Raw genomic sequence first — 57671 nt, forward strand, 5'->3', positions numbered from 1 at the left:
ACATTACGAGTGTAATATTCTTCATGTGTTTTGGAGTTAGTTTATCTATTAAATTTAGGGATTTTTTGCCCAAAACATCAGGCTAAAGAGCAGAAATGACACATCTATAATATACAATCGTCAATTTATCAATATGCTATTTTATTCAATTTAGATTTACAAATACCCATAATTGAAGATTTTACCTACACTAAGAATACCCTATTTTTTTGTTACAAAAAATACGATTTTCACAAAATTTGTTGTAACTTATTGGTACAAAACCGCTTATCCATTTAAACTACACTATTATGAAAAAACTATTAGGATTGGCCTTATTGATGCTTCTACTCATCTCCGCAACAGGAACTACTACTGTTAAAACTGAACTTCACCCTTCAATTGAAGGCACATGGGAACTGGTTAGCCGCTACAACTATGATGGTGAGAATGTTACAGATACACTAACCCCGGAAAAGGGGTTCAGCCAAATTAAAATGTACTATAACGGTAAAGTCATGTGGACACGCTACACGCCAAACAAAACGGTAGAATGGTTTGGTTACGGCTCATACGAAGCCACGGAAAACACACTTACAGAAAAACTAGAGTATATGTCTGCCTCCATGCGCAAAATTGCCAACCCAGATATGCAATGGAGTATGGAGCTACAATTGGAAAACAACGCATTTACCCAAATCTCATTAGATGAAGATGGTGGGCGAATTGCTTCTGAAAATTATAGACGCATTGATTAATTAAGAACCATAAAGCTAATGCCTCTTAGTTGGTTTTATCAAAACGTAAATAACATTAAAAACGCTTAACCATGAAAAAATTAATTACTATAATCTGTATTTCTTTTTTACTTGTTTCCGCTACTAACCTGGAACCACCATCCACTTCCTACCACCCTTCTATTGAGGGGACTTGGGAACTTGTTAGCCACTACAACTACAATGATGGCGTACACCCTTCCGATACACTCCTTGCGGTTGATGGGTACCGGCAAATTAAAATGTATTATAACGGTAAGGTCATGTGGACCCGCTACGTACCCAACGATTCCGTAGAGTGGTTCGGGTATGGTTCTTATGAAACTACGGACAGTACCTTAACGGAAAAGTTAGAATACATGTCTGCCTCCATGAGAAAAATTGCCAATTCCGATATGAAATGGCACATGGAATTACATTTGGAAAAAGATAGGTACAGTCAAATTTTTAGGGATGAAGAAGGAAACAGGATAAACTCTGAAAATTATAAACGTTTGGATTAACAACTACCCATAAAAAAAGCTGCGTAAAGCAGCTTTTTCTATTTTATATCCCGTAATCGTTAGATTGCTTCCTGCGGCGTTTCTACCGTAGCCAAATAGCGCTCTGCATCCAACGCAGCCATACAACCTGTACCTGCTGCCGTCACAGCCTGTCGGTACTCCTTATCCTGAGCATCTCCACTGGCAAAAACACCAGGTTTGTTAGTTTTGGTAGATTTTCCCTTGGTTATGATATACCCGGTTTCGTCCATATCCAATTGACCTTTAAATATATCCGTATTCGGTTTATGGCCAATAGCTATAAAAAGTCCTGTGATAGCAATATCCTCTTTTGCCCCTGTCTGGTTGTTCACCATACGTAGGCCTTCTACAACTTGTTCACCTAGAACCTCATCAACCTCTGTGTTATATCTAATTTCAATATTTTTGATACTTTCAACACGGTGTTGCATTGCTTTTGAAGCACGCATATGGTCCTTACGCACCAACATAGTAACCTTGTTACAAATATTAGCTAAATATGAAGCTTCTTCCGCTGCAGTATCTCCCGCACCTACAATAGCCACATCTTGACCTTTGTAAAAGAATCCGTCACAAACCGCACATGCCGAAACACCACCTCCACGTAAACGCTGTTCACTAGGGATATTAAGGTATTTTGCAGAAGCTCCCGTAGAGATAATTATAGTCTCTGCTTCTATAGTCTTAGAATCGTCAATAGTAACTTTGTGTATACCTCCAACGGTATCACTCAACTCAACAGCGGTAGCCATGCCAATACGTACCTCAGTACCAAAGCGTTCTGCTTGCTGTTGTAATTGTACCATCATGCTTGGTCCGTCTATACCTTCAGGGTAGCCTGGAAAATTATCGACCTCAGTTGTAGTGGTCAATTGTCCTCCTGGCTCCATTCCAGTATAAACAACCGGTTTTAAATCTGCTCGGGCCGCATAAATAGCCGCAGTATAACCTGCAGGTCCCGATCCTATAATCAACGTTTTAAGCCTTTCTATTTTCTCAGACATAATCAAATACTCATTTTAAAATAGTTAAAAAACAAAAATAGCCTTTTTGCAAAAAGACCCTTCTAAAAGTTATTAAAAGTTTTAGGGATTGGTCGTATTTGTTCTGCTTACTTACAATGCCGCAGACCTTCAATAAACACTAAGGTTTTAAACTTTCCTTATTTAAAAATGAAAGATGAATTAACAAAAAGTTCTTGAAAAACCAAACCCTTCATATGCGCATCTCGTAAATACTGGTTGAAAAAGAACAAGCTATTATGGAAAATTTAAAGTTGACATGTGCAATTATTGAAGATTCTCCTGCTCACGCCAAGCAACTGGAAAAATTAATTCATCAACACACGAGTTTAAAGTTTAAAAAAACCTATAGAAACGCAATAGAAGCAAAAAACCATAGAGCGAACGAAAATGTTGACCTCCTTTTTTTGACTGTGGAATTACCGTTGATTACCGGTTTTGATTTAATTGAAAGCTTTAAAAAAAGTCCGCAAATTATATTGGTAAGCAGTAAGCCAGATTATGCCTTTAGGGCATTTGATTATGAAGTAACCGATTATTTACTGAAACCTATTTTGTTCTCACGATTTAACAAATCAATTGAAAAAGCACTGCGAAATGCTAAACTGACAGCAATCTTGCAAGATGAAGCGCATTTCTTTGTGAAAAGCAACTCAAGAAAAGTAAAAATAAACTACAAGGATATTAAATGGATAGAAGCTCTAGGGGATTACGTAAAATTAGTCACCGAAAAATCTAACCACATTGTATTGTCCTCTATGAAAGCTTTCGAAGGAAAACTACCTACTTCGCAATTTGTACGTATTCACAAATCTTATATCATCAACTTAAAAAGAATAGAAAAATTCAACAACACCATGGTAGAGGTGGAAGGTAAAAAAATAACCCTAAGCAGAAGCCGAAGGGATTCTTTTATGAACGCCATAGGAACTTCCTAAAGATACCTCTTGGTTTAGTTGGCAACTGGCACCACCAAAAAAGGTATTTCTACGCAAAAGCTTACTTTTTTGATTACAGGCTCTCTCATTAAACCCTCAAGAAAGTCATGATCATGTTTGATCATGGCCAAAATATCAATATCCAACTCCTTGAGAAAAACCTGAATACTCTTTGTCTTGTTTGTAAAATTGGGCATCCAATGGTAGGAGAGTTTATACTTTGATAAATACGCTTCTAAGGTATTTCTATTGGAAATCTGTATAGAATCTAACCGCTCCTCCTCATTTATATGCATTACATGCATACTGGCTTCATACTTATTGAGTACTTCTTTTATAGGCTCCAAAACGTCTGCGGAGAAGTTTCTTTTAAAATTTGTGGCCAATGCTATTTTTTTAGGCTCTTTATAAAAGCATCCATTAGGAATTACTAGTACCGGACAGGCCGCTATCTTAATTACGTTTACCGTTCTCGTACTTAAAAAAACAGATTTTGCTCCTGTTGCCCCTTGGGTACCCATAACAATACGATCTATTTTTTCTTTTGCAGATACCTTTAGAATTTCGGTTAACAAGGATTCCAAAGCTATGTGTTCAATAAATGTATGCCTTGGGTTTTGGTTCTCCTCTGCAATGTTGGTACAGAAATCATGCATTTGACTTTCTGCTTCCAATTGCCAATTATCTCCCAATCCTACCTGTGCGGGCGAACCTAAGATGTAATCTATTCTATAAGCTGCCGGAGTATAGGTGTGCAAGAAATAAAAGACACACTCTGTATGCTCATACAATCGCATGGCATAATCAATGGCATTTCTAGAATTTTCAGAAAAATCTGTGGGCAAAAGGACTTTTAGCATGACTTTTGATTTGATTTAATAAAACTATATCCTTTTAAAGAGAAAAAACATGACATCTATCAGCTTTGAATGAAATATTCGGAATTTTACGGGTGTCAAGTCTAATTTTAAATGAGCTGGGGAGCCAATAAATTTTTAAACTATATATTTGTAATAGCTAACCTATTTTATCTGGCCCCACAACTGTTAAAAGAAGGTGATTAGTTAATTAATATTTAACCTCTTTAAGAAGTTACATACTTTTTAAGCAATCCTCTTATTATGAACTCTGTAAAATTAACGTGCGTAGTTATAGATGACTCTAAAACACAACGTACCGCAGTTGCCAAGCTTATAAAAAATCATATTAACCTGCGTTTTCTAGCCGACTACAAGAACGCGGTAGAGGCTCAAAAACATATGGAGAAGAACAATGTTGACCTTGTTTTTCTTGATATAGAAATGCCGCTCATTAACGGGTTTCAATTTTTGGATTCTTTAAAAAATCGTCCGCAGATCATTTTAATTTCGGCAAAAGAAGAATACGCCATGCAGGCCTTTGATTACGATGTAACGGATTATCTTCTCAAACCCATTGGCCAAAGCCGTTTTAACACTGCTATAAAAAGGGCCCTTCAAAATAATATTGAAGTTGAGGAAAATGAGGACGATTACATTTATGTAAACAGCAAACTCAAAAAATTAAAGCTCGTTCTTGGTGATATTAAATGGATCGAAGGTCTTGGCGATTACATAAAGGTGGTAACCGAAGAAAAGAATATTTTAATCTTATCTACCATGAAATCCTTTGCCGAGAAGCTACCTAAGGATAGATTCTTGCGTGTACACAAATCCTATATTATCAATTTGGATAGGGTTGATAAATTTAACGGCTCCCAAGTTGAAGTATGCGGGCATTCCATTCCGTTAAGCAGACATAAAAAATTAGCATTGGAAGATGCACTTATGAACTCTCAGGCGTAAAGTCTATTGTTTAAAATAAAAAAAAGGCCGATTTAAAAAATCGGCCTTTTTAATTATATAGCGGAAGTACCGCCACTTGGCCGGACTTCAAAAGCTTCAAGAGTAATATTAAACTTATCTTTATATGCTTTGGTTGCGGCACTTACAAAATCTTCTACCGCACTATCATGTACAATATTCAAGGTACAGCCTCCAAAACCGCCACCGGTCTGTCTAGCGCCTAAAACCTGATCGTTACCTTTAGAGAAATCTACCAAGAAATCAGATTCCGGACAGCTCACCTCATACTCCGTACTAATTCCTTCGTGAGCTTTATATAGAATCTGACCTACTTCTTTAAGATTGTTCTCTTTTAAGGCTTTAACCATTTCCAATACTCTATCGTTTTCCTTAACAATAAACGAACACCTATTATAAACTATAGGATCCATCTCTTCTTTTGAAGCTAAGAGCATTTCGCTATCAACATCCCTTAGTGATTTTACGTTTGGATGTTTTTTCTGGATAATGGCTACCCCTTGTTCACATTCTTGCTTACGTGTATTATACTCACTGGAAGCTAAATTATGAGACACTTTCGTGTTTAATAGTATGATTTTATACGGATTTAAATCTATGGGAATGTGATCGTAATCCAATGAACGGCAATCCAATAAAATAACATTACCGGCCTCGCTCATAACCGATGCAAATTGATCCATAATTCCACACTGCGTGCCCACATAGGTATGTTCCGCGGTTTGTGAAAGCTGAACCATTTCTATTTTTGATAGTCCAAGGTCAAAAATTTCGTTAAGACCAAAAGCCAAACCACATTCTAAGGCCGCAGATGAACTAAGACCTGAACCCGTAGGCAAATTACTTTCTACAACACAATCAAAACCTCTCACCTTATCGGTTCTTTTTGAAATTTCGTTCAGCACGCCCAGGATATAATTCTCCCATTCTACCTTGCTTACGGCAATTTTATTCAAATCTATCTCAAAACCCGTATCGTAAGTTTTGCTATACACATGGCATTGGTTTTCAGAACCGTTCTTTCTAAAACTAAAAGTTATGTTCTTTTCTATGGCCGTAGGCAACACATACCCCATGTTGTAGTCCGTATGTTCACCTATAAGGTTAATTCTACCCGGTGATGATATAACCAATTCTGGCTGAAAATTTTCTAAAAATTGCATAAGAGAAGTTGTTTATTTTGAATTGCGGACCATATCGGGCGTTGCAACGGTTCTAAAACCCAAATGTTCCAATGATGAATCTAAACTTGTAGCCATACGAGACGATATCCTATAACTGGCGCAATAACTGGCATTACACAAGAACGAGCCGCCTTTCATAACTTTCTCCCTTGCATAAGGGTCTCTTTCATTATAGGCTTGATCCGCACCCAACGGGTTTTTAGCTACCGGATATGTTGCGCTTAACTCTTTATAGTAATTGGTGTTATACCAGTCATTGGTCCATTCCCAAACATTTCCGGCCATATCATAAAGACCAAAATCATTGGCAGGATATGATTTTACAGGTGCCCGAAGTCCAAAACCATCCGTTTCTACATTGGTTACCGGAAACTCACCCTCCCAGGTATTCGCTTTTTCCGATAATTTCGTATCCTCATCTCCCCAGAAATAAGTTGTAGTTAAGTGATTACCACGTGCAGCACGTTCCCATTCCGCTTCGGTAGGCAAACGTCTGTTGGCCCACTCGCAATAAGCCAAGGCATCTTCATAAGCAATATGCACTACGGGATAATTCCCTTTTCCTTTAATGGAACTATTGGGTCCGTTAGGATGCTGCCAATCTGCACCAATGGTCCAACTCCACCATTGTGAGAAATCATAAAGATTGGGCACAGGACTTTTTGCCTGCTTAAACGTTAGCGACCCTGGTTGCATGATACTATCATGTGGTTTGGGAGTGCCTTCGGGAAGTTGCTTTTTCATTTCCTCCCAATCTATTTCCCTTTCGGCAACTGTTTTATAACCTGTTTCCTTTACAAATTCTTTAAACTGGTCATTGGTTACTTCCGTAATGTCCATAAAAAAACCATCAACGGCAACCTTATGTGCTGGTTTCTCATGTTCCATTGCCCCTTTATCCTGTGGTACGGCACCTTGTGCGAAAACTGCTCCTGGAATCCAAACCATTCCTTTGGGAGTAGTTACATCTTCTGGTTTTTCCTTAACTACCGTTGTATCTACCACAATTGGCTTGGACTCCTCTTTCTTTTCTGGAGTTTTTACTACCTCTGCCTTTTGTGATTTATCTTCTTTGCACCCTATGGCAAAACATAAAACCGCAACAGAAGCAAGTATTTTGATTGTATTATGCATAATTCTATTTCAAAAATGGAAAACAAAGTTAAACCTATTTTCCGGTTAACCACTATATTGGATTCCGTCTGTTTCTTTTAAAACGGAAACAAAAAAATGTCCCCGAAAAAGACGGGGACATTGTTATTTTGTGATACTTATAAATTATATGACTACGGTTTCACCTGGTTTTGGAATGTTGTAACTACCGTCCGCATTAGGTTGTACGGGGGCTGGAGAATCCCATGTTAAATCATCGGGTGCCAAATCAATGTTAGATTGCATGGCTTCGTCCCATTCAATTACTTTACCCGAATATGTTGCCATTCTTCCTATAATGGCACTCATGGTACTCTTGGCCCCATTTTCGGCATCAGCTATCACACCTCCGTTTCTTATGGATTCAAACAACTTTATATGTTCTATTTCATATGGATTAGGATCATCCTTACCTCTATGTTCAAAGACCGAGTTTCCGCTCCAATCTGTAATTGTAGCGGTATCTCCTTTTGTATAAACGGTACCCTTTGTTCCTTGGAAAAACTCCGAAACCTTACTCATAGTTTCCGGCTGATGACGACATTGACTAGCAACGACCGCGCCACTAGGATAAGTGTATTCTACAAAGTGGTGGTCATAAATCTCACCATGGTCCTTACCGTTGCGAACCTGTCTACCACCCATACCTTGGGCAGAAATTGGGTATTCACCAACAAACCAATTGGCAACATCTATATTATGGATATGCTGTTCCAAAATATGGTCTCCGCATAACCAATTAAAATAATACCAGTTACGCATTTGGTATTCCAACTCACTTTGCTGTGGTTGGCGCTCACGAACCCAAACACCACCACTGTTCCAATACACCTGTCCCGAAACAATTTTACCGATGGCATCTTTTTTAATCTGGTCAATGGCAGATAGATAACTATCTTGATAATGTCTTTGCAGACCTACAACAACGTTCAATTTATTCTCTTTGGCCTTTTTGGCAGCGGCCAAAACCTTACGAACGCCAGGTACATCTGTAGCAACCGGTTTTTCCATAAAGACGTGTTTGCCATTGTTTACCGCATATTCAAAATGCTGCGGACGAAATCCTGGAGGCGTTGCAAGGATAACAACATCTGCTAGGTCCATTGCCTTTGTAGCAGCATCAAAACCAACAAATTGGTTCTTTTCCTTCACATTAATTTTCTTAGTCTCGCCCATTGCCTTTGAAATATTGGCCAAACTACCTTTTAGACGATCTTCAAAAGCATCGGCCATAGCCACAAGCTCTATGTTATCATCTGCATTCAACGCTTGTACAGCTGCGCCGGTTCCACGACCTCCACAACCTACTAGTGCTAATTTCAATTTCTTGTCCCCTAATACATTTGCCATACCGCTCATCTGTAAATTGGGCAACAACAATGCTCCGCCAGTAAATAAGGCGGTGTTTCTTACAAAATCTCTTCTGGATTTTTTGATCATACTGGTTTTGGTCTTGTCTACTTTCATTTTCTGTATATTTCTAGGATTATTTGCCGTAGCTGGTACATCTACAAAGCAACTGTGAATATAAAAATAATAAGTCAACTTATTTCATCAAAATTTGCGTTTTTCTCACTTTCTGAAACATAATTTTATCAAAGCAATACAAATTTGTTAGTTTTAAGAATATCCAGTCAATGGGATGGGTGCAAACTACCTTTTCCGCCTTAAGTCTGCTATTTTATAGCTTTAAGTCTTTTTTACTCCTAACCACCTGACTTTTGGCACCTTGAAGATACTCCTCCAATTTCAATTAAGTGTACTTTTAACACATTTTGAATTTTAAAAATGAACTTTTTGTCTAATTTTCCTGTGTTAGGCAAGTAAACCAAGGATTGTTAAATTCACTTTTTTTTTATCAATTACATATTTTTAAATTATCTTTCGTTTCGATTTTCGTAAAAAAACTTTTAATAAAAATTACTTTTACAAATCTGAACACCAAAAACAACAAACCAAATATTATATGGAAACAAACACAAATGAAATGGCTTCAAACGCCAATAGACTTTTTTACGCGAGTTGCTTTGCACTTATTACCACCGCATTTTCTTTTAGTATTAGGGCTGGTATCTTACCACAATTGGGCGAAGAGCTCAGTTTAAGTGGTGAACAATTAGGCTTTATTAACGCTATGTGGTTTATCGGCTTTCCTTTATCTATGGTTATAGGGGGTCTTATTTACCACAAAGTTGGTGGTAAAGCCATAATGCAGTTTGCTTTTTTTGCTCATGCTATAGGAATTATACTTACCATTTATTCCGGTAGTTATACTGGTCTTCTTATCTCTACTCTTTTAATAGGTTTGGGTAACGGTTGTACCGAAGCCGCATGTAACCCTATGATTGCAGATGCATACCAAGGAAACAGGATGAGTACTATGATGAACCGTTTTCACATGTGGTTCCCAGGTGGTATTGCTATAGGAAGCTTAATTTCAAGCTTTATGACAGATATGAGCTTTAGCTGGGAAAGTCAAATATGGCTTATTTTAATACCTACTTTAATCTACGCCTATTTATTCTTTGGCCAAGCATGGCCTAAGGCTAAGGTAGAAGAAGCCGCTACACTTGGCGGGAACGTAAAAGCTATGTTATCGCCATTATTCATCTTTATGTTGGTTTGTATGTCTTTGACGGCTATTTCCGAATTTGGCCCTAACCAATGGGTGGGTCTTATCCTCTCTAAAAGTGGAGCCAACCCTATGATCATTCTTGCCTTAACAGCGGGACTAATGGCCATTGCAAGATTCTTTGGAGGTAATATGGTGAAGCGATTTAACCAAACCGGCGTTCTTTTAGGTTCTGCCGTACTTGCCACTTTAGGTATTTACTTATTTAGCACGCAAACAGGTGCTATGGCATATGTTGCTGCTATTTTCTTTGCCCTAGGTGTTGCATACTTCTGGCCTAACATGATTGGTTTTGTTGCTGATAAAATTCCAAAAAGTGGTGCATTAGGTCTTTCTATTGTTGGTGCCGTAGGTATGTTCTCTAGCTCTATTTTTCAACCAATTATTGGTGGATGGATTGATGCCGATAAAGCAAAAGCTGCTGCGGAAGGTTTTACAGGTGATGAACTGGATTTGGTTTCCGGTCAAGCTACTTTGTTGACAATGACAATATTCCCTGGTATTCTAATCGTGCTTTTCACCCTGCTTTATTTCTGGATGAAAAATAGAAAAGAAAACACTCAGGCTGAAGTTGCTTAAATCTTAGTCTTATAATTTATATGGAAAAGCCCGATGATACATCGGGCTTTTTTATTTATCCCTCCCCATAAAGTGCTGCTCCTATAGTCCTCTCCTTCATTCTCCCCTACTTGTTTCTATGTATTTTGAAGTACTCTATTCTAGTTACTGCGAACATAGCCTTGCTGCACTATAAACTCCGTTTTCTTGGTATTATATTTTAGGATTTTTTCAATGCAAATTAGCAGTTGTATGATACAAAGTAAAACATATGCATAACATATGGTTTTTCGCTTCTTATTTATGCCCTCTCAGACACATATCACATTACTAATTTTCACCTCTCAAAACTATTAAATTCCTCATTTTTACCCCGTAAATATTGGGATAACAAAAGGAATGCAACAAAATTTCCATCATATGCGTCAAATCTTTTACTTCTCGTTCAAGCCTTCACATACATTTGTTTCGGTGATGTTTTCATTAGTATCAACATCCTAAAAATTAACTAACTAAACTTAATGATTATGATTAAACTTAAACATGCGATCATTGCATGTCTTGTAATGATCGGACAGTTTGCTTTTTCTCAAACCTCTACCGTTAATGGTGTGGTTTCAGATGAAAGCGGAACTCCCTTGCCAGGTGCTACAATCTTAGTATCCGGAACAACAAACGGTACAACTACGGATTTTGATGGTAACTATTCCCTTTCTAATGTAAGCCCTTCGGACAATTTAGTTTTCTCCTATATAGGCATGACATCACAAACCATTACCGTAGGAAACAGAACCTCTATAAACGTAAGCTTACAAGAAGACGCTCAAACTTTGGATGAAGTGGTTGTGGTTGGTTACGGTACGCAGTCCCGTGCAGAAGTAACCGGAGCTATTGCCACCGTAGGAGCGGAAGAACTCTCCGCATTACCAGTAGTTAGTGCCGATCAAGCCTTGCAAGGTAGGGCCGCAGGTGTTACGGTCTTAAATACCGGTTCTCCAGGTACCGCCCCGGTAGTTCGTATTCGTGGTCTTGGTACTATGAACAACAATGATCCATTGTATGTTATTGATGGTATTATTGCTGGCGGTTTGGGCGATTTGAATCCTAATGACATTGAATCCATCAACATACTAAAAGATGCCTCTACAACGGCCATTTATGGTTCTTTGGGATCTAATGGTGTGGTTATGGTGATTACTAAAAAAGGAAACAGGTCCGGAAAAACCTTAGTGACGCTTGATGCATATACAGGGGTTAATTTCTCAAACCAAAGGTTTGACCTATTAGATACACAGCAATACTTACAGTACGCACAGGACGCTTTTGGGTTTACCCCAACTTCCGCCCTTTCGCAATCTAACGGGAACACTACGGATTTTCAAGACGCTCTATTTAGAACGGGTGTTATGCAAAAAGTAGATTTTGGACTTGCTGGTGGTGGTGACAATAACAACTACAGATTTTCTGCCGGATATATGGATCAGGAAGGAGCTATTATAGAAACTGGCTTTGAAAGGTTTTCTTTCCGTGCCAATAGTAACTTTACCGTAGGTAAATTTAATTTTGGTGAAACCATGGCAGTTTCCTTTCAAAAGCAAAACCCTGAAAGAAACCTAGGAGATAGGTCCCTTTTGGAACATGCTATAAAAGCCGCTCCTTATTTACCTATTTACAATCCTAACAACTTACAAGGTTTTCAGGGACCAAATAATGATGCGGACGGCCAAGACGGCGAGAACCCAATTAGAGTTCAAACCCTTGGGGAACACGTGAACAAATCATCTGCCGTTCTTGGTAGTATTTTTGGTGAATTTGAAATTATAGACGGACTTAAATTTAAAAGTCAAGTGGGTCTAGAGTACAGAAACGCCAATACCAACATTTTTGTACCTTCTTATAATGATGATAGTCAAGGAGCTACGCACAGCTCAGAATTTGCGGCAATTACCAAAAATTCTAGCTTAAGAAAATCGATTACAATTACCAATAGCTTAAACTATACCTTCTCTGTTAATGACAAGCATAATTTTGATGTACTGGTACTTGCAGAGAAACAAGAAACCATAGATGAGCTTCTAAACAGTAATAGTCAGAACCCCATTACTAATGATATTAACCAAGTATCTTCAGAAAAAGCATTCTTACAGTCTTTTACCTATGAATATAACCGCTTAGGATATTTGGGTAGGTTAAACTATAACTTTGACCAGAAGTATATTTTTGCAGCATCAATCAGACACGATGCTTCCTCTAGATTTGGAGAGAACAACAGATGGGGTACTTTTCCCTCTGTAGCTTTAGGTTGGAACATTGCCAAAGAAAATTTCCTTACGGACACCGCTTTCAACACTTTAAAATTAAGAGGTAGTTGGGGTATTACGGGTAACGACCGTATTAACAATTACCAGTACAGCGCTACCTTACTTTCTGATTTCTTTTATCCGTTTGGCGATACATTGGCAACCGGAACAACAGCAGGCGGACTCGCTAATCCTGATTTAAAATGGGAGGAAACTACCATGATGAATATTGGACTTGATTTTGAACTGTTCAATAGTAAACTAACGGGTGCCGTTGAATACTTCAACAACACCAGTGATGATTTACTTATGAGTCGCCCTCTTGCCGGGTCGCTAGGAATTCACTCTGGTTCCGTAACCGAAAATGTAGGTTCTGTTGAAACGAATGGAGTTGAATTTAATATTGGTTACAATGATTACGACGGAGACTTTACATGGTCTGCCAATCTTAATGTAGGTACGTCTACCAACGAAGTAAAATCCTTAGGATCTAACGAGTCGCTTTCTGGGGGTACTTTTGAGTCTCAGGATATTTCAAGGATTGAAGTGGGCGAGCCTTTGTTCTTTTTCTTCGGTTATGAAACAGACGGTATTTACCAAACTCGTGCAGAAGTAGACGCTAATCTAAACCAAACCCTTGTTGATGGTGAGTTCCCGGTTAACCCTGGAGATATTAGATTCGTAGATCAAAACGGAGATGGTCAAATTAATGCGGACGATCGTGTGAAAATTGGAAACCCATATCCTGACTTCACTTATGGGCTAAACCTAAACGCTAATTACAAGCAGTTAGACCTTAACCTATTCATATCCGGGGTATCCGGTGTTGATGTGTACAACACCAATATTTATGACTTGGAAGGTATGCCAAGGTTGTTCAACGCAGGAACTAATGTCCTAAACCGTTGGACGGGCCCAGGAACATCAAATAGCGTGCCTGCTGCAGGAGGTAATGCCCAGAATTTCAACTCCATTTCCGATCGTTTTGTAGAAGATGGTTCGTTTACCAGATTAAAGAACATAACACTGGGGTATACCTTAAAAAATACTGCCTTGGAAGATTACTTCTCTAAATGCAGAATTTACGTGAGCGGTCAGAACTTGATTACTATAACAGATTATTCAGGTTTGGATCCGGAGATAGGAAACCCTTTGACAAATAATGGTGGAAATAGCCAGTATGAATTGGGAATAGATAGAGGTAACTATCCACAGCCTAAATCAGTATTACTTGGAGTTCAACTATCATTCTAAAAAAATTATCATGAAAAGAAATAAAATATTAGTAACGGTCATAGCTACGATAGGTCTGGTGCTGTCGTGTAATGAAGATTCATTGGAATTGACCAACCCGAACGAACTTTCGCCAGATACCTTTTTTACGAACAGCACCCAGGTACAGTCTGCCGTTAACGCGGTGTACTCTAACTTGCAGACCAGAGGCCTCTATAGTCGTCATATGTTCTTTATGATGGATAATATGTCTCATGAAAACGGAGGAAACAACCAATTGGAGGCCGATAAAAGACAATATCTTGATTTCTCATTTGATGCCAGTCATGGCGCCATTGGAGCTTATTGGGAAAGTTGCTACAGAGGTATCAATAAAGCCAATTTCGTTATTGAGAATTCAGAGAAAATCAATGAGATTCTACCTTCTCAAATGAGCGATGCCCTAAAGCAAAAGGCCATTGGAGAGGCTAAGTTCTTGCGTGCCCTGTTCCATTTCTTTATAGTAACCAGATATGGAGATGCGCCGTTGGTTACTACATTGCCCCCAGATGATGGTTCCGGCCCAGGCAAGAGCCCTAGTTCTGAGATTTATGCACAGATCATCAAAGACCTGCAAGAAGCTATTCCTGTGCTCAAAGTAAAGGGTGAGGAAGAAAACGGCCGTGCTACAAAAGGGGCCGCTCAAGCCTTACTGGGCAAAGTATACTTGTTCTTGGAGCAATATGATGATGCTTTGGCTCAGTTCAATGCTTTAAACGGCTATCAATTGGAAGACAACTACTTTGACAATTTCATGGAAGAAACCGAACATGGTGTTGAATCTATTTTTGAAATTGAATATAATGATGATTTTGGTACCAGCGCACAGTGGAACTCGGACCGCAGCGGTCAAGGTCCTAACGAGGCCACTTTTAGAGGTCAAGAATATGGCTTTAATGATTGGTTCAATGTTTTTCCTTCGGATGATTTATTGGAGGAATATGAAATTGGAGACATTCGCTTTGAGCAAAGTTTTTATGTAAACGGAGATACGTTTGGACCTGAGGGTTCATTAACCGTAGATGCTTTCCCTAGCAATGGTGGTGGCAATGCAGGCTGGTCCAAATACAACAACTATTACAAAGATGCCAATGAGGATCAAACTTCCGGTATCAACTTTAAGTATTTAAGATATGCCGATGTTTTGTTAATGACGGCCGAATGTGAGAGCATGAGACCGGGAGGTGACCAAGATGTAGCCATAGGCTACATCAACCAAGTTCGCGAAAGGGCTACATTAGACCCGTTGCCTACAGGTTTATCCAAAGCTGAAGTCTTTGATGCTTTGGTACACGAACGTAAAGTTGAATTGGCCGGTGAGCAATGCAGGTTCAATGATATTATCCGTTGGGGAATTGCAAGTACAGAATTGTCCGGGACCCAGTTCCAAGAAGGCAAGCACGAGCTTTTACCTATACCTCAAGCAGAGATTGATGCCAATATAAATATTTCTGCTGCAGACCAGAATCCTGGCTACTAAACATTTTACGAGTTAGTTTGAGTTAGTTATTTTAAAAACAGTGTGTTTTGGTCGACACACTGTTTTTTTGCTTCAATTCTATTTTAAAAAAGCTGTATCTTAAAAATTTGAACACTTATCCAATGGATTTTAATATGTACGGTAAAACACTGGTATACTCCATTATCCTTCTTTTTTTGGTGAATTGCACCAAAGAGCCTAATAAAATGGAAACAAAATTATTTACGGGTTTGGACCCGGAGCTTAGTGGTTTACACTTTAATAATACCCTTACGGAGAATGATTCCTTAAATTATTTTACATATTCGTACCTGTACATGGGTGGTGGCGTATCTGCTGGGGATATTAATAATGACGGCTTGGTTGATCTTTACTTTACCGGAAACCAAATTTCTAACAAATTATACCTGAACAAGGGTAATCTTCAATTTGAGGATATTACGGAAAAAGCCGGCGTAACAGGTGATAACCGTTGGTATACCGGAGTTACCATGGCCGATGTAAATGCAGATGGATTTCTAGATATCTATTGTTCCGTAGGTGGCAAATTCGGTCCAAAGGACAATGAACTTTACTTGAATAACGGAGATGGCACTTTCACCGAAAAAGCGGCAGAATATGGTCTTAACGATATAGGCAACAGTGTGCAAGCTACTTTTTTTGATTATGATAAAGATGGTGATTTAGACCTTTTCGTGGCCAACTACCCTCCTACTAAATTTGACTCTCCCACTTTTGTTTATTCATATAAGATGAAAAATGTCCAGGACCATGAATCCGGGCACTTGTACCAAAACAACGGACAGACCTTTACCAATGTTACCGAAGCCTCGGGACTTAAAGCGTACGGACTTTCCTTAAGTGCCACCGTAGGCGATCTCAACAATGATACTTGGCCGGACCTTTATGTATCCAATGATTTTAATTCTCCTGATTTCATGTACATTAATAATCAGGACGGTACATTTAAAGAAGTGGTAAAACAAGCTACATCCCATACTGCGTTTTATGGTATGGGAGCCGATATAGCAGATTTTAACGACGATGGAAACCTAGATATTTTCCAGGTAGATATGGACGCCAAATCCAACCGACGAAAAAAGGCCAATATGGCCAGCATGAATCCGCAACTGTTTTGGGACGTGGTAGATGCCGGGTTCCATTACCAGTACATGCACAATTGTATGCAAATGAATTCTGGAGTTTTTGAAGATGGTATTCCTCATTTTTCCAATGTTTCTAGAATTACCGGCACCTCTTCAACCGATTGGAGCTGGGGTCCTCTTTTTGCCGATTTTGATAATGACGGCTATAAAGACCTTTTTGTATCCAACGGTACGCGACGGGAAATCAATAATAATGACTATTTCAACAAACTGAAATCCATCAAAATAAAGAATGATACATTACTGGAACTCAGTCAAAAAATTCCATCTGAGAAAATAGATAATTTCATTTTTAAGAACAACGGAAACTTAGAGTTCAAACGAACCAACAAGGATTGGGGCATTGAGTTTGAGGGTTTTTCCAACGGCGTGGTCTATGCTGATCTTGATAATGATGGAGATTTGGAAATCGTTACCAATAACATAGATGATAAAGCCTCGGTTTTCAGGAACAACGCTTCGGAGAACAATAATTATGTACAAATACAGCTCAAAGGCAATAATACCAATCCATTTGGTCTAGGTGCCCGTGTATATGTAACGGTTGATGGACGGACACAAATGCAAGAATTAACGCTGACCAGAGGATTTCAGTCTTCAGTAGCTCCTATGCTTCATTTTGGATTGGGCAACGCTTCTAAAGTAGACGGATTAAAAGTGGTTTGGCCTAACGGAAAAGTTCAACAACTGCATGCGGTAAAAGCCAACCAAGCACTGACCTTAAATTTTGCGAGTGCTGTTACGAATATGGAGAAAAAGGAATCTCAAACCAAATTATTTACCACGGTTACCAACTCAAAGTTCCCTGAATATCAACATATTGAAAACGAATATGATGATTTTGAGGACCAGGTTCTGCTCCCACATAAAATGTCTTCTTTTGGTCCTACTCTTGCTGTTGGAGACCTTAACAATGATGGTCTAGATGACTACTTCGTAGGGGGTTCTTCCGGAAATCTTGGTAGTATATTTTTACAGACGGATGATGGGTTTGAAAAGCAATCTTCTAACTTTTTACAAAATGATATAATAAGTGAGGATTCCGGTTCTTTAATTTTTGATGCCGATGGGGATGGAGATAATGACCTCTACGTGGTAAGTGGAGGATATGAATTTTCAGAAAACTCTAATGCATTACGAGATAGATTATATCTAAACGACGGCCAAGGCAATTTCCAAAAATCTGATGCCACGGCCCTACCGGATTTAAAAATTAGCGGTTCCCAAGTCTATCAATCCGATTTTAATGGAGATGGCAAACCGGACCTTCTGGTCTTAGGCAGACAGATTCCTAAAAACTACCCTAGCCCTACTTCCAGTTACCTTCTTAAAAACACGAGTACAAATGGCAACGTTAGTTTTGAAGTCTTTGAAGATATACAACCACAAGAATTCCAAAATCTGGGCATGGCCACCAGCGCCTTAATTACAGATTTTAATAATGACAACAGACAGGATATTATGATTGTGGGCGAATGGATGCCCATACGCATGTTCCAAAATACCGAGAACGGTTTTGAGGAAGTTTCTGAGTCTTGGGGGCTCACCAAAGATACTACAGGCTGGTGGTGGAGCATTCAACAAGGCGATTTTGACAAGGATGGCGATATGGATTATGTTTTGGGCAATAATGGTGAAAACTATAAATATAAGGCCACTGAAGAAGAAACGTTTGATATTTTCGTGAGCGATTTTGATAAGGACAACAACCAAGATATTGTACTTAGTTACTATAATGATGGTAAACAGTACCCTGTTCGTGGCCGTGGATGTTCGTCTCAGCAGATTCCTGCTATAAAACAGAAGTTCCAGGATTATGAGAGTTTTGCTGAAGCTACCTTAGAAGACGTTTATACAGAAAAGTCTTTGGAATCCGCACTTCATTATCAAGTAAAATCCTTCGCCAGTATCTATTTAGAAAATAAGGACGGAAAATTTATAGTTCATAAGCTTCCGGTGTTAGCGCAAACCTCTAGCATAAACGAAATATTGGTAGACGATTACAATAAGGATGGAAATCTAGATATTCTTATAGCGGGCAACCTTTATGCCTCGGAAGTTGAGACTCCACGTAACGATGCCAGCCACGGACTCTTCCTAGAAGGTAACGGAAAAGGAGGTTTTACACCTATAACAGCTTCTGAAAGCGGCTTTTTTGTTCCTGGAGATGTGAAGCATATGGCTCCTATTCAAGTAAACTCCCAATCCTACATTCTAGTGGCCAAAAACAATGATTATTTGCAGTTTATAGCACTTAACAAGAAAGAGGGACTACCACAATGATAGTCCCTCTTTTTCTTCATTATAAAATCCAATCAAAATTCTTTATATGGGTCAAAGGTTACGATACTCCCATCTGGATTATAAGTAATCTCCGCAACTTTTACAGACCGTAAATGTGTAACCCCTCGGGAAAGACTAGAGTCATGGTAGAACAGATACCACTTGCCATCTACCTCACAAATGGAATGGTGAGACGTCCAACCCACAACCGGATTCAAGATGCGTCCGGCATAGGTAAAAGGTCCGTATGGATTATCCCCTATAGCGTAACAAATGAAATGGGTATCTCCAGTGGAATATGAGAAATAGTATTTGCCGTTGTATTTGTGTACCCATGATGCTTCAAAGAAACGTCTGTTATTATCCCCTTCTAACAAAAGGTTACCATTGGCATCCAAAATTTGTACTTCTTTTGGCTCCTCGGCAAACTCCAACATATCGTCCGTTAACTTGGCGACGATGGGCAATAAGGCCGTTTCTTGGGGTTCGGGCATTTCATTGGTCTTATCGTAAGCATTTTTACGGTACTTTTGGAGCTGTCCGCCCCAGATTCCACCAAAATACATGTAGTAGCTTCCATCCTCGTCTTCGAATACTGCTGGATCAATGGAATAACTTCCCTTAATAGCTTCGGGTTGGGGCGTAAAAGGTCCTTCTGGAGCATCGCCTACGGCAACACCTATTTTAAAAATTCCATTATAATCCCTAGCTGGAAAGTACAAATAATACTTCCCGTCTTTATGTGCTGCATCCGGCGCCCACATTTGTTTTTCTGCCCACGGCACATCATCAACATGAAGAGCCACCCCGTTATCTACAGCTTCACTATGAATTGCATCCATAGAAATTACATGATAATCTTGCATGGCAAAATGACTCCCTAAGTCATCAAAAGGAATCCCGGATTCTATATCATGAGATGGATAAATGTAAATTTTTCCGTTAAAGACGTGGGCAGAAGGATCTGCGGTGTATATGTGCTTTACTAATGGCTGGGAAATAGCCGTTTCGTTCAACTTATCAAAATCGATATTTTCTATAGATTCTTCTGGCATGAAATCTTGTGTTTTGTTTTAGATATTATTTTTCTCTTCGTTTCTTTAAATCCAATTCTATGCGGGTTTCCATTGTTTTGTTGATTTCATAGAAAAACAACAAACCTATACCTATCAAAAACGGAATGGCCGGATAGATACTAACCAACATTCGGGTGCCTTGCACTGCAGTTTCCGGCTGCACAATGGCCTCTCCGGCTACCACTGCTTCTTTTGAAACATAGTTGTACATACCCAAAATAGCCGTTACCAATGCGCTTCCTATACTTAAACCTCCTTTTAACCCTACCATCATGGCAGAGAAAATTATGGCTGTGGCCCTACGGTTGTTCTTCCATTCGGAGAAATCTGCAACGTCTGCAATCATGGCCCAAAGCAAGGGTATGGTGATACCGTAAAAGAAGCCGTGTAAAATTTGTGAGATAAAAATCAACCCAATAGAAGTAGGTGCAAAAAAGTAAAAGAAAACTATGAACTGTGTTGATAAAAATAGGGCTACCATAAAAACATCCCTTTTACCATAGGTATCTGCGAACCGTTTTGAGAGCGTAATACCCACAATCATAAAAATAATTCCCCCGGCATTAAAAAGGCCAAAACCAGCGGATACCGGATTTTCCCCAAAGAAGTTGACCCCAATCGCGGACAAACCATCAAGAACGGGCTGTATAAATAGGGTAAGGCTTTCTTCGTTTACATAATTTTCAAAATAATACACATAAGAGCCACCTTTCATGGCCAAGGTTATGAATACCAAAGTGGTAAGTACCAACATAATAATCCACGGCCTGTTACCGAACAAGTCACCCAAATCTTCCTTAAGTGTAGATTTCTGTTCCAAAGTAGGAACAATGCGTTCTTTAGTGGTCAAAAAGGTAATAATCAGCATTACGGTTCCTATAATGGCCAACCAGGTCATTACAATTTCAATACCAACGGCTTTATTGCCACCTCCTGCAGATTCGATTATGGGTAACATAAAAACCTGAACAAAAAACTGTGCGAACATAACCGCTACAAAGCGGTAAGCAGACAAACTGTTTCTCTCGCCCATATCACCCGTAATAACCCCACTTAAGGCCGAATAAGGCAGGTTGTTCGCAGCGTACAGTAATAATAGCAACGTATAAGTTACCACGGCATAAATGACCTTGCCCTTATAGGCAAAATCAGGTGTGCTGAACGCCAACAGCGCCACTACTCCTAGCGGAATGGCCGTAAACAAAATCCAAGGTCTAAACTTACCCCATTTGGAAGTGGTACGGTCCGCCAAAGCCCCTATAATAGGATTAAAACCAAAGGCCGCAATAAGACCTACGGTAAGCATAATGGCCGATGCATGGTTGGTTTCCAGGCCATAGATGTCCGTGTAGAAATAGGCCAGGTACGTCATTAAGGTCTGAAAGACCAAATTTGCCGAGAGATCGCCCAGACTGTAGCCTATTTTTTCCTGAACGGATAATTTTTGAGATTCTAAATTCATGGGGATTACTGTTGTTTGATTGATTCGGCTTTAAGTTGAGTTATTGCATGGTATGCTTTTTTTGGTTCGAATTTTCTATCAAAAAGTAAAGGGTAATTGGTTCTATTTTTAATGGGCCAATTATTGAGCCATGAGCTTCTATCGTTCACGCCCCAAAACGTAACCCTATCAATTTTATCGCTGTGCTTCAAGAAGAGTTTAAAAATATCGCGGTAACGCTCCGCCAACTGTACTTCTACAGAATCTGGCAAAGCATCTGGGTACGGGTTCATTTCTTCGCTATTCTCAAAATTCTGACTTATTTCCGCTCCTTCAAGTTCCCAAGGGTTTGGTAGAACGGTTACGTCCAATTCGGTAATAGCCACCTTAATCCCTAATTTGGAATAGGCTATAATACTTTTCTCTACTTCTTCCAACGACGGCTCCGTCAGGCCCCAGTGGCCTTGCATACCCACCCCATTTATCTTGGCTCCGTTTTTCTGAAGTGTTTCTATAAGCTGAATGGCTCCTTCTCTCTTTTTAGGTTTCCACATGTTGTAATCGTTATAATACAGTTCGGCGGTTGGGTCCGCTTTTTCTGCCATTTTAAATGCAAATTCCAAATACCGTTCACCCATAACTTTCAAGAAAACAGATTCCCGTAGGGAACCATCTTCATTTAGGGCTTCGTTTACCACATCCCAAGTATCTATCTTTCCCATGTACCTACTGGCAACCGTAGTTATGTGCTCTTTAATATAATTAGCCATTGTAGCGCTATCCTTAACGGAATTCATCCACTGACCAATTTGGCTATGCCATAATAAGGTATGCCCTACAATGTGCATATTGTTCTTTTTACCAAGGGCCACGTATTGGTCTGCCATTTCAAAATTATAGGTGTCGGGAGATGGGTGAAGTGCTTCCCATTTCATTACATTTTCCGGACTAAGAGAATTGAATTCTTCTTTTAAAACCTTAAGCGCTTTAGTATCGTTTCCGGTAATAATCCGATCGTTAATAGCCGCTCCTATATAAAAATCTTTCTCGTACACTTTTTTGAGACTGGCAACATCGTCTTCGGTTTGAAATTTACTTTCCTTGATTTTTCCAAAACCGAACAAAAACAATAGAATTGCAAAAAATAATACAACGGATTTAAACATATCATTAATTTAAAAAGGTTAAATAAAGAAATTGATAATAACACTAGTCAACTCTCTAGGCTATAGGTTTGATAAAAGTCGGAAAATTACTAGGTTGACCATATTACAAATGAAGCGCGGTGTAGAACATTTGTGGCATTTTACCACATAATGGCGACTACTCTGATGTAATTGGGCATTTGGTTGAAAATGTGAGTGATTAAAAGTCACATTTTTGGGTGTAGAAAATGAGTGGTTTTAATTGAGTTTTTATAAGGTCAGTTGATTGCTAAACAATCCTATTTTTAGCTTTCTTGAGCGTTACCTTTAGTAATTTCTATTCCTTTATAAACATTTGGATTGTGCTTTTCCATATAAAATTCGGGACGAGGCAATTCTGTGAATCCAAATTTCTTATAAAGCCATTCTGCAGTATCTGTTAGTAAAATCCATCGTCTTAATCCTTGTAGATATGGATGTTGCATGATTTCATTTATCAACCACTTACTTAATCCTTTTCCTCTATATTCTTTTAGAACAAATACATCTCCTAAATAGGCAATTGTGGAATAGTCTGAAATTATTCTGGCGTACCCTATTTGTTTGTTTTTATGATACAGTCCAAAATTCAGAGAGTTTTCAATGGATGTTTTTAGCGTATTCATAGGAATTCCGTTACTCCAGTCCGCTTCATTTGCTAGAAATTTATGAATACTAAGAATGTCCAATTTATCCTTATCAGTTGAAATGGTGTATTCCTTTTTATGCGTTTCTACTATTTCCAATCCAGTATTTTTAATTCATATAAAGATATGGATTTACCTAAAAACTACATCTACTTCTATTGTTCCCGTAATTTTATTGAATCTTTTATAGTATCAACATCTAAGAAAACGTAATGAATAGAATGCTTAACGAGAACTCACCAAGCTTCTTTCTACCGCCAAATTCGATTTTATAAACCGCAATGCTAATGTAATCTGGTTCTCGACCGTTTTTGGACTGACCTCCATTTGTTGTGCAATTTCTTTTACCGAAAGACCATCAAACCTGCTCTTCATAAAGGTTTCTCTTCTTCGTAACGGAATTTTTGCAACAACGCCCATAAGGTTATCCATTAGAAAAGTATAATCAACCATATTCATGGTAGAATAATCTAAACTTTCACCGTCTGCTTTAGAGTTCATGTAATTTTTATGAGCGGTTCTTTTTGAAAACATGCTTTTAATTTGATTGAAGCCTATGGTGAAAATGTAAGATTTAAAGGAGCATTCCGGCTTTAAATCAGCTCTCTTTTTCCATATGATAACAAAAATATCTTGCACCAATCCTTCTGCTTCTACATGGGATTTTAAATATCCGAATGCAAAGTGATAGAGTCTATTCCTATACTTTTCATATAGTGCCTCATATGCCTTTATATCACCAGCTTTTAGATTACTTACTAAAACCTGGTCCTTTTCTATTATCATATTTTCTCTCCTTCTTTTGAAATATTTCTACCCACTACCCCACACTATTGTGCGCGTAAGTTTTCTATAAATAGTAATCGAAAAACGGTGTTGTAATTAGGCGTCTTGCATTAGTGCAGACCTTCCCCCGTCCATTAGGTATGTTGTTCCGTTCATGAATTTTCCGTAATCACTGCATAAGAAAGCGCAAAAGGCTCCAACCTCCTCTGGTGTTCCAATCCTTCCACTAGGATGCAAAGCGTTAGTTCTCTTCCGCTCCTCTTCTGGGTCAGGAAAAGAGTCAAACCAAGTTTGTGTTCCCGCAGTCTCTATAAATCCTGGAGCTATACCCACGGCCCTTATTTTTGGTCCCCATTCAATTGCCAAAGATTGTACTAAACCTCTTAATGCCGTTTTAGTGGTGTTATACGGAAAACAGCCCGGCATGGTAGCATAGCCGTGGTTTGAAGTGATAATAACGATGGTTCCACTATCGCTCTTACTTAAATGAGGTTGACACAATTGACTTATTTTCCAATGTGACCTTAAGTTCAAGTTAAGGTTTTTATCAAAATCTGAATCGCTACATTCCTTTGCTCCCTGAAAAGAATTCGCTCCTGCATTGGATATTAAAAAATCGATTTTTCCAAATTTGTCTACGGTACGGTCAACAAAATTCTTTAGGTCGTCATCGTTTGTAACATCGGTTTGGGTATAAAGGGTAGTTGATTCATATTGCTTTCCTTTGTTATGAAACTCTTGCACATCAGTATGAGATTCCTCCCTTCTTCCACAACCTGAGACGACACAGCCGGCTTGGGAAAATATGGCTGCTATTCCAGCTCCTATGCCACTAGTCACTCCTGTAATCAGTACAACCTTATTTTTAAAATCTATGTTCAGCATATCAATTTGTAATTAAGAATTAGGAGCTATTAATTTATTAAAAAAGAAAACCTCCGGGCCGCCAACAGGTAGATCGATAGAAAAAAGGCTTCCGCTTAATGGGTACTCGGATAACTGTTTTTCGGTTAGGCCTTCTTTTGCCGTCGTGATAAAAAGTTTTCGCTGATCTTCTCCTCCAAAAGCACATGATGTTACATGAGGGGCAGGTATTATTATCTTTTGGATAAGCTCACCTGTATTGGGGTTCCATTGAGATACCGAGTTTCCGCCCCACAGCGCGATCCATAACATTCCATCGTTATCAATCGTCATCCCATCGGGAAAACCAAATTCCTCTGGTACATCAATCACTTTTATGGGGTTAGATATATTTCCTGTTTCTACGTCGTATGAATAGGCTACTACTTTTCTTGTTGGAGAATCTATATAGTATATGGTCTTATGGTCCAAACTCCAAGTGACTCCGTTTGATACCGTAATTTTATCAGCCCTTTTCACAAAGCTCCTGTCTGTGTTTATGCTATACAAGGCTCCCGTTGCATTTAAGCCTTCGCGACACATGCTACCTACCCAAAACCTTCCCTTTGGGTCGCACTTACCGTCGTTAAACCTGTTACTGGGTTTATCTTTTTCCAGTTCTAAAACGGGGAAAAATTCACCTGTTTCGGTATCTAGTTCAACTACACCATTTTCTAAGGCTACTAATAATCCCCCAGAAACAATGGGAGCAATAGTACCCACATATTCAGGAAGTTTAAAAGTTTGGTTACTTCCGGTCTTTGGGTCGGTGGCGTGAATTTCTTTGCCATAAATATCTACCCAATAGACTTTTTTCTCTTGGGGATGCCAAAAAACTCCTTCACCTAATGTTGCCGTACTATCTAGAACCGTTTCAACCATATAACTCTACTGTGTTTAGTTAAATATAATACCCTTCCCTATGTTTTCGTATGCCCGGGTGTTTTTCCATTTCACTCTCAACGAGATCAACACCAAGTCCGGGTCTATCTGAAATTATCAATTTACCATTTTTAATATTGAGTGGGTGGCTTATAACTTCGTCCCTCCAAGGTACATCGTTGAAAATAAATTCTTGACGAAAGAAATTGGGAATAGAAGCGCAAACATGAGAACTTGCCAATGTGGATAATGGTCCATTGGGATTATGTGGGGCCACTAAAACATTGTAGGCTTCCGCCATTGTTGCCATCCGTTTCATTTCACTAGGGCCACCGCACCTTGTAATATCAGGCATGATAATATCGGCCACATAGCTCTCCAGAACATCGCGTATGCCATAGCGCGTGTAGTGTCTTTCCCCTACACAAATAGAAACTTTAGGGTCTATGCGTTCTCTAAAAGCCCTGAGGGTCTTTGCACTTTCCGGTCCTGCCGGCTCCTCAAACCAAGCGATGTCCAAGGCAGCCAATCTTTCTGCCATGGCCACGGCAACTTTAAAATTCAGCATGGCATGCGTTTCTATCATCATGTCCATATCCGGACCTATGGCATCACGTACCGCCTTACTAATATTAAAAGCTAAATCTTGTTGTGTTCTGGTAAGGGTAAGCTCCGTACTAAGATCTTCTCCATAAAAATAATTGGTATGTGCAAAGGGGTCAAATTTCAAGCCGCTAAAACCAGCCTCCTTTACAATCTTGGCCTGACGTACATAATCTTCTGTATTGTGGCCGCCTCCCACAAACCAATAATTGGCATATAGTGGAATTTCCGTACGGTACTGACCTCCCAACAGCTCATACATAGGAACTCCCAACACCTTGCCCTTAAGGTCCAAAAGGGCCATATCAATACCACTTATAGCACACATACTGGCGCCATAAGGTCCCACCCAGTTTAAATCACGGTATAATTTTGTCCATATAAAATCGGTTCGCATGGGGTCAAGACCTATAATTCTTTCACCTAGTTCTCGGGTAGCGGCCTCCACAATTTGGCTACCGGGCCAGTTTGTTGCCTCACCCACACCGGTATGGCCGGTATCCGTATAGATTTTTAATAGTGTCCAGTTATATTTTACCCCTTCTACCAGCCAAACTTTTACTTCGGTTATTTTCATTATACAATATTCGAATTAATATTACTCTCTTCTCTTTTTGCAGTTTACATGATACCATAGGTGTTCCATGCATCTACAGCGCTCATCCCATCTTGTACCGCTTTCAACACTTTTCGTTCGCCCCTTGCTTTTTCAAAAGCACGTTCAAAAACTTCCTTCTCATGTGCTTTAGGCACAACACAAACGCCATCTACATCACCTACAACAATATCGCCGGGATTGATCCTCACGCCTTCTATTTCTATGGGCACCCGAAAATCAATTACCCGTCCTCTAGGCCCTTGGTCTTGCGCATAATTTCCATAGGAAAAAATGGGCATATCCAAATCTAGCATTCCATGAGTATCTCTGGAATAGCCATTGACCACGGCACCGGCAGCACCCAGTTTTTGGGCTCTGGTCATCATAATCTCTCCGATTAATGCATAGTGATCAGAGGCTCCCGTACATATGTAGACCTCATCTTTTTTCAGATCATCCAATGCCTCTAGCATTAAGCCGAATGGTTTTTTAAGTATAGGGTTGTTGGTGAAGCTTGGCGTTTCTTCAAAAGTATCGGCTTCAAGCACGGTCATGGCCCTTCCTATTAAAAGCATATCAGATTTAAGCGGCTGTATTCTGGCCGGTAAAAACTGATGGAGCAATTTCATCTTATCCATAGCATCGCCAACTACGGCCGTAAACAATTCTTTTCGGGCCGCTGTGAACAATTCTTCATCCGACATATCCTGTACATTCATATACGCTTATTTTTAGAATAGATTAGAAATCCAAAACTAGTGTACAAGAGCACTCAACACCTCCACACCGTTTACAATAAAATGCACTATATTCACATTTTATTGATAATTTGAATTATAAATTGACAATATAAGCGTCTATGAAAGCCATTTCCCAGAAAATAACGCTACCCTCTAATAAGGCATTTGAAGTTAGAAAAGATGAATTGCCCCATTTTTACAACTCATGGCACTTTCACGATCAAATTGAGCTTACCCTTATTTTAAAGAGTGATGGGATACGGTTTATTGGTGATCATATTGACCAGTTCTCTGTGGGCGATTTGGTATTGATCGGGCCTAATTTGCCACACCTATGGCAGAACGAAGCATCCTATTACCAGAATACCTCGGGTAATCATGCCGCTGCAATAATCATTCATTTTGAACCTGAGCTTTGGGGAAGCAGGTTTTTGACCCTGGAAGGCATAAAAGCGGTAGATGATTTATTAAAAAAAGCGAAGTACGGTATTCGTATAGATGGTTCAGCCCGAACGGAAATCGCGGTAAAAATCGAAAAGCTGACCCATACTGAAGGTTTTGAAAAACTGATGTTGTTCTTTGAGGTATTGAACGATATTGCAACCAATACAGAGCACCAGCTCTTGGCCACTTCGGGTTTTGTTAAATCGTTTAATAAGGGAAATGACGAAAGACTGGATAAAGTTTATGAGTATGTCATGGAACATCTGACCGAAAACATAAGTTTAGACGAAGCGGCAAACCTGCTCAATCTTTCCAAAAGTGCATTCTGTAGATTCTTTAAAAAGAAGACCCGAAAAACATTTTCTCAATTCGTTAAGGAAGCTAGAATAGGCTATGCCTGTAAGCTTTTACAAAGCAATGACCTGTCGACCAGTCAAATCTGTTATGAGTGTGGGTTTGATAGTTTTACTTATTTCAGTCGCTCGTTTAAAAACATCACAGGAAAAACCCCTACCCTTTACAGAAATCAGTACAACTTTGATACAGTTTAGAATGGGGTAAATCTTGTATTTGACCTTTCATTTTACTTCTATCAGTTCGTAATACTACTATCCATTAATTTGATAAAAAATGCAATAAATCATTCCCAGATTAAAAGCTGCATGGCATAGTATTGCGCCTAAAATAGTGCCTGAGCGTTTTCTACATATGTAAAAAAGTATACTGACACAGAACATACTTAAAACCCAGATAATGGTTGGCACCAACAGGAATCTCCATTCTTGATTTACGAATACTAAACCAAAGTGGGAAATGTGGACAAGGGCGAATGCCGAACTATCAATTAAGGATGCCTTTCTATCTCCTAATGAGGTTGCCATACTTGAGTGGACTATTCCTCTAAAAAAAAATTCCTCGCCAATTGGGCTAAACGTCATTCCGGTCAATGCCATAATACTGAATAAAATGAGTTTTCCTTCCCCGTCAATTCCTGCAGGAATATTATAGGATTTCCCAATGTAGTAATACCAATTTTCAAAAGAGTTACCATACAAGCCTACCCCCAAATAATATAAAGAGATACTAAAAACTAGGCCAATTACTTAAGCAATAATTACCCAATTGAAGTTCTCTGGCTTTTTAAGACCTATTTTTCTTCTTCCCTTCTTACTCAAAAACAGAAAAGGCACTATAGCCGAAATAAGCATTATCAATCCTAGCCAACTATAATTAGCAGTTTGATTAGCCTGCAGGACCAATGCGAAACGAGGAATACAAATGAGTAGGATTAGGAAAAGGCCAAATTTCCAATCAAAATTGAAAATTTTTCTCCAAAACGGTTTTAATTCATCCCCCATAATTTGTTTTGAAATCTTGAGTCATTTGATTCTTTTTTGAGCTTCAAAATACTGCTCTAAGTTAGTAATTAATAATTTCTATAATTAAGAATCAAATTCTAATCAGATATAAAAAAACCTCCGTAAAGAGGCCTATATAAATGTATGTTATAGTGAATTATTCGCTCGTACCAAGGTTAGCTTTACTCGCCTTTGATTTTTCCATCAACTCGGTACCAAAAGCTTTTATCTGATCTATAATCGGTAGTATTTTTTGTCCTTCTTCGGTCAATGAGTATTCTACTTTAGGTGGAATCTCATTGTAAGCTTTTCTATTTAAAATTCCTGCTCCAGTCAAATTTTTCAGTTCCTGAATGAGCATCTTTTCACTAATTGTTGGAATACGTCTTTTTAGTTCTCCAAACCTTCTTTTTTCATTACCTATTTGAAAGATTATCTGCAATCTCCACTTCCCTCCTATGATGCTTAATGCCGTACTTACAGGACAGGTTTCATCTTTTAACATTTTTTAATTTATTATAACTAATTGATTATCAATTTTACATACTTTTTAGTAAGCACCCTACTTTTTGGTAGGTACTTTCAAAAAGTAGGGTAATATACTACTTTAGGACCATAATTAATATTTGAAATAAGAAAGATGAAAATATTTGTATCGGCAGTTACTGGGTTCCAGGGAGGCAGCATAGCACTACAGTTAATCAAAAAAGGACATGAGGTAACCACATTATCACGCTCAGAAGGCAATGTCCCAGATATACATGTTGTAAAAGGAGGATTAGAAAATAAGGAAGCTTTACATAAGGCATTGACAGGAGTAGATGCGGCTGTTTATACCTTCCCATTACTATTTGATTTAAACGTAGCAAAGGAGTATACTTTAAATTTTATTGACGCGGCAAAAGCGAAAAACGTGTCCCATGTGGTGTACAATGTAGGTTTTGATTTGCCTGAAAAGAGTTATGACCTATTGGCCCTTGACATAAAAGCAGAAGTTAAAAACTTACTGGATGCATCTGGACTAAATGTAACCACATTAGTACCTGACATCTATATTGATAATATTTCTGCACCTTGGTCAATTCCGGTTATTTTAAATAACAATATTTTTCCTTACCCAGTGGCATCAGGGAGTAAAGTGCCATGGATCAGCCATACGGATTTATCAAAATATGTAGCCTCTGCAGTTGAAAAACCAGAATTGTCCGGTAAGGTTTTACCTATTGGAGGAAACTTATTTTCGGGAGAAGAAATAGCAGCAGCTATCTCATCTGAAATAGGAAAGCAAGTACATTATGTTTCTATGACTCCAGATGAATTCGAAAAGAAAATTTCACCCGCTTTTGGAGAAGTTGCAGGAAGAGAAATTTCCAATCTTTATAGATATGTAGAAAGCAATAGGGAACAATTGATTGCCAAAGACTTTAAAGCAACGCAAGAACTATTGGGAGTAACTCCGCAAAGTTTAACGGACTGGGTAAAGTCTGTAAAATGGGAATTGGCATCCTAGTTTTAAAAGGTTCTGATTAGCGTTTGTCACGAAATGCTTGCGCTAGTTTAATCAATACGGAGAGTATCCAGAATTTTGTTTGTACAGAATTTTGGATACTGTTTAATTTTTGGTTCTGCTTACAAACTAATCAACAAGGTTAGCATAGAAACAAAAGCCATTACTCCGTAAAGAATTTTGGATGTATTGGACTTGATTGTCTTTGTCTTATACAGTCCGTAAAAACCTAAAGGTGGCAATAAAAACAATAAGATATCTACAGTAGTGCTGCTATTATACCATTTACTCTGTTGTTTAGTTTCCATAGTCAGGATTCGTTATGTTAGTCATAATTAAAACAATTTCTTAAGGTTTGTAAACTGTTATTTAGCACTAAATCAGCAACCGTTTTTAAATGGGAAAATTTAGTTAAACTAAATTGATTCTACTACGATTTCTTACTTGTCAATTCTGGCACAAAGCCAAGTTGCTTCTGCAATAGGTTCATCGTTCGCGTATGCAATTCCAGATTGCTTTATTAGTTTGTTGCTAACTCTAATGTTTTTAATAATATATTTAACTTCTTCATTATAAGTCACTCCTTTTAAAAAAGTAACTTTCTCCATACTTGCCAGTCCAAAAAAACCATTTGCAAGTCCTGCTTTTTTTAAGCCTGCACCTCCACATTGAGCCATGGATTCTATTAAAATCATTCCAGGGATAAAGTTATATTCTGGAAAACTACCCGTTAGCATTTCATTTGATTTGTCAAAACTTTTGATTCCTATAATTTCTTTTTCGTTTGCAGTAATAATTTTATCTACAAATAAAAAGGGGAATCTATGGGGAATTAATTTTTCTATTTCTGTTTCCATTTTATTTCTGTTTATCAAATGATGCACGACTATTTAGCTATGAACAGTACGAGAGCAAAATGGCGTTTCCTTAACGTCAAGCAATTAGCAAAATATTTTTATTTTTTGTTTTCTTGTCCAAAGCTATATCCATAAGATTTAGCTACATTATAAATATACTTAGACCTTTCGGTTTTGACCTAAAGCCCGCATTACGCTTAGATTTTGTTATGTTTAGTTATATTTTTCTCCTCTAACTTTTGAATCAATTTACTTACAGTTTTAGTGTCCATTCGCTTTACGATTTTATCACTTATGTTTTCAATCCGTTCGTTATCAAATTCATATAAATCCTTTTCAATTTGGACAGATAACGACTGTATAAAGTTCATACTACCATCTTCAACTCTTTCATAGAAACTTAACAAGTCCTTATACTCTAAGACTTTTTTATTTTGAAACTCTTTTATATTCTTTGTTTTATTGTCCAGAATATTAATTGAGTGTTTTATAGCATTATTGAGATTTCTTAAGTCACGTAGTTCTACATAATTTGATAATTCCTTTGGGTTTATCTTTTTGGAAGTCAAGAAATTTTCGACATTTTCCCAACGAAATAATTGTTTTTCATTGATTTCTGAAGAGTATGAAGCTTTCAATAACCACTTTAAATGAGTTTCAAAATGCTTGTAACCGTAAAGTATTTTCATTTCTGACACGGCATAAAGCTCCTTCTTTAGGAAGTAAACCTCCATGTGTTTCATGTATCCAGCTCCCTTTTCATCTGTTTCAATTTGAGAATTGAGTAAGACAACTTTTTTTTCAAGGTCTTTAATGAGTTTATTGGAAAGGAAATCGTAATGATTGTTTTCAATATTCATAAAGAAAGATTGTAGCCCAATCTTTCTTAGTTCTCTTTCATGTACAAATGATACTTGTTCCTTCAATTTTTAATAATTAAGCACAACGCACGTATATATACAATACACATAATCCGTACGCATCTATTTACCCCCTAATTTAATTAAATCTAGCGAAGTCTTAGAATTTGTACTACAATAAAACTTAATAAGTTCTTACTTAACCTCGGTAGGAAGAAACCCAAACTGGGCCTTAAAGCATTTGGTAAAATAAGAAGGAGAGGAAAAGCCTACTTTAAAGCAGACCTCACTGATAGATTCGTTTCCGTTCTCTATCATTTTCTTGGCTTTTTCAAGCCTGATCTTTCTTAAGAATTCATTTGCGGAGTAACCGGTGAGCGCTTTTATCTTCCGGTATAATTGACTTCTACTTAGGTTCAGTTCCTCTGCCAATTGCTCTACATTAAGGTTTTCATCCGATAAATTATCGGTAACATAATCCAGTACCTTGCCAATAAAACCCTTATCCAATTCAGACGTATTTTCAGGTATTTTTACGTTGTTGGAGTCATTTAAATACTTATTAAAAAGCACTTGCCTGCTGCTAAGAATCTGCTTTAGCTGCGCCTTTAAAACGGTCATCTCAAAAGGTTTGGTCAGGTAGATATCCGCTCCGCAGTCAATTCCCTTTACCCAATCATCCGTCATGGTTTTGGCGGTTAGCATAAGTATAGGAATGTGGCTTGTTTTAAGGTCTTCCCTAATATGTCTACAAAACTCAAAACCATCCATTTCGGGCATAACCACATCCGACAGGATAATATCCGGAGTTCTTTTTTCCGCAGCTTTTAGTCCCTCCGTACCGTTTACGGCTTCAATAACGGTGTACTCCTCCTTAAGTTCGCTTTTGATGTAACTTCGCAGTTCCGCATTGTCCTCTACAATGAGTAAAGTAATACCGGAACCCTTATTGGTAAGCCTTTCCACTATATCTTCATCTACCCTGGCCAGTGGTAAGTCATCCGCTTTAGGTGTTGGTTTTAAGAAAAGTTCGCTAGGTTTAAAATGGGCATTCCCCAACGGCAGAAAAATCCTGAACTTGGTCCCGATACCTTCTTCGCTTTCTACGGTAATTTTTCCTTTTAATAGGTCTACAAAACTCTTTACCACTTCTAGACCAATGCCTGTACCGCCATAATACTGGCTGTTCATTTTTTCTACCTGATAGAAACGCTCAAAAACCTTTTCCAATTCGTCCTTACCAATACCGCTTCCGGTATCCTCAATATAAATTTCCAAGGCCTGAACGGGCTCTTCCTCGTTTAAAAGGGGCAATATAATTTTATCTGCACGTTTATAAATACCCACGGTAATGGTGCCTTTATCCGGAGTAATCTTAAAGGCATTGGAGAGAATATTAAAAATTACTTTCTCTAGCATGGAGGGGTCGCTCCATAGCGTTATGGGCGGTTCATCCGACTCCACTACCAAATGCACATCCTTTAAGGTAGCTTCTTCCTCAAAATGACCGGTTATTTCCTTTACAAATGACACGGCTTCCAGTTCAGATACTTTAACATTCAGCTTGTTGATGTCCAGTTTTCTAAAATCCATCAGCTCATCTATCAACCGTTTTAACCGATCGGTATTCTTATGGATGATGCTCAACTTCTCTTTCATTTTCTTTGAAAACACCTGTTCCGAATCTCGCAGAATGTCTTCCAAAGGATTTAATATAAGGGTGAGCGGGGTTCTAAACTCGTGAGAGATATTGGTAAAGAATTGAATTTTTCTATCGTTCAGCACTTCTTCCTGCAGTCGTTTTTCACGTTCAAACTGCACTATGCGCTTTTCACGTATGCGCTGGCTGGCCAAATTCACTAAGAAATAGGTAATGAGAAGAATAGCCAAAACATATAAAAATATGGCCAGATTGGTACTCCACCAAGGCGCCAGAACCGTAATGACCATTGCCGTTGGGGTATTGTTCCAAACCCCGTCATTATTGGCGGCCTTTACCTTAAAGACATAATCGCCCGGAGGCAGGTTGGTATAGGTGGCACTTCTTGTACTTCCTACATAGTTCCATCTATTATCAAACCCTTCCAGAATATAGGCGTACTGGTTCTTTTTGGGCCTTGTAAAATTAATTCCGGCGTACTCTATGGTAAAAACGGACTGGTCATGGGAAAGAGTCATGGCCTTGGTACGATTAATTACCTTCTCTAAAGGCGCGTCTTCCGTTCCCGGAACCACGGATTTATTGAAGAGTTTAAAATCCGTAAAATATACTTCCGGTTCGTGCTCATTAAAATTCAGGTTCTGCGGGTCTATAGAATTTACGCCCTCATAACTCCCAAAATATAATATACCGGCTTCATCCTTAAAAGTGGAATTAAAATTGAAATCATTGGCCAGAAGTCCGTCGTGAACATCAAAATTCTTGAAATTCTCTTTTTCCACATCCATTCTAGAGATGCCGTTGTTGCCCCCCAACCAAATGGCGCCATTATTGTCTTCTAATATAGAAGCTATGGTCTGTTGGGTTAGACCGTTCCTATCTCCGTACCAAGTAAACGTGTCCTTGAAAGGGTCATATTTACATAGACCTCCACCGTCCGTGCCTATCCAAATAATGCGGTTACTATCTTCATATAAAGATACAATCCTATCTACTATAAGCTGTTGACTCGTATCTGCATGCATGCGCTCCACCAAAGAAATAGCCTTATCTCCTTCGGAAAAATCACTTTTAATTTTGTACAGTCCGCCTGTGGTGCCCAACCAGATAAAACCATTGCTATCTACCAGAACCTTACGTACCTCTCCGTGATGGGGTACCTGGTCATGAAAAATCCGGTCAAGGTGAGGTGTGAATTTTTGGGTTTTAGGATTATAGGAATGTAAACCCGTTACATAGGAGCCGATCCAGATTATTCCGTTTTTGTCCTCATCAAAGGTCATGATACGGTTACTGGTTAATCCGCCATTGGTATTGGAAATTTTATAATTTTTAAAGGCTGTAGCATTCTTTTCCAAAAAGTAAATACCCGAGTTCCAAGTTCCTACCCAGAGATTGTCTTTACTGTCAAAAAACATCCCTGAAACCGCAGCGGCATGCAGATTTGTGGCTATCCCATTTTGAGGGTCTTTCAAATGTACAATGCTATTGTCTTTAGTGTCATATACATCTATTCCACCACCATCCAAACCTATCCACAGTTTTCCTTTTTTATCGCTCACAATGCCCGTAACGGAAGGCAACAGCAAAGAGTTATTGATGTTCGCCAAGCTCTTTATATCTCTGAACTTATCGTACAACTTATCATAAACCCCTACCCCCTTGTTGTAGTAGCCGATCCAGATACGCTCTTGGCTATCTACAAATACGGACCAGATGGAATTGGATTTAATACTGTTTACATCAAACTTGTCATAACGATAGTTCTTAATCAGCGTTCCATCTGCCTTTAGGACAAAAAGGCCGTCATTTTCCGTACCGCATATGATATTACCATCTGCAGCTTGAGCGATTGAAAAAATCCGCTCCGGAGTTATTTCAAAGGAGTCTATCCTGTATTTGTTCCCGGATATGAATTTTATTTTCACTAAACCATCCGATAAGGTTCCCAACCAAATGGCCCCTTCTTTATCCTGGAATAAAGTCTCGATATTCCTTGATAGACTTTTGATTTCCTCTCCCTTTTCATTTACTATTTGTGAGGGTATGACCTTAACTCCATCATACTCAAAGAGACCATAATTTGTGGCCACATAGATTTTACCCGTGGTGCTTTTTAAAATATAGTTGACCTGAAGTGTGGCTATATCTATAGTAGATTGAATGGGAATTGACTCACTTTTCATAGTCAAAGGGTCTACCCTAAATACACCATGATAATGTGAGCCCACTAAGAGTTCTCCATTAATACCTTCTTGAATGGCCCTAATAAGGATACTTCCTTGTCTTGCGGTATCATTCCCAAGTTCTACTTTATCAAAATTATCAAGGTCTGTGTTGTAGAGATCAAGACCTGTTTCCGTACCCACCCAAAGTCTATCATAACGGTCTATATACGAGGTATGTATAAGCGAGTTACTTATTGACTTGGATTCGTTTATATCTTGTTTGTAGGTAATAAAATCAATGCCGTTATACTTTTTTAACCCAACGCCATTGGTTCCTATCCAGATAAGTCCCATACTATCTTCAACAATAGTAGAGACCGCTCTTTGTGTATTGTCCTGCTCAATATTTACAAAATTATATTCCGTTTCAGAATTTTGGGCATACAGGCAATCTTGCGCGAAAAATGCACAAAAAATTAAGACTAAAATTATCTTTACAAACTTCATATATAAGTGCCGCCTTGCGGATGAATTATAGATTACCGATTTAAATCTAAAACGAACGCCTTTTCATGCCTGCCTGAAGATAGACCAATTGATCAATTCAGACAAACGGAACGGTTAAGCTATACTCTAGCGCCATGAAAGAAAAAGCTTTCACCAAAAAGTCTACATTTGATACTGGATTCTAAAGATATCACAAACCAAATTGCCGGTAGATCAGACCACCGGCAACTTCATGTATTGAATCAAAAATTAACCATTGGGGCGACCATGGCTACATGGTCTACTTTCTTTAGGTTTTTTATTCGTTTCCTTTGTTATAATCTGCCAAAAACTTCTCTAAACCACTATCCGTTAACGGGTGCTTGAGAAGGCCTTCAATTGCCGATAATGGACCTGTCATTACATCAGACCCTAATTTGGCGCAGTTAATAACATGCATGGTATGACGTACGGATGCGGATAAAATCTGTGTATCAAAACCGTAGTTGTCATAGATCAAACGTATTTCTTCGATCAAACGTAAACCATCCGTTGAAATATCGTCCAGTCTTCCTAAAAACGGAGAAACGTAGGTAGCTCCCGCTTTAGCGGCCAATAACGCCTGCCCCGCGGAAAAAACTAAAGTAACGTTGGTCTTTATTCCCTTGTCCGAAAAATATTTACAAGCTTTAACTCCATCTGCAATCATAGGTAATTTTACTACGATCTGCGGGTGTAAGGCAGCCAATTCTTCGCCCTCCTTGATCATACCGTCATAATCCGTCGCAATGACTTCAGCGGAAACATCGCCTTCAACTTTCTCACAAATAGCCAAGTAATGCTTTAAAATGTTGTCCTTTCCAGTAATTCCTTCCTTGGCCATCAAAGAAGGGTTGGTAGTTACGCCATCCAAAACACCTAACTCGTAGGCGCTTTGAATGTCGTTTAAATTTGCTGTATCTATAAAAAACTTCATATATCTTAGATGTACTGGTTTACAATATTCTCGAACAATTCTTGCTTACCGCTCTTAAGCTCTAACTCACCATTAGTTACCGCTAAATCGTATAAGTTCTCTAGGCTTAACTTACCGTCTTCAAATTCTTTTCCTTTTCCGGAATCAAAAGAACTGTAACGGTTTTCGCGAAGTTTGGTGTAGTCCGAAGACTGGATAATTTTATCTGCAGTAATCAAACCTCTTGCAAACGTATCCGCACCTCCAATGTGGGCCAAGAAAATATCTTCTAGATCGGTTGAGTTTCTTCTGATTTTAGCATCAAAATTAACACCACCACCCTGTAGGCCACCTGCTTGCAAGAAAACCAACATAGCTTCTGTAGTTTCAAGAATATTGTTCGGGAACTGATCTGTATCCCATCCGTTTTGGTAATCACCACGGTTGGCATCCAAGCTTCCTAGCATTCCTGCATTTGCGGCAACTTCCATTTCATGCTGAAAAGTGTGCTGCGCCAAAGTAGCATGATTTACCTCTATGTTTATTTTAAAATCTTTCTCAAGTCCGTGCTCCCTTAAGAACCCGATTGCCGTAGCCGTATCAAAATCATATTGGTGCTTTGTAGGCTCCATTGGTTTTGGCTCAATAAAGAAAGTTCCTTTAAAACCTTGTTTACGGGCATAATCCCTTGCCATGGTCAAGAACTTGGCCATGTGATCCAATTCTCTTCCCATATTGGTGTTCAATAGGGACATGTATCCTTCACGACCTCCCCAGAAAACGTAGTTCTCACCATCTAAGGCAATAGTAGCATCCAATGCCATTTTTACTTGACCACCGGCTCTGGCAACCACATCAAAATCAGGGTTGGTAGCGGCACCGTTCATGTACCTTGGGTTAGAGAAACAGTTAGCTGTACCCCATAATAATTTAATACCCGAAGCCGCTTTCTTTTCCTTAAGGTACTCCGTAATCGTAGCCAATCTTTTTTCCGACGCGGTAAAAGTTGATGCTTCTTGAATTAAATCGAAATCATGAAAACAGAAATAATCAAATCCCATTTTACTGATAAACTCAAAAGCGGCATCTGCCTTATCTTTTGCTGCTTGAACGGCATCCGTAGATTTATCCCACTCAAAGTTTTGCGTACCTGGTCCAAATGGATCGGAACCCTGCCCACAGAACGTATGCCAGTAAGCAATGGCAAACTTAAAATGCTCTCTCATGGTCTTGCCAGCAACAACTTGATCGGGGTTGTAATATTTAAACGCCAAAGGGTTGTCTGATTCTTTCCCTTCAAACTTAATGTCTCCAATACCTTTAAAGTACTCCTTGTCTCCTAATAATGCCATGTTACTTGTTTTTTAATAATTGTTCTAATTCTTTTTTCCATGCGGAATATGCAGATTGCAATGCTTCTTTTTCTGCGGATGGTTTATAGCTCATGACATAATCATTGGCCATAATCTGTTCTCCGAAGCTTGAAAAATCGCCATCGCGTAAAATACAGGCCCTAGCTGCACCAATAGCGCCTGTGGTATTATATATTTCTATTTCGCGATCAATAAGTGTCGCTATAGTGTTCGAGAAAATTTCCGAGCGAAACAGGTTATCGTTTCCAGCCCGTATTTTGGTAGCGGTAATGCCGTCCGACCTTAGGATTTCCATACCGTACACAAATGAAAAGGCAATACCTTCCAATGAGGCCCTGCATAAATGAGCTTTGGTGTGGTTGTTCAGGTTGATACCAAAAATATTGGTTCCTAGGTCTATATTGTTCAACATGCGTTCGGCTCCATTACCAAAGGGCAATATTTTTACACCATCCGAACCTTGTGGTACCGAATTGGCCAAATCGTTCATTTCATCGTATGAAGCAACACTTAAGTTGTTCAACAACCATCTGTATTGAATACCAGCTCCATTGATGCAAAGTAGTTTACCCACAAACCTGTTGGCTTCACTATAATTTACGTGAGCAAAGTTGTTTACCCGCGAGCTTTCCTTAACCGAAAGGTTATCCGTAACCGCATAGATTACCCCAGATGTACCACCTGTAGCCGCTACCTCTCCCGGATTAAAAACATTCAATGACAATGCATTGTTGGGTTGGTCTCCCGCACGGTATAAAATAGGCGTGCCTTCTTTTAAACCTGATTCTTTTGCCCCTTGTTCGGACACTTTACTTTGGACCGAAAAAGTATCTACTATTTCAGGTACATGAGATTCGTTCAATCCGTAATAGTCCAATAACCAAGTAGCCAGACTATTCGTTTTAAAATCCCAAAAAATACCTTCGGACAAGCCGGATAAGGTAGTGTTTGCCATTCCGCTTAACCTACAAGCTATATAATCTCCGGGAAGCATAAACTTATGGATACGCTCAAAAGTTTCCGGCTCGTTTTCTTTTACCCATTTTAATTTGGAAGCGGTAAAGTTGGACGGCGAATTCAATAAATTCTCACTACAACGGTCATTGCCCAATTCATCAAATGCCTTTTGACCTATGCCCACTGCCCGACTATCGCACCAAATAATGGACTCGCGTAAAGGCTTTAGGTTTTCATCAACCACCACCAATCCGTGCATTTGGTAAGAAATACCAATACCCGTAACCTCTTCCGGTTTTATATTGTTCTCGGACAACAATGTTTTTGTCGCGGTACACACATGTTTCCACCAGGTATCCGGATCCTGTTCTGCCCAACCATTATTAATGGCCAGAATATCCATTTCTGTTTTGGGTTCACTCACTACAGCTACGGGTTTACCGGTACCCACCTCTACCAAGGCCGCTTTTATTGACGAACTTCCTATATCGTAACCTATACTATACATCATCTTTTGGTGTTTGTAAGTGCCTTTTTTTTTCAGTTTAATCCTCATAGGGTATTTTGTAGACCCCTAAAAACCAAGCGCTTTTGTCAAATTTAAACTATAACTTAAAACGAGTTCCAGATAATTCGTTTCCGTACTAAAAATACGAAATACAAGCGTTTATAAATTCAAAATTTCGTAATCACAACCTATTAAAAATCAGATATTTATAATATTTTACATTTTTCGAAACGGGTTTCGTAAAAAGCGTAGGGCCAAAATGGTATTTTAGCGATCCAGAAGGTAATAAAGAAGTAAAATGGTATTGATGATATTTAGTATCTTGATGCAGTTATGAAACGAAAACTTAGTTTAGACGATATTGCAAAGCATTTTAAAGTCTCTAAATCTACCGTATCCAAAGCATTGAACGATAGCCATGAGATCAGTGCCCGAACTAAGGCCAAAATAGTTGCTTATGCCAAGGAACAGAAATATCGCCCTAACCTTAATGCCATTAATCTAAGAAAGGAATCGTCGCAATCCGTGGGTGTTATCATTCCCAATGTTCTTAATTACTTCTTTGCCCAGGTCATTAGCGGCGTGGAAAAGGTCCTGAACGATCATGGTTATAATATGATTGCCTGTATCTCCAATGAATCTTACAATAAAGAGGTTGCCATTACGGAGATGTTACGCAAAGGTGCCATTTCCGGACTTTTAGTCTCCTTGGCCGAGGAAACCGGAAAGATGGACAAAGTAGACCATTTTGAACCTTTTTTGAACAAAGGTATCCCGCTGGTGATGTTTGATCGTGTTTCCTCAAAATTAGAATGCGATAAAGTAACCATAAATGATACCAAAGCTGCCTACAATGCAACAGAGCATCTTATAAAATCCGGATGCAAGCGTATTGCCGTTGTTTCGCTTTTAGGTGACCTTGAAATTTCAAAACTAAGAATTAACGGGTACCACCAATGCTTAAAGGACCACAATATAGAACTGGACCAGAGCTTAATTTTTGAAAAACTGGAGAAGTCTTTTATGGAGGTGGAAATTCGAAAATTACTCTCTGCCGGAAAAGTAGATGCTATTTTGGGATTGGAGGAAGAAGCAGGAGTTACCTCTTTGCTGACCGCTAATTCTTTGGGCATGAAGATTCCCGAGGCGCTTTCCATAATCTGTTTTACCAACGGGGTGCTTCCCAAATATGTAAGGCCCAGCCTAACTTCTATAAGTCAACATGGGTACCACATGGGGCAACGCGCAGCCCAACGGTTGGTGAGCCGGATAGAACAAACCCAAACGGACAAAGCTTTTGAAACCGAAGTAATCAAAACCACTATGATCGAACGGGATTCTACCATAGCCTTGGTAAAAACCTAACCTTTAAAAAAAGAACAATTGATTAACGCGTATGATTTGTCCTTTTTGCGGTTGCGCTACTATTTTTAAGTATTTGTAAGATTGCTTCGGGAGCTTCATAGATATTTCCTTAAGCCGCTTCTTCTTATTTTCATGGGCAAAGCTCTGTTTTTTAATCAGTTTCCAATCTTCCTTGTCATCGCTGGCCCAAACGGCTACATAGTCCAATGGCGAATCCTTTTGCTTAAAATGGATACCACAACTTAGGACCACCTCCCCAATTTCCGGTGCAGAACTGCTAAAATCAACAACGGCCACTAACGGGTCCTTCTTAAAAGAGGCCCAATATTTAGAGAAACCTATCTTTTCATTGATGCGAACGGCATCCGTTAATATTTTCTCGGCATTGCCCGTGTACGAACTTAATAGCCCGGGGTATAAAACTTCTACGCCCTCAGGTACCAAACCTCTATCATAAAACTCATAGGAAACCGGTTTACTGGCCAACCAACCGTCTTTATAGGCCAATGTTTTTATGGTCTGTTTTCTTTCGCCCTTTAAATCTAACGCAAAGGGTTTTGTAAAAATGGCTGAAGTAGAATCCGGCGGAGAACCATCTAAAGTATAGCGTATAGCAACTCCGTTCATTTTATGTCCTAGGGAAATCAAATCGCCAGAACTTATAATATTGCCTTCGTTCTCCAAAGTTGGTGGTGTTAACTCCAACTCTTCTTCCGGGTTTGGAATGTAACCTTCGTTAATAACCACTTTGGGCAATCCATTTCTTAACGCATCAATATCTTCTGCCACCAAGTCCGTATTCCAAACAAACACCTCTTTTAGACTTTTTAGACCTTTTAAGTAGTCCAAAACACGGTCGTCTACAGCGGTTCCGGACAAGGATAAGGTTTCCAGTTGGGTACAACTCGCCAACGCGGCAATAGATTCACTATTTACATCTGTAAAATTGAGCACCAAATGCTCCAAGTTCCCAAACTTTCCTATGGTTGCCGTATGATTTGTATTAATGGGGAGATTAGCCAAATTTAAATAGACTACTTGATCCTTTACCTTTTCCAATTCGGTTAAATTGGCATCCTGAAAAGCGCTTCGCCCAAATATTGCAACGTCCAGACCAGGTGATGAAGGCGACTTTTGAACTACCGTACGATACGGATTATTGAGTTCTTTAATTGTCTGCGGACTTACAAAACTGAATTCATACTTTTTTTCTTCCGTAAATTTTATCCATTTACTGGCAAGTAGTTGCTTTAAGGTATCGGCTTCTTTTAGTTGCGCATAATTCACTTGATGGTCTGCTCCGTGTTGGATCCAAGTCCGCATTAATTCAATTTCAGTTTCGGTAAGTTGTGGCTTTCCTTCGGGCGGCATGTGCTCTTCATCTTCAAGAGGTAAGGCTACCCTTTTTAGAAAAAGACTCTCCTCTGCATTATGGGGCAACCACAAGTCTCCATTTTCCCCTCCTTTGGTTATAGCTTCGATTGTGGTCAAATCCAAATCGCCCTTATGTTTCTGCGGATTATGGCAACTGGTACATTTCGCCTTTAAAACAGGAGCAATATATGCCGTATAAACCGGTGTATTTTCATCTATAATTTCCTCTTTTGAAGCGGTAATGGGCTCCATTAAAAAATTAGTGCCATGCGTCAATCCCGCACCAAAATGCCCGCCTACCATAACACCTATCAAACCCACATACAATAATACCTGAAACACTTTTGGATAGGAATAACACCAAACAAGCGCATAGATCACAAAGCACAAGGCCACGCCTACCCATTTATGGAGTGTTAGCAACTCCGAATCATACCCTTCCAACGATAACAAAAGCCCCATAAGGGTTGCCAGAACCGTTGTAAAGGACGTAAGCAATAATAGCGTAAAGTTTATCTTTTTAAAAGCGGCGGGTTCCAATTGCTTTTTAAACAGATTGAGTACTACCAAAAGTACGATGAACGCTACCGGAAAGTGCAATACCAAAGGATGCATCCGTCCTAAAGGTTGTACCCAAAAGGGAACCTTCATATAGCTTTCAAAGAGTACTAAAAATGCCAATAGTACATGCAGAAAGAACAAAACGTTCAAAAAGTAGGGAACCGCTTTTTTCATATAGCTAGGCTAGAATATCTTTTACCACATGGCCATGAACATCCGTTAAACGGAACCTTCTACCCAGATGCTTATACGTTAATTTTTCATGGTCCAAGCCCATTAAATGCATAATGGTAGCATGCAGATCGTGAATATGCACCGGACTTTCCGCTATGTTATACCCTAACTCGTCCGTCTTACCATAGGAGATACCCGATTTTACACCGCCACCGGCCAAAAAGATACTGAAACAACGTGGGTGGTGATCACGCCCGTAGTTGTCTCTTGTTAGTTTTCCTTGGCAATAGTTGGTTCTACCAAATTCTCCGCTCCATATCACTAAAGTTTCATCTAAAAGCCCCCTTTGTTTTAAATCGGTGATTAGGGCTGCGGAAGCCATATCCACATCTTTGGCCTGTCCTTTAATCTCGCCTACCAGATCATTGTGCTGATCCCACCCTTGGTGGTACAATTGTACAAAACGCACCCCGGATTCGGAGAGCTTTCTTGCTAGCAAGCAGTTGGCCGCATAGGTGCCCGGCACCATACAATCCGGCCCGTACATTTTTTTGATGTGATCTGGCTCATTGGATACATCCGTAATCTCGGGAACGGCCGTTTGCATCCTAAAAGCCATTTCATACTGCTTTATTTTTGCCGGAATTTCCGGGTCGCCAAACTCATCGTACCCTAGCTGATTTAAAGACGCCAAGTGGTCTAGCATCTTACGCCGGGTTTCACGGTCCATTCCCTTGGGGTCGTTCAAATATAAAATAGGGTCTTCACTGGCACTCAATTGCACCCCTTGGTGCGAGCTGTCCAAAAACCCATTAGACCATAATTTTGAATATACACCTTGACCGTTACCCTTGCCCTTTGAAAGTAACACACAATAGGCCGGTAAATTTTGATTTTCACTACCCAGACCATAACTGAACCATGAACCAATACTGGGCCTATTCCCAACCTGAGCCCCAGTTTGCATAAAAGTTAGTGCCGGATCGTGGTTAATAGCATCCGTATGCATGCTCTTGATCATGCAAATATCATCTGTGATTTTGGCGATATGCGGAAAAAGCTCACTTACCCAAGTACCGGATTCCCCATATTGCTTAAAACCGAATTTAGACCCCACTAATGGAAACGATTTTTGCCCCGCTGTCATACCCGTTAACTTTTGCTCCCCTCTAATTGAAGGCGGTAGCTCTTGGCCGAACATATCGTTCAATTTGGGTTTGTAATCAAAAGTCTCCAATTGGGAAGGTGCCCCGTTCTGTACCAATAAAATAATCCGTTTGGCTTTGGCGGCAAAATGCTTTAATCCCAAGGGCAACTGTTCTTCTGCTGCTTTTTTACCTTTTAGCAAATCGGGCATTAAAAGGGAACCTAAGGCTACGCCCCCTACTCCCATGGCCATTTTACCCAAAAAGTGTCTACGGTTCGTATTCAAATAATGTTCAAAAACTTCTTTATCCATATCTTTTGATTGAACGTTAACCTTTTACTATGGTTTCTTCCAGGTTATAGATGGTGTGAACAATCTGCATTAGTGCGGCAACTTTCACCTCATCCCTACCCTTTAAAATTGGGTACTCCCCAACTTCAATAAATTCTTTTGCTTTCTGCGTATCGTTCGCAAATGCCTCTTCCTGATCTTGATAATACTCTACCAACATTTCCTTTTCCTTGGGCTTTATACTCCTACAGAGAATGCGCTCAAAGGCTTTCTCTATTTTTTCATCTACTGTACTTTTTTCCTGTATTAAACTTTCGGATAGTACTCTTGCCGCTTCAAGAATGGTAGGGTCGTTCAAGGCTATGAGTGCTTGGAGCGGAGTCATGGTTGACTGCCTCTTTACCTCGCATTGATCGCGTGTGGCCGCATCAAAAGTCAGTTGAACCGGTGGCAGGGTTGTCCGTTTTATAAAAATATAAATTCCCCTTCTATACAGGTCCTTCCCATGATCTTGCACATAATTGGCCAAAATACCACGTCCTGAACTGGCTGCTTCCCAAATACCATCAGGCTGGTATACTTTTACGCTACGGCCTCCTATTTCATCATTTAATAAACCGCTGGTTGCCAATGCATGGTCCCTAATGGTTTCTGCGCTAAACCGTAAGCGCGTCATGTGCGAAAGGTATCTGTTATCCGGGTCTATGCCCAGCTTTTTGTCGTCAACCACAGAAGACTGTCTGTAGGTAGATGACATGACTATTTGCTTCACCAAACGTTTCATATCCCAATCGTTCTCCATAAAATCTGCGGAAAGCCAATTTAATAAACCTATGTGCGTGGGCAGGTCTCCCTGCATACCAAAATCTCCAGAAGACCTAACGATACCTTCGCCAAAAATTTCTTGCCATACCCTATTCACAAAAACACGGCTCGTTAATGGATTCTTTTCATCAAAAAGCCATTTGGTAAGACCAAGCCTGTTACGATCATAAACCAGGGTATCAAATTTTAAAACCGACTCCGGTGTGCTGGGCTGGACAATTTCACCTTTATCATCATACACACCCCTATTTAGCAAATGCGTAGTTCTTATGTCCGGTTTCTCCTCTATAACCATAACCTCTACATCTTCCGGTTCCTTTTTGTTCACGAACGGAAGCTCCTTTTCTACAACCTCATCCGTAAGTGTAATTAATGGAGGCTCAGCCAATACTTCGCCCATTGGTTTTGGTCTATGCACCACCTTATCAAAAAAGGCAAAGGTGCTGAAGTAGTCTTTCTGCGAAATGGGATCGTACTTGTGATCATGACACTTGGCACACTCCAAGGTGAGTCCTAAAAAAGCTTTCCCAAAAGTATTGGTTCGATCGGTTACATTTTCTATCCTAAACTCCTCTTCAATAATACCGGCCTCTTGGTTTATTTTATGATTCCTGTTGAAGCCGGTTGCCAAAATGGTCTCTATGTTTTTAGTGGGCATCAGGTCTCCCGCCAACTGGTAGGTTACAAACTTTTTGTAGCTGTAATTTTCGTTAAAAGCATGGATTACCCAATCCCGCCATGGCCACATGGTACGTAACTGATCGTTCTGGAAACCGTGCGAATCTGCATAGCGCGCCACATCTAACCAATGACTGGCCATTTTCTCGCCATAATGAGGACTGGACAATAACTCATCTACTATTTTCCCATAAGCATCAGGAGCATTATCCGATATGAATTTTTTACGCATTTCCGGAGTGGGCGGCAAACCTGTAATATCCAAAGAAACCCTTTTTAACAGACGTTCCTTATCCGCAATTTCGTTGGGTTCAAGACCTACTTCACTCAGTTTATCCAAAACAAAATGGTCTATTTCATTATTCACCCAATCTGAATCCGTATTTGGAATTTTTGGTTTTTTCACCGGAATGAATGCCCAGTGAGGGTCATAGACCGCTCCCTGCTCTATCCACTTTTTCAACACCTTTATTTAGTAATCTGAAAGCTTTAAATTGGATTCCAACGGTGGCATAAGGTTGGAACTATCTTTGGTCGTAATCCGTTGATACACCATGGATTTTTCTATATTCCTAGGCACAATAACAAACTCGTTTTCCGAATCCTTTAATGCCTTATACGCCCCTTCGGGAGTATCTAGCCGCAGGTCTGCAGACCTTTTATTGGCATCGGGACCGTGGCAATTAAAACACTTGTCCGACAAGATAGGACGCACATCAAAATTATAGTCTACCCTATCCGGCACTTTTTTCTGCGGAATGGAAGCATATTGCCCTTGGTCCTTGCAAGAGACCAGAAGTACGCCCAAAATTAGGAGTTGTAAAACCTGTTTTTTCATGAACTATACCCTTTCTAATTTTATAGGATAGGTTTTATTGGCATTCCACTGACAGACATAAATGTTCTTATCATCATCAATACACACATCATGACAGTGATTGAACAACGGCACCTCTTGCACCATAAGCTGTAGTTCCCCTTTCTTATAGACAGGGGCAGTACCTCCGGGATTTGAGATTACTTTATTGTCTTTGTCCAGAATGGTAACAAAACCCGAATCCGGAGTTTGCTCCAAATATTTAAGTCTGGACCAACATACGCCCGAGTACAAATTCTCACCATCTATGACCGGCCTACAAACAAAAGCCCCGGGCAGAAAAATACTGGACAGATATTTACCGTCCAGGCTATAGCGTTTAAACGAATTGTGCTTTCTAGAGGTACACAATAAGGTGATATTGTTGGGATCTCTGTCATCTATCGTAACTCCGTGGGCCGTACTGAACAAATGGTCCTCAAGACCGTGCCCCCCAAATTTTCTGATAAACTCTCCATCTTTTGAGTATTGCAAAATGAAATCGGAGCCATACCCATCAGCAACATAGATGTCTCCGTTAGGACCAACAGCAGTTTCCGTAGGACGGTACTTTTGGTCCTTTTCATATACCCCTATCTCATGCGGATTTGGCAATTGCATAAGTACTTTGCCGTTTACCGTAGTTTTTAAGATAGCCCCATCATTATCGGTAATAAAAAGCATATCCTCTTCCCCTTCTTTGGACAGGGTTAAACCATGGGCGGATTTTAAATCATGGGTCCAGCTTTTTAATAGTTTTCCAGACTTGTCATAAACAATAACATTGTTCTTTATTTCATCCGTTACCATGATTAATCTGCCTTTGGAGTCCATTACCATTTCATGGCAATTTTTCACCGGAGTGGTTGCCGGATTTAGGTTGCCCCATTCTTTATGAACGCGATATTTAAAATTGCCATGACCAATAATTTGATCGGATAATTTTGGCCTGTTTATAATCCCAAAACTATAAGTGGGTATGGTTACAGCGGCACTTGCAAGAGCGGACTGTTTAATGAAGTTTCGTCTGGAGTTTTTCATTTGAGTATTTTTGGTGCAGTTATACAAAATGCTTCTCAAAAATACCTAACTCCCTCTTTTACAATGTAGACTTATTACTCAAATAGGTGTATTTTTTGTGTATTACATACACTTAACCTACTTCTTGGATACGTAATGAGATGGCGGGTGGCCAAACTCCTTTTTAAAAATTCTACTAAAATACCGGTTGTCATTGTACCCTACTTTAAACGCAATTTCCTTAATGCTTAGATTCCCTTCCTGAAGCATGGGCATGGCTTTGGATAATTTATAGGTGTTGATATATTCAATTATGGTTTTACCGGTCAAGGCCTGAATTTTTCGGTACAATTGTGAACGGCCAATAGCCAATTCATCGCATAGATAATCGATTGAAAAATCCGAGTTTTCCAGATGCGCATCAATGACTTCGTTCACCTTTATCAAATACTGATCTACGGACGAGCTAGGTTCTACGAACAACTCTTCTTTTTGATATTTTTTGATGAGTCTATGCCTACTTTTTAGACGGTTCTGGATTTTCATTTTAATCTCCGAAACATTAAAAGGCTTCTCAATATAATCTTCGGCACCCGTTTCCAGACCTTTCAATTTGTTTTCCAAGCCCGTTTTGGCAGTCAAGAACATCAACGGGATATGGGCCGTTAATTCATTTCCCTTTAATTGATTTGCCACTTGAATTCCGTCGAACAAAGGCATCATAATATCACTTATTACAATATCCGGAATATGCTCCAAGGCCAACTGAAAACCATCCTTGCCATTATCTGCCTGAAGAATTACATAATCGTCGGACAACTCTGTGGTCAGGTAATTTCTGATATCCTCATTATCCTCAATAAGTAACACTACGGTTTCCCCCGTTGTACTCTCTACCATGGGAACCGCTTTTTCTTCAACGGCGGTTTCATAATCTTTATAACCTATAGGCAAGGTGATGGTAAAATGCGAACCTACACCTTCTTCGCTCTTTAAGCCGATACTCCCCCTGTGCAATTTCACCAATTCCGAAATCAGCGAAAGACCAATACCACTACTGTACCCTTTATTGGGGTTCTCATCTAACTGATAAAACCGTTCAAAAACTTTTTTCTGGTACTTTGCCGGAATGCCCGAACCGTTGTCTATGACCTCTATACACAAGCTTCCGTTCTTTACTTTATCATCCGTATCAATTTCAAGATTTACGTACGAAGCCTTCAAGGTGATTTTTCCGTTTTTTGGTGTAAACTTAAACGCGTTGGAAACTAGGTTACTCACCATTTTTTCAATAATATCCTCATCAAAATAAAGGGTATAATCCGTTTCCGGGGCATCGCATATAAAATTTATATTCTTCTCCTTTGCCCAATATTCATAGGCCGTGTACATGTTGGAACAGACCAATAGTTCATCATGGGCCTTGATTCGCAATTGTTGGTTTCCTTCCAGTTTTCTAAAATCCAGAATCTGATTGACAAGCTCCAACAGACGGTTACTATTTCTGTGCATCATCTGCAATACCTTGGTATCCGGTTTGGTGCCTTTACGTATGTACTTGTCCAACGGAGAGGTAATGAGCGTTAAGGGTGTACGCAGCTCATGGGAGATATTGGTAAAAAACCGCAATTTCATCTGTGCCAACTCCTCAAATTGATACACGCGTTGCTTCTCTATCTCAAACTTGTTCCGGGTCCTTTCCCGTAGCAAGAAGTAGCGAAATGCCCAGACCCCTAATAAAATCACCAGAATTCCCGCTAGAATTTGAACCCACAGGCGCTCCCAAAACGGAGGGGTCACTTCAATGTGCAATCGTTTTAATTTATCCGTCCAGACGCCGTCTTCGTTTGTAGCTTTTAACAAAAAGGTATAGTTCCCGGAGGGCAAGTTGGTATAGGTTGCCCGTGTACCATTGGCCATGGTCCAGTCCTTATCAAAACCTTCCAGCATATACGCATATTGGCACCGTTGTGTATTTTCGTACTGAATGGCTTGAAATCCCAGTTCTATCTTTTGGTCCTTATAGGATAACTGTAGATGATCCTCTACCTCAATACTTTTTTTTATGTAATCGCTATCCGGTGTAACCAGTTCATTGTTAACCCACAGTTTAGAAATATAGACCGATGGTGTCTTGGTACTGGGCACTACCCTTTCCGGGTCAAAAGTCATAAAGCCCGAGTTGGTGGAAAATACCATATGCCCGTTATCCGTAACCGCGCTAGAAACATTGATTTTCTGTGAAATGAGTCCGTCCTGCTCATTTAAAATACGCACCACATTATTCTTCGCATCCAGTTTTATAAGTCCGTTTCTTGTACCCAGCCACAGGTTGCCCTTGCCGTCCTGTTCAATGCTGTTAATAATCCTATCTTTCAGGAGGGCATTATCATACTGAATAAAAAGATCTTTTTGCGCATCATAACTACAAAGCCCCGAGTTTGTTCCCACCCAAAGGGTACGGTCTGCATCTTCAAAAATTACATTTATAAAATTGTTGTTTACCGTTGCGGTATTGCCAATCTCATGCCTGTAGTGTACAAACTGATTTTTCTCCGGTAGATAGCGTTTTACCCCATCACCATTGGTCCCGATCCAAATTTGATTTTTATAATCCTCGAACAGTTCATTGGCACGGTGAAAGTACCCGATACCGTTAGGGTCATTGGGATCACAGTCAAAATAAACGGTGGCATCGGTTTTGGGGTCGTAGATACGCGCACCCAAAACCTCTCCTGTCCAAACCAGTCCGGCACTGGTCTCCAAAAGACCAAAAAGCTCGGCGGGTTTTCTACTGGTTTTGGACAGCGTTTCCCCTTCTTCGGTAAATTGATAGATGGAATTGGTATCTGCCACCCAAACGGTTTCCTTGTCATAGGAACTCATATACGTTCTATGGTAAAAGCCCTTTAGCGCTTTAACCTGTTCGTGAGTAGCTTTGTCATAGATGGTAATGGCACCCCTATCAAACACCCAGTAGTTACTATTTGTTTTTAGGATTTTACCACTAACCCCAGGTGCTATGAACGGCTCAAAAATGACCGCCGATTTTTTAATGTGGAAAAAATGACCCGTACCGTCCAAGGCCCAAGAATCTTCCTTGGCCGGGTTGTGAAATATTTGCCGTATATAGAAAGACCCATCCTTGAACCGCTCATTGAGCGCTATTAATTTCTGGGTTTTAAATTGGTCATCTATAATCGCTATTTCTCCCCCATGAGCTATCCAACAGTTACCTACGTCATCCGGCTGTATGGCACTCACCCAGTCCTGGGTTAAACTCAATCTGTGGAACCGGTTCTTTTTATCTACGGTAAACAGCTTACCGCTAGAAACGATTAAATCATTATAAAACCCCAAAACGGGATACGCATGGGAACCCTCCGCTATATTTTTTACCAAACGTGTAAATTTCCCCGTATTTGAATGGAACATATTTAGCCCGATCCAGGTACCTACAAAAAGGCGACCATCCGGGGTTTCCTGTATATCCAGAACGTTATTATGGCTAATACTCTTGGGGTCCTGTGCATTGTATTGAAACCTTTTAAAAGTTCCGGTCTCACGGTCCATGATATTTAACCCGCCACCATCCGTCCCGATGTAAAAAGTTTTGTCCGTCGTTTCATAAATTACCCTAACTTCATTAAAACTGAGGCTTTCTGGGTTATTTTCGTCATGTATAAACCGCTGAAACCGGTCATACTCCCTATCATATTTTAGTAGACCGCCACCATAGGTACCCACCCATAAAACACCCGCACTATCTTCAAACAAACAAAAAACATGATTGTCCGTGATACTGGTCTGCTCATGCTCATTTTTGCTATAATTCTTAAAATTACCCCCATCAAAACGCCATAAACCATTGGTAGAGGCTATCCAAAGAAACCCGTAACGATCTTCCAAAATATCCTGGGCCTCCGTTTCTATGGGCAGTTGAAAATGAGTAATTTCATAATTACCAACCTTACCTTGCCCGTAGACCGTTGTAGAAAAACCTAGAATACAGACCGTTATAAATTGAAATAAAAAACGAGAAACGCTATGCATGTTTTGAATATAAACCAATTCTCATGAAAGGTAAATTAATTTTAAAATTTATAAGTCCCTAATTAAAAATACACACCGCTTTCTGGTGTGAAAACCTACTAATTACGCCTGTTAGCCAAGAGGGTTAAAATAGTGCCGATCCTTGCTAAAATACGAAAACGCACACGCCCCATTTTAAGGTTACTTTGTAGACCGTTGTATGTGCCCTTCCGTGACTTTAAGAACTAGGCACTTTAAAATCGTTTTATAAAACACGTTAAAAATGAACATTCGTATCCTTGCTCTTGTCTGTATTGGGTTGTTATTCGGTTGCAAAAATTCTACTACTCCCGCACCAAAAGAAACACCAAAACAACCTAACATTCTGTTTCTTGCCATAGATGACCTTAGGCCGGAATTGGGCGTGTACGGTTCCGATATTGCCATTACCCCACATATAGATGCTCTTGCCCATGAAGGTCTTCGTTTTAATAATGCATATTGCCAACAGGCCATTTGCAGTCCTTCCAGAGCTAGTTTAATGACCGGTGCCCGGCCCGAAACCATTCAGGTAATTGAAAACTTTACGTATTTCAGGGATAAAAATCCGGATATACAAACCCTTCCCCAGCATTTTAAAGCCAATGGTTATGAGACCGTTTACACCGGAAAAATCTATCACGGTAAATATAACGACCCAGAACTTTCATGGAGCAGACAGCCCGTTGCCATTAACAAAAGCGATGTGAAATTCGGTTTTAAACTGCCCGAGAACATTAAAATGCAAAAAGAAAATAGCGTGGCCATGGTAGCCAAATACGGTGAGAATGCGCTTAGAAACGGACTTGGTAAAGGGCCTTCCTATGAATTTGCCGATTTTCCCGACAATGCCTACGAAGACGGTTTCAATACCGATCTGGCCATTGCCACTATGAAAGATATGTTGGAAAAAAATCCCGAAAAACCGTTCTTCTTGGGTATGGGCATGAAAAAACCCCATTTGGATTGGATAGCCCCAAAAAAATACTGGGATATGTACAATGAGGCGGAAATTAAACTTGCCGAGCAGGACAAAGCCCCCAAAGACGGTGCCACTATGGGACTGCATGCTTCGTTTGAATTAAGGGCCAGGGCCGGAATTCCAAAAAAAGGCGATATATCTCCCGAGCAGGCCATAAAATTAAAGCATGCCTATTTAGCTTGTGTGAGCTATGTAGATGCTCAAATTGGTAAAATGCTTGCCGCATTGGAAGATGCTGGAATTAAGGACAACACTATTGTTATTTTGTGGAGCGACCACGGTTGGCATTTAGGCGATATGGGTATTTGGGGGAAAGCCACCAATTATGAAATTGCAACACGGGTTCCGTTAATTATACGCACTCCGGATATGGCAAAAGAAACCAGAGGGAAATCTACCGATGCCCTTGTAGAGCTAGTGGATATGTATCCTACCCTTTGCGAACTTGCTGATATTTCAAAGCCCGAAACTTTAGAAGGTCAAAGCTTTGTTCCATTACTCTCCAATCCAGAACAAGAATGGAAAACAGCCGTTTTTTCGCAGTTTCCTACACCAGCACTGCGCGAGTGGGCGGCCAACCCTTTATCCAAAGGAATGCGCGAAACTTCTTTTGGACCGTTAATTGAAGAAGTTGAGGAGCGTATTAAAAAACAACAAGGCGAAAAATGGGACCGCGACCTATTTGAAAACCGACTCATGGGCTATTCTATGCGTACCCAAAAGTACCGGTTTATTGTTTGGAAAGATTATACGGATGCCGCTGCAGAGCCTATTTTTATAGAACTCTATGACCATGAAAAAGACCCGTCCGAAACCGTGAACATTGCAAAGGAGCAGCCTGAGCTTGTAAAAGAACTTATGGTGCAATTCAATAAAGGTTGGCAAGGAAACCAGGCCAAAGTAACAGAGAAAGGAGCTTAATGCTCCTTTTGCACACCGTGGTGCGAAGCAGAAAAAACCAAACGTAACTTAGGTAAAACAGCCTACTGTTTTCCTTCCCGTTTTTGAGCGGTAGCCAGTGCCCGTTTCTTCTTGTAATATTCCTTGTTCGCTACGTAGATTGTTTTCTTTACTTCACAGAAAACAGTATTACGATCGGCATTCATTAAACGGGTTGTCTTTACAATATCTATTTCTTCTTCCTGCCCTAGCCTTGCTTTAATTTCATTTATTTCTTCTTGGTCGTATTCAAAATCTGCGTAAACGTCCTCTTTTGCCGGTCTTTTAAAAGTTATCTCCGCAGATTTGTCCCACACCACAAAATCATTGCCCAAAATATGAATTAACTGCACCATAGGTATGGGGTCTACCGCCGAAAAAAGACTGCCCCCAAATATAGTATTTACGTAATTCCTGTTTTTATAGCTAATAGGGAGTTTTACCGTAACCTTTTTGAGGTCTTCTGAAACATGTTTTACCCTAGCGGTAGTTCTGCGGTACATTGGCGATAGGTTAAACCCATGTTTAAATAGGGTGTGCTTGCCCATAAACCGCGAACCAAAATCCGATACCTTACTATAAAATGACATATGCCTTCTGTTTTTTCATGTAATAAAACCACAAATTTAGTACTCTAAAAAGGGTTTAAGAAATATATACATGAGAAACGCGGTACAGTGAAAAATATAAAAAAAGGGGGGACCTAAGTTTTGTTAGCTGTTAAGATAAGTTCTGCGATAAGTAATTATTCTGCAAACACAAAGCCATTTTTAAGCGCTTGTAAAAGCATAATATATGTATACTATATTCTTATTTTTCTATAAACATCAACAGTACTTGGGATTTAAGTAAATTACAGCTTAAATAGACATAAACGTACTTTAGTTTGTTTATACTGTTGTTGTAGGTAAGCTAAAAAAAAGCAAAACTAATATCAAATAGAATTATGGAAGAAGACTCGTTTAGCGGACTTTCGTGGATGACTGAAGAAATGAAAAATGAAATACGAAAGCGAGACAAAATAGTACAACAGGAAGATATAGAAAGTCTATTCTCTTTAACTGACAATTCTGACTTTTCTATTGCATTACATGAAATACTCGTAAATAGAATAGACACGATAAAAAACTAAATTCATTAAATCCAATACAACTAAATTTATTTCTGTGCATGCACTTGGAAAATGCAGGTCAAGCGGATAGTATATTAAGTTTTTTACAAGAGTGGTTTCCTGAACAGAAAGAGCAAATAATAAAATCACTAAATGAAATAGGAGCAATTAAATCTGCCAAAATCATAGAACAGGCAATTGAATTACTTCCTGAAAATGACAGTTGGTTTTTTGAAAGTTCAAACAAAGGCTCTGAAAAGTTAATGGATAAACTTGATAGTGAATTTTCAGATTATCCCGATGGACCTATGCGAGATTTGTATCGTAAATATGCTGAAAAATATAGAAATGAACTTTGAAAAAAATGAAAGCCTACCTACAACACTAGTAACCGTTGCGCAAGCCGTTGATTCTCCACGGAATGGATTCATCTAAGCCTCTTTAAGGGGCTTTTTTTATGTCGGGTCAAAATGGAGGTGCCAAATTTAGATGCTTTATGTAAGTCCTGAACAAGTGTTGAAGCGCACTTTTTACCAAGGTTACCAAATCAGGCCGTCCCGCTCCACCTTTGGAACGTTACCGTTCGAACTTTAGGTACTTTTTCAGGTTATAGGCAATCGCCGAGAGGCAGCTCTGCGTATGGGGCACCCGGTGCAGATATGCTTTCTTGCCCGGTATTTCTACTTTCTGGTGACCGTGGTCCCTGAACCCCTTGGTGAACGTATCGTTTTCCTGGGAGACAGCGGTAGCAAACGAAAAGCATCTTGGATAAATAACTTACGAATCACCGGTAAATTCTTACACTTTAACGAGTAAAACCGTAGATAACCGCAATTGTAAATAAAACACTTGTTTATGTGCCTGCTATTTAACGATATTTAAAATGAGGTAGGAAAACTGCGTTGGGCAATGCCCGAAAAGTTAGGGATAACCTATTCTGTTTTCTAGGGATGAACGCTTTTTGTAAAACGTTAAAAAAAATTGCTATGCCGTTTAACCTGCGCTATTTGTCTAAAACAAGGAATAAGCCAAATAGGCTTTATGCCTTATTTGACGCTAAAAAAGTATTGAAAAACAACCAAATTAAGATGGATATGCGGCATATGGCGGATATCCAGTAGTTGTGGCGAATTGCCTTCGGCCGCGTCCCTACATCGAAAAAAGCAAGACGGGCAAC

Annotated in this window: 45 protein-coding genes (1 of these 45 running past the window's edge); 14 read left to right on the plus strand and 31 right to left on the minus strand. The window is 39.5% G+C overall.

Features of this window, described 5'->3' with window-relative positions; genetic code table 11:
- Positions 1-25, minus strand: the beginning of a protein-coding gene (locus KO513_RS18750) for a SusC/RagA family TonB-linked outer membrane protein (protein WP_215914704.1). Its footprint begins 3071 nt before the window's first position; 25 of the gene's 3096 nt are visible here — the first part of the coding sequence; its start codon is at positions 23-25; its stop codon lies beyond the left edge, outside the window.
- 265 nt (positions 26-290) lie between these two features.
- On the opposite strand from KO513_RS18750, the gene KO513_RS18755 reads away from it, so the two are divergent.
- On the plus strand, positions 291-737 hold the full coding sequence (locus tag KO513_RS18755) for a hypothetical protein (RefSeq protein ID WP_215438872.1): 447 nt from the start codon (positions 291-293) through the stop codon (positions 735-737).
- A 71-nt stretch (positions 738-808) separates the two neighbouring features.
- On the plus strand, positions 809-1258 hold the full coding sequence (locus KO513_RS18760) for a hypothetical protein (RefSeq protein WP_215914705.1): 450 nt from the start codon (positions 809-811) through the stop codon (positions 1256-1258).
- Between the two features lie 59 nt (positions 1259-1317).
- Here the strand turns inward: KO513_RS18760 and trxB are convergent, their stop codons facing one another.
- Positions 1318-2283: a thioredoxin-disulfide reductase gene (trxB, locus tag KO513_RS18765; RefSeq protein WP_215438869.1), complete on the minus strand. Its 966-nt coding sequence runs from the start codon at positions 2281-2283 to the stop codon at positions 1318-1320.
- Positions 2284-2540: 257 nt separating this feature from the next.
- On the opposite strand from trxB, the gene KO513_RS18770 reads away from it, so the two are divergent.
- A complete protein-coding gene (locus KO513_RS18770) occupies positions 2541-3239 on the plus strand; it encodes a LytR/AlgR family response regulator transcription factor (protein WP_215914706.1) in 699 nt (232 codons plus the stop codon).
- Between the two features lie 14 nt (positions 3240-3253).
- On the opposite strand, the gene KO513_RS18775 is transcribed toward KO513_RS18770, so the two are convergent.
- On the minus strand, positions 3254-4099 hold the full coding sequence (locus KO513_RS18775; RefSeq protein WP_215914707.1) for a universal stress protein: 846 nt from the start codon (positions 4097-4099) through the stop codon (positions 3254-3256).
- 261 nt (positions 4100-4360) lie between these two features.
- On the opposite strand from KO513_RS18775, the gene KO513_RS18780 reads away from it, so the two are divergent.
- Complete coding sequence (locus KO513_RS18780) at positions 4361-5062, plus strand: LytR/AlgR family response regulator transcription factor (RefSeq protein WP_215914708.1); 702 nt, start codon at positions 4361-4363, stop codon at positions 5060-5062.
- A gap of 53 nt (positions 5063-5115) precedes the next feature.
- On the opposite strand, the gene galK is transcribed toward KO513_RS18780, so the two are convergent.
- The 3 genes from galK to KO513_RS18795 all read right to left on the minus strand — a co-directional run bounded on the left by galK (position 5116) and on the right by KO513_RS18795 (position 8883).
- Positions 5116-6243: a galactokinase gene (gene galK / locus KO513_RS18785; RefSeq protein ID WP_215438861.1), complete on the minus strand. Its 1128-nt coding sequence runs from the start codon at positions 6241-6243 to the stop codon at positions 5116-5118.
- 12 nt (positions 6244-6255) lie between these two features.
- The gene (locus tag KO513_RS18790) at positions 6256-7398 is read right to left on the minus strand and encodes a formylglycine-generating enzyme family protein (protein ID WP_215914709.1); all 1143 of its coding nucleotides are present in this window, start codon (positions 7396-7398) and stop codon (positions 6256-6258) included.
- Between the two features lie 144 nt (positions 7399-7542).
- Positions 7543-8883, minus strand: coding sequence for a Gfo/Idh/MocA family protein (locus tag KO513_RS18795; RefSeq protein ID WP_215438859.1), 1341 nt, complete (start codon positions 8881-8883; stop codon positions 7543-7545).
- A 499-nt stretch (positions 8884-9382) separates the two neighbouring features.
- Between KO513_RS18795 and KO513_RS18800 the strand changes: the two genes are divergently transcribed.
- The 4 genes from KO513_RS18800 to KO513_RS18815 all read left to right on the plus strand — a co-directional run bounded on the left by KO513_RS18800 (position 9383) and on the right by KO513_RS18815 (position 19107).
- Positions 9383-10627 carry an MFS transporter gene (locus KO513_RS18800; RefSeq protein WP_246560444.1) on the plus strand — a complete coding sequence of 415 codons (1245 nt, stop codon included), beginning with the start codon at positions 9383-9385 and terminating at the stop codon, positions 10625-10627.
- 506 nt (positions 10628-11133) lie between these two features.
- Positions 11134-14160, plus strand: coding sequence for a SusC/RagA family TonB-linked outer membrane protein (locus tag KO513_RS18805; protein WP_252735957.1), 3027 nt, complete (start codon positions 11134-11136; stop codon positions 14158-14160).
- 10 nt (positions 14161-14170) lie between these two features.
- Positions 14171-15658, plus strand: coding sequence for a RagB/SusD family nutrient uptake outer membrane protein (locus KO513_RS18810; RefSeq protein ID WP_215914711.1), 1488 nt, complete (start codon positions 14171-14173; stop codon positions 15656-15658).
- Between the two features lie 206 nt (positions 15659-15864).
- Positions 15865-19107 (plus strand): VCBS repeat-containing protein, encoded by a 3243-nt coding sequence (locus KO513_RS18815; RefSeq protein ID WP_252735959.1) that lies wholly within the window; start codon positions 15865-15867, stop codon positions 19105-19107.
- 32 nt (positions 19108-19139) lie between these two features.
- On the opposite strand, the gene KO513_RS18820 is transcribed toward KO513_RS18815, so the two are convergent.
- From KO513_RS18820 to KO513_RS18860, 9 genes are all read right to left on the minus strand, one after another.
- Positions 19140-20162 (minus strand): glycoside hydrolase family 43 protein, encoded by a 1023-nt coding sequence (locus KO513_RS18820; RefSeq protein ID WP_215914712.1) that lies wholly within the window; start codon positions 20160-20162, stop codon positions 19140-19142.
- 25 nt (positions 20163-20187) lie between these two features.
- Positions 20188-21645 carry an MFS transporter gene (locus KO513_RS18825; RefSeq protein WP_215914713.1) on the minus strand — a complete coding sequence of 486 codons (1458 nt, stop codon included), beginning with the start codon at positions 21643-21645 and terminating at the stop codon, positions 20188-20190.
- Between the two features lie 5 nt (positions 21646-21650).
- The gene (locus KO513_RS18830; protein WP_215914714.1) at positions 21651-22790 is read right to left on the minus strand and encodes an endo-1,4-beta-xylanase; all 1140 of its coding nucleotides are present in this window, start codon (positions 22788-22790) and stop codon (positions 21651-21653) included.
- Between the two features lie 284 nt (positions 22791-23074).
- Entirely contained in the window at positions 23075-23554 is a 480-nt protein-coding gene (locus tag KO513_RS18835; RefSeq protein ID WP_215914715.1) for a GNAT family N-acetyltransferase, read from the minus strand.
- A gap of 126 nt (positions 23555-23680) precedes the next feature.
- Positions 23681-24241: an RNA polymerase sigma factor gene (locus tag KO513_RS18840; RefSeq protein ID WP_215914716.1), complete on the minus strand. Its 561-nt coding sequence runs from the start codon at positions 24239-24241 to the stop codon at positions 23681-23683.
- Positions 24242-24337: 96 nt separating this feature from the next.
- A complete protein-coding gene (locus KO513_RS18845; RefSeq protein WP_215914717.1) occupies positions 24338-25126 on the minus strand; it encodes an SDR family NAD(P)-dependent oxidoreductase in 789 nt (262 codons plus the stop codon).
- Positions 25127-25138: 12 nt separating this feature from the next.
- Entirely contained in the window at positions 25139-26026 is an 888-nt protein-coding gene (locus KO513_RS18850) for an SMP-30/gluconolactonase/LRE family protein (RefSeq protein ID WP_215914718.1), read from the minus strand.
- A 19-nt stretch (positions 26027-26045) separates the two neighbouring features.
- A complete protein-coding gene (locus KO513_RS18855) occupies positions 26046-27206 on the minus strand; it encodes a mandelate racemase/muconate lactonizing enzyme family protein (protein WP_215914719.1) in 1161 nt (386 codons plus the stop codon).
- 44 nt (positions 27207-27250) lie between these two features.
- On the minus strand, positions 27251-27946 hold the full coding sequence (locus KO513_RS18860; RefSeq protein ID WP_038232159.1) for an RraA family protein: 696 nt from the start codon (positions 27944-27946) through the stop codon (positions 27251-27253).
- Between the two features lie 140 nt (positions 27947-28086).
- Here KO513_RS18860 and KO513_RS18865 point away from each other — a divergent pair, with 140 nt between their 5' ends.
- On the plus strand, positions 28087-28962 hold the full coding sequence (locus tag KO513_RS18865) for an AraC family transcriptional regulator (protein WP_215914720.1): 876 nt from the start codon (positions 28087-28089) through the stop codon (positions 28960-28962).
- A gap of 57 nt (positions 28963-29019) precedes the next feature.
- On the opposite strand, the gene KO513_RS19675 is transcribed toward KO513_RS18865, so the two are convergent.
- Entirely contained in the window at positions 29020-29364 is a 345-nt protein-coding gene (locus tag KO513_RS19675) for a CPBP family intramembrane glutamic endopeptidase (RefSeq protein ID WP_371735998.1), read from the minus strand.
- Positions 29365-29926: 562 nt separating this feature from the next.
- The gene (locus KO513_RS18875) at positions 29927-30274 is read right to left on the minus strand and encodes a winged helix-turn-helix transcriptional regulator (RefSeq protein ID WP_051914894.1); all 348 of its coding nucleotides are present in this window, start codon (positions 30272-30274) and stop codon (positions 29927-29929) included.
- 135 nt (positions 30275-30409) lie between these two features.
- Here KO513_RS18875 and KO513_RS18880 point away from each other — a divergent pair, with 135 nt between their 5' ends.
- Positions 30410-31279 (plus strand): SDR family oxidoreductase, encoded by an 870-nt coding sequence (locus tag KO513_RS18880; protein WP_215914721.1) that lies wholly within the window; start codon positions 30410-30412, stop codon positions 31277-31279.
- 119 nt (positions 31280-31398) lie between these two features.
- Here the strand turns inward: KO513_RS18880 and KO513_RS18885 are convergent, their stop codons facing one another.
- The 7 genes from KO513_RS18885 to KO513_RS18915 form a co-directional block, all read right to left on the minus strand.
- Entirely contained in the window at positions 31399-31584 is a 186-nt protein-coding gene (locus KO513_RS18885; protein WP_215914722.1) for a hypothetical protein, read from the minus strand.
- Between the two features lie 132 nt (positions 31585-31716).
- On the minus strand, positions 31717-32133 hold the full coding sequence (locus KO513_RS18890) for a 3-hydroxyacyl-ACP dehydratase FabZ family protein (protein ID WP_215914723.1): 417 nt from the start codon (positions 32131-32133) through the stop codon (positions 31717-31719).
- Between the two features lie 197 nt (positions 32134-32330).
- On the minus strand, positions 32331-33059 hold the full coding sequence (locus tag KO513_RS18895; protein ID WP_215914724.1) for a hypothetical protein: 729 nt from the start codon (positions 33057-33059) through the stop codon (positions 32331-32333).
- Positions 33060-33188: 129 nt separating this feature from the next.
- A complete protein-coding gene (locus KO513_RS18900) occupies positions 33189-37328 on the minus strand; it encodes a hybrid sensor histidine kinase/response regulator (RefSeq protein ID WP_215914725.1) in 4140 nt (1379 codons plus the stop codon).
- A gap of 298 nt (positions 37329-37626) precedes the next feature.
- Positions 37627-38283, minus strand: a complete 657-nt coding sequence (gene fsa, locus KO513_RS18905; RefSeq protein ID WP_215914726.1) for a fructose-6-phosphate aldolase — start codon at positions 38281-38283, stop codon at positions 37627-37629.
- Between the two features lie 5 nt (positions 38284-38288).
- A complete protein-coding gene (gene xylA / locus KO513_RS18910; protein WP_215914727.1) occupies positions 38289-39614 on the minus strand; it encodes a xylose isomerase in 1326 nt (441 codons plus the stop codon).
- A 1-nt stretch (position 39615) separates the two neighbouring features.
- Positions 39616-41100 (minus strand): xylulokinase, encoded by a 1485-nt coding sequence (locus KO513_RS18915; protein ID WP_215914854.1) that lies wholly within the window; start codon positions 41098-41100, stop codon positions 39616-39618.
- A gap of 333 nt (positions 41101-41433) precedes the next feature.
- On the opposite strand from KO513_RS18915, the gene KO513_RS18920 reads away from it, so the two are divergent.
- The gene (locus KO513_RS18920) at positions 41434-42465 is read left to right on the plus strand and encodes a LacI family DNA-binding transcriptional regulator (protein WP_215914728.1); all 1032 of its coding nucleotides are present in this window, start codon (positions 41434-41436) and stop codon (positions 42463-42465) included.
- 3 nt (positions 42466-42468) lie between these two features.
- On the opposite strand, the gene KO513_RS18925 is transcribed toward KO513_RS18920, so the two are convergent.
- The 6 genes from KO513_RS18925 to KO513_RS18945 form a co-directional block, all read right to left on the minus strand.
- Positions 42469-44574 (minus strand): c-type cytochrome domain-containing protein, encoded by a 2106-nt coding sequence (locus KO513_RS18925; protein WP_215914729.1) that lies wholly within the window; start codon positions 44572-44574, stop codon positions 42469-42471.
- Between the two features lie 4 nt (positions 44575-44578).
- On the minus strand, positions 44579-46033 hold the full coding sequence (locus KO513_RS18930) for a DUF1501 domain-containing protein (RefSeq protein ID WP_215914730.1): 1455 nt from the start codon (positions 46031-46033) through the stop codon (positions 44579-44581).
- 16 nt (positions 46034-46049) lie between these two features.
- Complete coding sequence (locus KO513_RS18935; RefSeq protein ID WP_252735961.1) at positions 46050-47978, minus strand: DUF1549 and DUF1553 domain-containing protein; 1929 nt, start codon at positions 47976-47978, stop codon at positions 46050-46052.
- A gap of 9 nt (positions 47979-47987) precedes the next feature.
- Positions 47988-48353: a c-type cytochrome domain-containing protein gene (locus tag KO513_RS19680; protein ID WP_252735963.1), complete on the minus strand. Its 366-nt coding sequence runs from the start codon at positions 48351-48353 to the stop codon at positions 47988-47990.
- Positions 48354-48356: 3 nt separating this feature from the next.
- Positions 48357-49412 carry a 6-bladed beta-propeller gene (locus tag KO513_RS18940; protein ID WP_215914731.1) on the minus strand — a complete coding sequence of 352 codons (1056 nt, stop codon included), beginning with the start codon at positions 49410-49412 and terminating at the stop codon, positions 48357-48359.
- 117 nt (positions 49413-49529) lie between these two features.
- Positions 49530-53444 (minus strand): hybrid sensor histidine kinase/response regulator transcription factor, encoded by a 3915-nt coding sequence (locus KO513_RS18945; RefSeq protein ID WP_215914732.1) that lies wholly within the window; start codon positions 53442-53444, stop codon positions 49530-49532.
- A 262-nt stretch (positions 53445-53706) separates the two neighbouring features.
- Here KO513_RS18945 and KO513_RS18950 point away from each other — a divergent pair, with 262 nt between their 5' ends.
- Positions 53707-55365, plus strand: a complete 1659-nt coding sequence (locus KO513_RS18950; RefSeq protein WP_215914733.1) for a sulfatase — start codon at positions 53707-53709, stop codon at positions 55363-55365.
- A 62-nt stretch (positions 55366-55427) separates the two neighbouring features.
- Here KO513_RS18950 and KO513_RS18955 read toward each other — a convergent pair whose 3' ends face one another.
- Entirely contained in the window at positions 55428-55973 is a 546-nt protein-coding gene (locus tag KO513_RS18955; protein WP_215914734.1) for a DUF4442 domain-containing protein, read from the minus strand.
- A 356-nt stretch (positions 55974-56329) separates the two neighbouring features.
- Between KO513_RS18955 and KO513_RS19685 the strand changes: the two genes are divergently transcribed.
- Together KO513_RS19685 and KO513_RS19690 are read left to right on the plus strand one after the other, a co-directional pair.
- Positions 56330-56515, plus strand: a complete 186-nt coding sequence (locus tag KO513_RS19685; protein WP_252735968.1) for a hypothetical protein — start codon at positions 56330-56332, stop codon at positions 56513-56515.
- 38 nt (positions 56516-56553) lie between these two features.
- Positions 56554-56853: a DMP19 family protein gene (locus KO513_RS19690; RefSeq protein ID WP_252735969.1), complete on the plus strand. Its 300-nt coding sequence runs from the start codon at positions 56554-56556 to the stop codon at positions 56851-56853.
- Positions 56854-57671: the final 818 nt, after the last annotated feature.

Source organism: Zobellia sp. B3R18, assembly GCF_018860715.1.
In the GTDB taxonomy this organism is placed as follows: domain Bacteria; phylum Bacteroidota; class Bacteroidia; order Flavobacteriales; family Flavobacteriaceae; genus Zobellia; species Zobellia russellii.

Coding starts and splice junctions, on each gene's coding strand:
- KO513_RS18920 (WP_215914728.1), top strand. CDS start 41,434: ATGAAACGAAAACTTAGTTTAGACGATATTGCAAAGCATTTTAAAGTC.
- KO513_RS18875 (WP_051914894.1), bottom strand. CDS start 30,274: ATGTTAAAAGATGAAACCTGTCCTGTAAGTACGGCATTAAGCATCATA.
- KO513_RS18780 (WP_215914708.1), top strand. CDS start 4,361: ATGAACTCTGTAAAATTAACGTGCGTAGTTATAGATGACTCTAAAACA.
- KO513_RS18775 (WP_215914707.1), bottom strand. CDS start 4,099: ATGCTAAAAGTCCTTTTGCCCACAGATTTTTCTGAAAATTCTAGAAAT.
- KO513_RS18795 (WP_215438859.1), bottom strand. CDS start 8,883: ATGAAAGTAGACAAGACCAAAACCAGTATGATCAAAAAATCCAGAAGA.
- KO513_RS18890 (WP_215914723.1), bottom strand. CDS start 32,133: ATGGAAACAGAAATAGAAAAATTAATTCCCCATAGATTCCCCTTTTTA.
- trxB (WP_215438869.1), bottom strand. CDS start 2,283: ATGTCTGAGAAAATAGAAAGGCTTAAAACGTTGATTATAGGATCGGGA.
- KO513_RS18865 (WP_215914720.1), top strand. CDS start 28,087: ATGAAAGCCATTTCCCAGAAAATAACGCTACCCTCTAATAAGGCATTT.
- KO513_RS18800 (WP_246560444.1), top strand. CDS start 9,383: ATGGAAACAAACACAAATGAAATGGCTTCAAACGCCAATAGACTTTTT.
- KO513_RS18915 (WP_215914854.1), bottom strand. CDS start 41,100: ATGTATAGTATAGGTTACGATATAGGAAGTTCGTCAATAAAAGCGGCC.
- KO513_RS18945 (WP_215914732.1), bottom strand. CDS start 53,444: ATGCATAGCGTTTCTCGTTTTTTATTTCAATTTATAACGGTCTGTATT.
- KO513_RS18850 (WP_215914718.1), bottom strand. CDS start 26,026: ATGGTTGAAACGGTTCTAGATAGTACGGCAACATTAGGTGAAGGAGTT.
- KO513_RS18825 (WP_215914713.1), bottom strand. CDS start 21,645: ATGAATTTAGAATCTCAAAAATTATCCGTTCAGGAAAAAATAGGCTAC.
- KO513_RS18810 (WP_215914711.1), top strand. CDS start 14,171: ATGAAAAGAAATAAAATATTAGTAACGGTCATAGCTACGATAGGTCTG.
- KO513_RS18760 (WP_215914705.1), top strand. CDS start 809: ATGAAAAAATTAATTACTATAATCTGTATTTCTTTTTTACTTGTTTCC.
- galK (WP_215438861.1), bottom strand. CDS start 6,243: ATGCAATTTTTAGAAAATTTTCAGCCAGAATTGGTTATATCATCACCG.
- KO513_RS18770 (WP_215914706.1), top strand. CDS start 2,541: ATGGAAAATTTAAAGTTGACATGTGCAATTATTGAAGATTCTCCTGCT.
- KO513_RS18830 (WP_215914714.1), bottom strand. CDS start 22,790: ATGTTTAAATCCGTTGTATTATTTTTTGCAATTCTATTGTTTTTGTTC.
- KO513_RS18925 (WP_215914729.1), bottom strand. CDS start 44,574: ATGAAAAAAGCGGTTCCCTACTTTTTGAACGTTTTGTTCTTTCTGCAT.
- KO513_RS18900 (WP_215914725.1), bottom strand. CDS start 37,328: ATGAAGTTTGTAAAGATAATTTTAGTCTTAATTTTTTGTGCATTTTTC.
- KO513_RS18950 (WP_215914733.1), top strand. CDS start 53,707: ATGAACATTCGTATCCTTGCTCTTGTCTGTATTGGGTTGTTATTCGGT.
- KO513_RS18955 (WP_215914734.1), bottom strand. CDS start 55,973: ATGTCATTTTATAGTAAGGTATCGGATTTTGGTTCGCGGTTTATGGGC.
- KO513_RS18790 (WP_215914709.1), bottom strand. CDS start 7,398: ATGCATAATACAATCAAAATACTTGCTTCTGTTGCGGTTTTATGTTTT.
- fsa (WP_215914726.1), bottom strand. CDS start 38,283: ATGAAGTTTTTTATAGATACAGCAAATTTAAACGACATTCAAAGCGCC.
- KO513_RS18755 (WP_215438872.1), top strand. CDS start 291: ATGAAAAAACTATTAGGATTGGCCTTATTGATGCTTCTACTCATCTCC.
- KO513_RS18885 (WP_215914722.1), bottom strand. CDS start 31,584: ATGGAAACTAAACAACAGAGTAAATGGTATAATAGCAGCACTACTGTA.
- KO513_RS18820 (WP_215914712.1), bottom strand. CDS start 20,162: ATGCCAGAAGAATCTATAGAAAATATCGATTTTGATAAGTTGAACGAA.
- KO513_RS18815 (WP_252735959.1), top strand. CDS start 15,865: ATGGAAACAAAATTATTTACGGGTTTGGACCCGGAGCTTAGTGGTTTA.
- KO513_RS18940 (WP_215914731.1), bottom strand. CDS start 49,412: ATGAAAAACTCCAGACGAAACTTCATTAAACAGTCCGCTCTTGCAAGT.
- KO513_RS19680 (WP_252735963.1), bottom strand. CDS start 48,353: ATGAAAAAACAGGTTTTACAACTCCTAATTTTGGGCGTACTTCTGGTC.
- KO513_RS19690 (WP_252735969.1), top strand. CDS start 56,554: ATGCACTTGGAAAATGCAGGTCAAGCGGATAGTATATTAAGTTTTTTA.
- KO513_RS18845 (WP_215914717.1), bottom strand. CDS start 25,126: ATGCTGAACATAGATTTTAAAAATAAGGTTGTACTGATTACAGGAGTG.
- KO513_RS18805 (WP_252735957.1), top strand. CDS start 11,134: ATGATTAAACTTAAACATGCGATCATTGCATGTCTTGTAATGATCGGA.
- KO513_RS19675 (WP_371735998.1), bottom strand. CDS start 29,364: ATGGCATTGACCGGAATGACGTTTAGCCCAATTGGCGAGGAATTTTTT.
- KO513_RS18855 (WP_215914719.1), bottom strand. CDS start 27,206: ATGAAAATAACCGAAGTAAAAGTTTGGCTGGTAGAAGGGGTAAAATAT.
- KO513_RS18840 (WP_215914716.1), bottom strand. CDS start 24,241: ATGATAATAGAAAAGGACCAGGTTTTAGTAAGTAATCTAAAAGCTGGT.
- KO513_RS18930 (WP_215914730.1), bottom strand. CDS start 46,033: ATGGATAAAGAAGTTTTTGAACATTATTTGAATACGAACCGTAGACAC.
- xylA (WP_215914727.1), bottom strand. CDS start 39,614: ATGGCATTATTAGGAGACAAGGAGTACTTTAAAGGTATTGGAGACATT.
- KO513_RS18880 (WP_215914721.1), top strand. CDS start 30,410: ATGAAAATATTTGTATCGGCAGTTACTGGGTTCCAGGGAGGCAGCATA.
- KO513_RS18860 (WP_038232159.1), bottom strand. CDS start 27,946: ATGAATGTACAGGATATGTCGGATGAAGAATTGTTCACAGCGGCCCGA.
- KO513_RS19685 (WP_252735968.1), top strand. CDS start 56,330: ATGGAAGAAGACTCGTTTAGCGGACTTTCGTGGATGACTGAAGAAATG.